Origin of the sequence: Falsiroseomonas algicola (genome assembly GCF_011040385.1) — a bacterium.
Lineage (GTDB): Bacteria > Pseudomonadota > Alphaproteobacteria > Acetobacterales > Acetobacteraceae > Falsiroseomonas > Falsiroseomonas algicola.
Window position 1 is genome coordinate 393,820 of record NZ_JAAIKB010000005.1, and the last position, 57,671, is coordinate 451,490.

The 57,671-nt window shown below is 72.3% G+C and carries 44 protein-coding genes and 1 pseudogene (2 of these 45 only partly in view); 14 read left to right on the top strand and 31 right to left on the bottom strand.

Annotated features, from left to right (window positions below):
* Together G3576_RS15355 and G3576_RS15360 are read right to left on the bottom strand one after the other, a co-directional pair.
* On the bottom strand, positions 1-263 hold the beginning of the coding sequence (locus G3576_RS15355) for a mannose-1-phosphate guanylyltransferase/mannose-6-phosphate isomerase (protein ID WP_164695286.1). It extends 1,207 nt beyond the left edge of the window; only the first 263 of its 1,470 coding nucleotides appear in the window; its start codon is at positions 261-263; the stop codon falls past the left edge of the window.
* Positions 264-402: 139 nt separating this feature from the next.
* Positions 403-567 (bottom strand): hypothetical protein, encoded by a 165-nt coding sequence (locus G3576_RS15360; RefSeq protein ID WP_164695287.1) that lies wholly within the window; start codon positions 565-567, stop codon positions 403-405.
* A 172-nt stretch (positions 568-739) separates the two neighbouring features.
* Here G3576_RS15360 and G3576_RS15365 point away from each other — a divergent pair, with 172 nt between their 5' ends.
* A complete protein-coding gene (locus G3576_RS15365; protein ID WP_164695288.1) occupies positions 740-2,101 on the top strand; it encodes a glycosyltransferase family 4 protein in 1,362 nt (453 codons plus the stop codon).
* Between the two features lie 2 nt (positions 2,102-2,103).
* Here G3576_RS15365 and G3576_RS15370 read toward each other — a convergent pair whose 3' ends face one another.
* Genes G3576_RS15370 through G3576_RS15385 form a run of 4 tightly spaced genes read right to left on the bottom strand, consistent with a single transcriptional unit; the run spans position 2,104 to position 4,633 of the window.
* Positions 2,104-2,466, bottom strand: coding sequence for a GFA family protein (locus tag G3576_RS15370; protein WP_164695289.1), 363 nt, complete (start codon positions 2,464-2,466; stop codon positions 2,104-2,106).
* Between the two features lie 13 nt (positions 2,467-2,479).
* Positions 2,480-3,274, bottom strand: coding sequence for an alpha/beta fold hydrolase (locus tag G3576_RS15375; protein ID WP_164695290.1), 795 nt, complete (start codon positions 3,272-3,274; stop codon positions 2,480-2,482).
* Between the two features lie 4 nt (positions 3,275-3,278).
* Positions 3,279-4,040, bottom strand: a complete 762-nt coding sequence (locus tag G3576_RS15380) for a type 1 glutamine amidotransferase domain-containing protein (RefSeq protein ID WP_164695291.1) — start codon at positions 4,038-4,040, stop codon at positions 3,279-3,281.
* Positions 4,037-4,633: an NAD(P)-binding domain-containing protein gene (locus tag G3576_RS15385; protein ID WP_164695292.1), complete on the bottom strand. Its 597-nt coding sequence runs from the start codon at positions 4,631-4,633 to the stop codon at positions 4,037-4,039. The genes G3576_RS15380 and G3576_RS15385 overlap by 4 nt, the downstream gene beginning before the upstream one ends.
* A gap of 74 nt (positions 4,634-4,707) precedes the next feature.
* On the opposite strand from G3576_RS15385, the gene G3576_RS15390 reads away from it, so the two are divergent.
* Positions 4,708-5,634, top strand: a complete 927-nt coding sequence (locus G3576_RS15390) for a LysR family transcriptional regulator (protein ID WP_164695293.1) — start codon at positions 4,708-4,710, stop codon at positions 5,632-5,634.
* 3 nt (positions 5,635-5,637) lie between these two features.
* On the opposite strand, the gene rsmD is transcribed toward G3576_RS15390, so the two are convergent.
* The 3 genes and pseudogenes from rsmD to G3576_RS15405 all read right to left on the bottom strand — a co-directional run bounded on the left by rsmD (position 5,638) and on the right by G3576_RS15405 (position 7,809).
* On the bottom strand, positions 5,638-6,195 hold the full coding sequence (rsmD, locus tag G3576_RS15395; RefSeq protein ID WP_235951952.1) for a 16S rRNA (guanine(966)-N(2))-methyltransferase RsmD: 558 nt from the start codon (positions 6,193-6,195) through the stop codon (positions 5,638-5,640).
* A 130-nt stretch (positions 6,196-6,325) separates the two neighbouring features.
* Positions 6,326-7,087, bottom strand: a pseudogene (locus G3576_RS15400) (pseudouridine synthase); the annotation flags it as partial.
* Positions 7,088-7,095: 8 nt separating this feature from the next.
* A complete protein-coding gene (locus tag G3576_RS15405) occupies positions 7,096-7,809 on the bottom strand; it encodes a gamma-glutamyl-gamma-aminobutyrate hydrolase family protein (protein ID WP_164695296.1) in 714 nt (237 codons plus the stop codon).
* Between the two features lie 68 nt (positions 7,810-7,877).
* Between G3576_RS15405 and G3576_RS15410 the strand changes: the two genes are divergently transcribed.
* Positions 7,878-8,312 (top strand): nucleoside deaminase, encoded by a 435-nt coding sequence (locus G3576_RS15410; protein ID WP_164695297.1) that lies wholly within the window; start codon positions 7,878-7,880, stop codon positions 8,310-8,312.
* Here G3576_RS15410 and G3576_RS15415 read toward each other — a convergent pair.
* The 8 genes from G3576_RS15415 to G3576_RS15450 all read right to left on the bottom strand — a co-directional run bounded on the left by G3576_RS15415 (position 8,307) and on the right by G3576_RS15450 (position 16,110).
* Positions 8,307-9,308, bottom strand: a complete 1,002-nt coding sequence (locus tag G3576_RS15415; RefSeq protein WP_164695298.1) for a CorA family divalent cation transporter — start codon at positions 9,306-9,308, stop codon at positions 8,307-8,309. The two genes, G3576_RS15410 and G3576_RS15415, sit on opposite strands and share 6 nt — an antisense overlap.
* A gap of 56 nt (positions 9,309-9,364) precedes the next feature.
* Positions 9,365-10,153, bottom strand: coding sequence for a hypothetical protein (locus tag G3576_RS15420; RefSeq protein WP_164695299.1), 789 nt, complete (start codon positions 10,151-10,153; stop codon positions 9,365-9,367).
* A 137-nt stretch (positions 10,154-10,290) separates the two neighbouring features.
* Positions 10,291-11,259, bottom strand: coding sequence for a tripartite tricarboxylate transporter substrate binding protein (locus G3576_RS15425; protein ID WP_164695300.1), 969 nt, complete (start codon positions 11,257-11,259; stop codon positions 10,291-10,293).
* 144 nt (positions 11,260-11,403) lie between these two features.
* Positions 11,404-13,206, bottom strand: coding sequence for a polysaccharide biosynthesis/export family protein (locus tag G3576_RS15430; RefSeq protein ID WP_235951954.1), 1,803 nt, complete (start codon positions 13,204-13,206; stop codon positions 11,404-11,406).
* Position 13,207: 1 nt separating this feature from the next.
* The gene (locus tag G3576_RS15435; protein WP_328729184.1) at positions 13,208-14,338 is read right to left on the bottom strand and encodes a capsule biosynthesis protein; all 1,131 of its coding nucleotides are present in this window, start codon (positions 14,336-14,338) and stop codon (positions 13,208-13,210) included.
* Positions 14,339-14,384: 46 nt separating this feature from the next.
* Entirely contained in the window at positions 14,385-15,035 is a 651-nt protein-coding gene (locus tag G3576_RS15440) for an ABC transporter ATP-binding protein (protein ID WP_164695302.1), read from the bottom strand.
* Positions 15,036-15,046: 11 nt separating this feature from the next.
* Positions 15,047-15,874, bottom strand: coding sequence for an ABC transporter permease (locus G3576_RS15445; protein ID WP_164695303.1), 828 nt, complete (start codon positions 15,872-15,874; stop codon positions 15,047-15,049).
* Entirely contained in the window at positions 15,871-16,110 is a 240-nt protein-coding gene (locus tag G3576_RS15450) for a DVU3141 family protein (RefSeq protein WP_235951956.1), read from the bottom strand. The genes G3576_RS15445 and G3576_RS15450 overlap by 4 nt, the downstream gene beginning before the upstream one ends.
* A gap of 364 nt (positions 16,111-16,474) precedes the next feature.
* On the opposite strand from G3576_RS15450, the gene G3576_RS32590 reads away from it, so the two are divergent.
* Both G3576_RS32590 and G3576_RS15460 read left to right on the top strand, forming a co-directional pair.
* A complete protein-coding gene (locus G3576_RS32590; RefSeq protein WP_164695305.1) occupies positions 16,475-18,334 on the top strand; it encodes a capsular polysaccharide export protein, LipB/KpsS family in 1,860 nt (619 codons plus the stop codon).
* A gap of 14 nt (positions 18,335-18,348) precedes the next feature.
* Positions 18,349-19,122, top strand: coding sequence for an SDR family NAD(P)-dependent oxidoreductase (locus G3576_RS15460; protein WP_328729186.1), 774 nt, complete (start codon positions 18,349-18,351; stop codon positions 19,120-19,122).
* Here the strand turns inward: G3576_RS15460 and G3576_RS15465 are convergent.
* From G3576_RS15465 to G3576_RS15495, 7 genes are all read right to left on the bottom strand, one after another.
* On the bottom strand, positions 19,094-20,425 hold the full coding sequence (locus G3576_RS15465) for a capsule biosynthesis protein (RefSeq protein ID WP_207622828.1): 1,332 nt from the start codon (positions 20,423-20,425) through the stop codon (positions 19,094-19,096). The genes G3576_RS15460 and G3576_RS15465 overlap by 29 nt on opposite strands.
* A gap of 144 nt (positions 20,426-20,569) precedes the next feature.
* Complete coding sequence (locus tag G3576_RS15470; RefSeq protein ID WP_164695307.1) at positions 20,570-21,691, bottom strand: hypothetical protein; 1,122 nt, start codon at positions 21,689-21,691, stop codon at positions 20,570-20,572.
* Positions 21,688-23,010, bottom strand: a complete 1,323-nt coding sequence (locus tag G3576_RS15475; RefSeq protein WP_164695308.1) for an aminotransferase class I/II-fold pyridoxal phosphate-dependent enzyme — start codon at positions 23,008-23,010, stop codon at positions 21,688-21,690. Before G3576_RS15475 ends, G3576_RS15470 begins: the two co-directional genes overlap by 4 nt.
* 68 nt (positions 23,011-23,078) lie before the next feature.
* On the bottom strand, positions 23,079-30,377 hold the full coding sequence (locus tag G3576_RS15480) for a type I polyketide synthase (protein WP_164695309.1): 7,299 nt from the start codon (positions 30,375-30,377) through the stop codon (positions 23,079-23,081).
* A 174-nt stretch (positions 30,378-30,551) separates the two neighbouring features.
* Positions 30,552-31,826: a glycosyltransferase family 4 protein gene (locus G3576_RS15485; protein ID WP_164695310.1), complete on the bottom strand. Its 1,275-nt coding sequence runs from the start codon at positions 31,824-31,826 to the stop codon at positions 30,552-30,554.
* A 294-nt stretch (positions 31,827-32,120) separates the two neighbouring features.
* The gene (locus G3576_RS15490) at positions 32,121-33,140 is read right to left on the bottom strand and encodes a C-terminal binding protein (protein ID WP_328729187.1); all 1,020 of its coding nucleotides are present in this window, start codon (positions 33,138-33,140) and stop codon (positions 32,121-32,123) included.
* Between the two features lie 183 nt (positions 33,141-33,323).
* Entirely contained in the window at positions 33,324-36,431 is a 3,108-nt protein-coding gene (locus G3576_RS15495) for an Rne/Rng family ribonuclease (protein ID WP_164695311.1), read from the bottom strand.
* 871 nt (positions 36,432-37,302) lie between these two features.
* On the opposite strand from G3576_RS15495, the gene G3576_RS15500 reads away from it, so the two are divergent.
* The 6 genes from G3576_RS15500 (at position 37,303) to G3576_RS15525 (ending at position 45,199) form a co-directional block, all read left to right on the top strand.
* Entirely contained in the window at positions 37,303-38,490 is a 1,188-nt protein-coding gene (locus tag G3576_RS15500) for an N-acetylmuramoyl-L-alanine amidase family protein (RefSeq protein ID WP_164695312.1), read from the top strand.
* Between the two features lie 390 nt (positions 38,491-38,880).
* Positions 38,881-41,469, top strand: a complete 2,589-nt coding sequence (locus G3576_RS15505) for a penicillin-binding protein 1A (protein ID WP_235951958.1) — start codon at positions 38,881-38,883, stop codon at positions 41,467-41,469.
* Positions 41,470-41,476: 7 nt separating this feature from the next.
* The gene (gene prfB, locus G3576_RS15510; protein ID WP_164695313.1) at positions 41,477-42,607 is read left to right on the top strand and encodes a peptide chain release factor 2; all 1,131 of its coding nucleotides are present in this window, start codon (positions 41,477-41,479) and stop codon (positions 42,605-42,607) included.
* Between the two features lie 57 nt (positions 42,608-42,664).
* Complete coding sequence (locus G3576_RS15515) at positions 42,665-43,849, top strand: AAA family ATPase (protein WP_164695314.1); 1,185 nt, start codon at positions 42,665-42,667, stop codon at positions 43,847-43,849.
* Complete coding sequence (locus tag G3576_RS15520; RefSeq protein ID WP_235951960.1) at positions 43,836-44,486, top strand: class II aldolase/adducin family protein; 651 nt, start codon at positions 43,836-43,838, stop codon at positions 44,484-44,486. The genes G3576_RS15515 and G3576_RS15520 overlap by 14 nt, the downstream gene beginning before the upstream one ends.
* Entirely contained in the window at positions 44,483-45,199 is a 717-nt protein-coding gene (locus G3576_RS15525; protein WP_328729190.1) for a metallophosphoesterase, read from the top strand. Before G3576_RS15520 ends, G3576_RS15525 begins: the two co-directional genes overlap by 4 nt.
* Here the strand turns inward: G3576_RS15525 and G3576_RS15530 are convergent.
* From G3576_RS15530 to G3576_RS15560, 7 genes are all read right to left on the bottom strand, one after another.
* Positions 45,189-46,388 carry an MFS transporter gene (locus G3576_RS15530; RefSeq protein ID WP_164695316.1) on the bottom strand — a complete coding sequence of 400 codons (1,200 nt, stop codon included), beginning with the start codon at positions 46,386-46,388 and terminating at the stop codon, positions 45,189-45,191. The two genes, G3576_RS15525 and G3576_RS15530, sit on opposite strands and share 11 nt — an antisense overlap.
* A 289-nt stretch (positions 46,389-46,677) precedes the next feature.
* Positions 46,678-47,850 (bottom strand): hypothetical protein, encoded by a 1,173-nt coding sequence (locus G3576_RS15535; RefSeq protein ID WP_164695317.1) that lies wholly within the window; start codon positions 47,848-47,850, stop codon positions 46,678-46,680.
* Positions 47,851-47,853: 3 nt separating this feature from the next.
* The gene (locus tag G3576_RS15540) at positions 47,854-49,488 is read right to left on the bottom strand and encodes an acyl-CoA synthetase (protein ID WP_164695318.1); all 1,635 of its coding nucleotides are present in this window, start codon (positions 49,486-49,488) and stop codon (positions 47,854-47,856) included.
* 14 nt (positions 49,489-49,502) lie between these two features.
* A complete protein-coding gene (locus G3576_RS15545) occupies positions 49,503-50,309 on the bottom strand; it encodes an enoyl-CoA hydratase (protein WP_164695319.1) in 807 nt (268 codons plus the stop codon).
* A 2-nt stretch (positions 50,310-50,311) separates the two neighbouring features.
* The gene (locus tag G3576_RS15550) at positions 50,312-52,216 is read right to left on the bottom strand and encodes a propionyl-CoA synthetase (RefSeq protein WP_164695320.1); all 1,905 of its coding nucleotides are present in this window, start codon (positions 52,214-52,216) and stop codon (positions 50,312-50,314) included.
* A gap of 180 nt (positions 52,217-52,396) precedes the next feature.
* The gene (locus tag G3576_RS15555) at positions 52,397-54,109 is read right to left on the bottom strand and encodes an MFS transporter (protein ID WP_207622829.1); all 1,713 of its coding nucleotides are present in this window, start codon (positions 54,107-54,109) and stop codon (positions 52,397-52,399) included.
* A gap of 234 nt (positions 54,110-54,343) precedes the next feature.
* Positions 54,344-54,955: a hypothetical protein gene (locus G3576_RS15560; protein ID WP_164695321.1), complete on the bottom strand. Its 612-nt coding sequence runs from the start codon at positions 54,953-54,955 to the stop codon at positions 54,344-54,346.
* A gap of 149 nt (positions 54,956-55,104) precedes the next feature.
* On the opposite strand from G3576_RS15560, the gene G3576_RS15565 reads away from it, so the two are divergent.
* From G3576_RS15565 to G3576_RS15575, 3 genes are all read left to right on the top strand, one after another.
* Positions 55,105-55,410 carry a DUF4212 domain-containing protein gene (locus G3576_RS15565; RefSeq protein WP_164695322.1) on the top strand — a complete coding sequence of 102 codons (306 nt, stop codon included), beginning with the start codon at positions 55,105-55,107 and terminating at the stop codon, positions 55,408-55,410.
* Positions 55,411-55,414: 4 nt separating this feature from the next.
* Positions 55,415-57,457: a sodium:solute symporter family protein gene (locus G3576_RS15570; protein ID WP_164695323.1), complete on the top strand. Its 2,043-nt coding sequence runs from the start codon at positions 55,415-55,417 to the stop codon at positions 57,455-57,457.
* Between the two features lie 90 nt (positions 57,458-57,547).
* Positions 57,548-57,671, top strand: the 5' portion of a protein-coding gene (locus G3576_RS15575) for a hypothetical protein (RefSeq protein WP_164695324.1). 194 nt of this gene lie beyond the right edge of the window; 124 of the gene's 318 nt are visible here — the first part of the coding sequence; it begins with the start codon at positions 57,548-57,550; its stop codon lies off the right edge, out of view.

Sequence of the window (57,671 nt, forward strand, 5' to 3'; positions counted from 1 at the left end):
AGCTGTTCGGCGACCAGGAAGCGATGCGCTTCCCCGCACACCACGACCGGGGCGGCGAAGCCGGGGGCACGGGCGCGGGCCGCGGTTTCCTGCAGCATCGTGCCCTGGGAGACCAGCGGCCAGAACTGCTTGGGGTAGGCTTCGCGGGACAGCGGCCAGAGGCGGCTGCCGGTGCCGCCGGACAGGATCACGGGGACGATCTGGTCGACGGTCCAGCTAGGCGAACCCTGGGAGGAGCCAGTCGGCACGGCATCGGTCGGCATGGATCAGGGAACCTCGGGTGCTTCGGCGATCGCCGCGGGGCAGCAGCGGCGGCTGACGCCGGTATGTCGCAGGCCTTTGGAAAAAGAAAGGCAATGGCGCGCCGGCGGCGAGTTTCCGTGCGTCGCGCGCAAGGGCCGCCTACCGCGCCAGCAACACAAGCCCGATGACGACGGGCGCGGCCAGGATGACGATGGCGATGGCACGCAGCAGCAGCGCCGCGGCGTGGGCAAGGAAGACGCCGGCGCCGGAAGCACTGCGTGGCGGGGCGGCTGCCGCCTGGTCGATCCGCTCCGTCGGTTGCATGCTGGCCCTGCCGTTGCGCGCAGGAGGATCAAGCATCAACCGGAGGGCTCCGTCCAGCGGAAGCTTTGTCCGTTTCGGTTGCGCGCGGGTCCGTGATCGCCGCGGGCGCGGGTTGACGGCGGCGGCGGCGGGCGGGCTTAACCCGGCGAACCCCGATCACAGAGGTCCTTCGATGCTGAAGCCGCGGATCGCCATCGATGGCTACAATCTGGCGCTGGACCAGGGCACGGGGGTCGCGACCTATTCCCGCAACCTGTCGCAGCGGCTGCGGGCGCTGGGCGCGGAGGTGGGCGTGCTCTATGGCCAGAAGAACTCGCGGGGTCGGGACGACCTGCTGCGGGAGGTCGGCCTCTATGACGCGACGCCGAAGCCGCTGCCGCCGCGCCGCCAGGCGATCGAGGATCTGCGCGCACGACTGAAGACGATGTTCGGTGCCAGGGCCTTGCCCGTTCCGAGGACCGATCGCGTGGTGCGAAGGGGCCTCGAGGCGCGGGTGCCGGAGGCCGACCGGCTGTGGAACGCGCCCTCCCTGTTCCGCACCGCGGTGCAGCGCGCCAAGCCCAGCCGGCCGTTCCTGCCGGTGCAGCTGCCGGACCGGCAGGACGTGATGCACTGGACCTACCCGCTGCCGCTGAAGGTGGCCGGCGCGCGGAACATCTACACCATCCACGACCTGGTGCCGCTGCGCCTGCCCTACACCACGCTCGACGCCAAGAACCGCTACCTCGGCACCTGCCGGCGCATCGCGGCGGAGGCGGACCACATCGTCACGGTGTCGGAGGCGTCGAAGCGCGACATCGTCAATCTGCTCGGCGTGGCGGAGGAGCGCATCTCCGTCACCTACCAATGCGTGGAGGTGCCGCCCGCGCTCGCGGAGAAGCCGGAGGCGCTGGTCCGGGCGGAGCTGCAGGGCGCCTTCGGCCTGCAATGGGGCGGCTACTGGCTGTTCTTCGGCGCGATCGAGCCGAAGAAGAATGTCGGCCGGATCATCGAGGCCTACCTCGCCTCCGGCAGCCCCTGGCCGCTGGTGATCTGCGGCAAGCATGGCTGGCAGGTGCGGCAGGAACTGGCCCTGCTGTATGAGGACGACCACCGGCAATATCCCGAGGATCCGCGCTTCGAGGGGCCGCAGGGCATGACCCGCAAGCTGCGGGACCGCGTGATCCTGCTGGACTACGCGCCCTTCCGGCTGCTGGTCAGCCTGATCCGCGGCGCGCGGTCGGTGTTCTTCCCCTCCCTCTACGAAGGCTTCGGCCTGCCGGCACTGGAGGCGATGCTGCTGGGCGCGCCGGTGCTGACGAGCAACACGTCATCCCTGCCCGAGGTGGTGGGCGATGCGGCGCTGACGGTGGATCCCTATGACACCCGTGCCATGGCGGAGGCGATCCAGGCGCTGGACGCGAATGACGAGCTGCGCGCGGAGCTTGCCTGGCGCGGGCCGCGCCAGGCCGCCTTCTTCGACGCCGCGCATTACGACGTCCGGCTGCGGGCGATGTATGCGAAGATCGGCATCACGCTGGGGCAGGAGGGGTAGCCTCAGCCAGGGCTCTCGTACCAGTCGCCCTTCGATTCCACCCAGACATTGCGGATGGTCTTCATCCCGGTCGGCGGGTCGATGGTGCCGGCGGAGACGAGCAGCCGGTCGCCCTGGCGCGGCCGCTTGAACAGGCGGCCGCCGCAGCGCGTGCAGAAACCGCGTTCGGCACTCGGGCTCGATTCATACCAGGTCAGCGTCTCCGCGGCGTCCAGCAGCACGGAGTCCTTCGGCGCAGCGAGCATGGCGTTGGCGTTGCCGTGCATCTGCTGGCAGTCCCGGCAGTGGCAGACGATGACGCCGATCGCCTCCCCCGTGATGCGATAGCGCACGCCGCCGCAATGGCATTGTCCGGTGAAGGGCATTCGGGGGGGTTCCTCAGGGCTGGGCGAGGGATGCGATGGCCGCCGCCAGCGCGGATGGCGCGGCGAGCATGGGGGTGTGGGAGGTGGGGAGTTCCGCCACCTGCGTGATCCCCGCGGCCTGCAGCATGGCGCGCTGGAAGCCGGGGGTGAGGGTGCGGTCCTCCGTCGTCACCAGATAGGCCTTGGGCACGGCGCCGAAGCGCGCGGCCGTCAGCGTGACGGGGGTGGCGAGCGGCGGCACCGGCTCCGCCCGGTGGTTCGCCACCAGCCAGGCGGCATCCGCCGCGATGCAATCCGCGCAGAAGGTCTCGACGATGCCCTCCCGCGCGATCGAGGCCGGGGAGGTGCGGGCCGGGTCCTCCTGCCGCCAGAAGCGCCCCACCAGGCTGCCGGGGTCTCGCTGGGACAGGCTGTAGGCGCTGTCGCCGGAGGCGGGGAGATAGGCGGCCAGGAAGACCAGGCGGCGCAGGCGCTCCGGCGCCGCTTCCGCCACCGCTGCGGCGACGATGCCGCCGAAGCTGTGGCCGACCAGCACCACGTCGCGGCGGTCCCCGATCGCGGCCAGCACGGCCTGGACGTAGCGCTCGAGCGAGGCTTCCGCGGCCGGCATCGGGTCCGCGCCATGGGCGGGGAGTTCGGGGGTGAGCACCTCGAAGCCCTCGGTGCGCAGCGCCGCCGCCGTGCGGTCCCAGACCGCGGCGCCCATCCAGGCGCCATGCACCAGCACGATGGCCGGGCGGGGCTGGGCGCGGGCGGGGGTGGCGAGCAGGAGGGGCGCGGCGAGCAGGGCGCGGCGGGCAAGCATCATGCGGTCAGGCTCCCAGGGCGACGATGACGGCGGCGGCGGTGGCGCCGCCGGAGAAGTTCTGCTGGCCGGTGACGAGGTTGCCGTCCCGCACCGCGAAGCTGCGCCAGGCGCCGGCCTGCACGTAGTTGGCGCCCTGGGCACGCAGGCGATCCTCGATCCGCCAGGGCATCACATGCCGGTCGCGCGGCAGCGCGCCCATGGCCCAGGCGGCCTCGTCCGCCGCGTCTTCCTCGACATTGGCGAAGCCGGTGACGGTGCGCCCTTTCGCGATAGGCGAGCCGTCGGAGCGGGTGGCATGGCAGAGGATGGCGGTGCCGTGGCAGAGCGCGGCGGCGACTTTTCCCGAGTCCAGGAAGGCGACGAAGCGCTGCTGCAGCGTCGTCGCGGCCTTATAGGTGAACATCGGCGCCTGGCCGCCGGCGACCAGGATGGCGTCGAAATCGTCCAGCGTGATGGCCTCGACGGGTTTCGTCGCGGCGACGAGGGCGGCGAGGTGCGGCGTCTCGATGAAGCCGCGGCTCACGATGTCGTCGGCGGAATAGCCGGAGGCGTGGCGCGGGTCGCTGAAGGCATCGCCCTCGCAGGCGCCGCCATCCGGGCTGAAGACCTCCATGGCGTAGCCCGCCTCGTGGAAGGCGAGCCAGGGATGCGCGAGTTCGCTCCACCAGAAGCCGACCGGCCAGCCGGTGGTGGTGGAGACGGCGGGGTTGGCGATGACGATGGCGATGCGCTTCGGGCGCAGCGCGTTGGGGTCGCGCAGGCTCATGGCACGGCCCGCCGCAGCGCGAAGGCGAAGTCCCGGCCGAGGCCGCGCCGCATGGAGAGGTCGATCCAGAGCATCGCATGCGCCTCCAGCAGCCTTGCGGCGCGGAGCGGCCCGGCATCCACCGCCTCGAACCCGATATCGGCGGCGAGCCGCAGCGCGATGGCCTTGGCATCGGCGTCGTCGCCGGCGGCGAACATGACGGGGCGCGGCGCGAAGCGGGCGGCATCGGCCATGACGTTGGCGCCGGTGGTGTTGAAGACTTTCGTCAATCGCAGCCTGGGGAAGGCGCGGGTGATACGCTCGGCGCCGCTGTCGTCGAAGCCGAGCGAGAGGCCGAGGCCATCCGGGCCCATGGCCAGCGGGTTGGTGGCGTCCAGCACGGGGATGCCGCCAGGCGCGACGGCGGCGAGGGCTTCCGCCGCGGCATCGAAGGGCACGGCGAGGATATAGGCCGCGGCATCGGCCAGCGGCGCGAGGGGCGCGTCCTCCGTCCCCGGGCTCCGCAGCAGCAGGATGGGCGCGTGGCCCGCGCGCCTCAGCGCGGCAGCGAGTGCCTGACCCACATTGCCGCCGCCGATGATGCCGATGCGCATGGAGCCCCCTTTCCTGTTGCGGGAAGGATGGGTTCCGCTGGCACTTTCCTCCATTGAATGTTCTGAATGGCGACATGAGCGAGATGAAACTCCGTCGCCTCGACCTGACGCTGCTGCTGGTGCTGGACGAGGCGCTGCGCCACCGGAAGCTGGCGGAAGTGGCGAACCGGCTCGGCCTCAGCGCGCCGGCGGTCAGCCATGCGCTGGCGCGGCTGCGGGAGATCTTCGACGACCCGCTCTTCATCCGCCGGCCCGGTGGCGTGGAGCCGACGCCGCGATGCCTGGAATTGGCGCCGCTGGTGGCGAGCGTCCTGGGCCTGGCGCGGCAGGCGGTGGCGCCGCCGCTGCCCTTCGATCCCGCGACCAGTGACCGCGTCTTCCGGATCACGGGCCTCGATTACGAAGCCTCCCGCTTCGGACCGCCGCTGCTGGCGCGCTTCGCGGCGGCCGGCGACGGGCTGCGCCTGTCCTTCCGGCCGCATGCGCGGGATGCCGCCATGGCCGCGCTGGCGGAGGGGGAGGCGGACCTGGCGCTGGGCTTCTTCCCGCGCCGGCCGGCGGGAATCGCGACGCGGCGGCTCTATGAGGAGACCTACCTGGTGGCAGGGTCGCCCGACCATCCGCGGCTGCGCCGGCGGCGGCAGATCGACCTGCCGCTCTATTGCGCGCTGGACCATGTGCTGGTGTCCCTTAGCGGCGGGCTGGAGGGGACGGTGGATGCGGCGCTGGCGCGGCAGGGCCTGAGGCGGCGGGTGGTGGCGGCGATGCCGTCCTTCCTGCCGGCGCTGGCGGCGGTGGCGGCATCCCCCACCATCGTGACGATGCCCCGGCGGGTGGTGGAGAACTACGCGCCCCGCTTCGGCCTGCGTGCCTTCGCGCCGCCGCTGCCGATCCGGCCCTTCGTGCTGTCGGCGGCCTGGCATGAGCGGCAGGCGGGGGATGCGGGGCTGCGCTGGCTGGTGGAGCAGGTGGCGGCGGTGGCGGCCGAGGTGGCGGGGTAGGGTTCAGCCCGCGCGGAGGAAGACCACCCGCGCCGCGCCATGTTCCCGCATCGCGACTTCGGAAAAACCGGGCGCCGCCAGCGCCTCCTCCCGCCCCAGCTCCGCCACCACCAGCGCGGCGGGGGCGATCCAGCCGGCGGCGGAAAGCGCGGCCAGGGCGCGCGGGATCAGGTCCTGCGCGTAGGGCGGGTCCAGGAAGACCAGGCCGCAGGGTGCCGCGGCGGCGGGGGGCTTCAGCACGTCGCCGGCCACGACACGGGCGCGGGGCTCCTCCCGGCAGGCGGCGATATTGGTCCGCAGCGCCGCCAGCGCGGCGCGGTCGCGCTCCATGAAGGTGGCATGGGCGGCGCCGCGGCTCAGCGCCTCCAGCCCCATCGCGCCGGTCCCGGCGAAGGCGTCCAGCACGCGCGCCTCCTCCACCACCGCCCGGCCGGCCCAGGGGGCGTGCCAGAGCATGTCGAAGACCGCCTGGCGGACGCGCTCCGCCGTGGGGCGGGTGGTGTCGCCGGGGGGCGCGGCGAGCCTACGGCCGCGATGGCTTCCGGCGACGATTCGCAGCATGCTTCGGCTTCGGCGGTTCCGCATTGCGGGCGCGGGGGATGTTCTCGGGACGGACGCGCTTGGGCTTTGGCGCGACGGGTTCCGGGGGCGCGGCGGCGGCCGCGGCGGCGGCCTCCTCCTGCTCCCGCCGCCGCTTCTTCTGCGGCGCCTCCCCGATGCCGAGCTGTTCGCGCATCACCTTCGGATGCACTTCCTCGACGCCGCCCTTGGGCAGGGTGCCGAGCTGGAAGGGGCCATAGGCGGTGCGGATCAGCCGCGTCACGTGCAGGCCGAGATGCTGCATCACGCGGCGGATCTCGCGGTTCTTGCCTTCCTTCAGGCTCACCGTCAGCCAGGCGATGGCGCCGCGGCGGCTGTCGAGCCCGGCCTCGATCGGGCCATAGGCGACGCCATCCACGGTGATGCCGCGCGACAGCGCGGCCAGCGACTTTTCATCCACCGCACCATAGACGCGGACGCGGTAGCGGCGAAGCCAGCCATTGCTCGGCAACTCGAGCTTGCGCGCCAGCTCCCCGTCATTGGTCAGCAGCAGCAGCCCCTCGCTGGTCAGGTCGAGGCGGCCGATGGAGACGACGCGGCCGATGGCAGGCGGCAGGCGCTCGAACACCGTCGGGCGGCCCTGCGGGTCCTTGTGGGTGGTGACCACGCCATCGGGCTTGTGGTGGCGGAACAGCCGCGTGCGCTCCGCGGGCTGGACGGGCTTGCCATCCACGCTGATGCGCGCGCCCTCGGTGACGAAGGTGGCGGGGGTTTCCACCACCTTGCCGTTCATCTTCACCTTGCCCTCGGCGATCAGCTTCTCGGCGTCGCGGCGGGAGGCGATGCCGGCGCGGGCCAGGTATTTTGCGAGTCGCTCGCCGCGTTCCCCGGCCGGAGCTTCGGCGTCGTCCATCTCGTCGGTCACCGGCAGGCCTCCACGAAGGCGGCGAGGATCACGGGGTCCCGCGGATCCACGGCGTATTCCGGGTGCCATTGCACGCCGAGGGCGAAGCGGTGGCCGGGATGCTCGATGCCCTCCACCACGCCATCGGGGGCGCGGGCATTCACCACGGCGCCGGTGCCGGGCGTGGCGACGGCCTGGTGATGGGCGGAATTGACGGCCAGGCGGTCGGTGCCGGTGATGCGGGCCAGCAGCGTGCCGGGCGCGACCGCGACCTCATGCCCCGGCTCGGTCCGCGGGTTCGGCTGCTCATGCGCCAGCGCGCCCGGCACCTCATCCGGGATGTGCTGGATCAGTGTGCCGCCGAAGGCGACGGCGAGGAGCTGCTGGCCGCCGCAGATGCCCAGCACGGGCATGTCGCGGGCCAGGGCGGCCCGCGTCGCGGCCAGTTCGAAATCGGTGCGGCCGGGCTTCAGCGTGACCTTCGGGTGCGGCGGGCCGCCGCCCCAGAGTGCCGGGTCCACATCGAAGGCGCCGCCCGTGACCAGCAGCCCGTCGATGGCATCGAGGTAGTCGGCGGCCAGTTCGGGATGGTGCGGCAGCGCGACCGGCAGGCCGCCCGCGGCGATGACGGCGGAGAGGTAGTTCTGGCGCAGCGCATACCAGGGCAGCTTCGACCAGCCGCCGGCGGGTTCCGCATCCAGGGTGACACCGATGACCGGGCGTTTTTTCATCGCCCGTTGCTAGACGGTCGGGGCGCGCCGGAGCAAGCATCGCCGCCATGCGGAACGCGCCGTCACCCATGGAAATCGCGCTGGACGCCGCGCGGGCGGCCGCCGCACGGGGCGAGGTGCCGGTCGGCGCCGTGGTGACGGATGCGAGCGGCCGTGTCCTCGCCGTGGCGGGGAATGAGGTGGAGGCCCGCCGCGACCCCTCCGCCCATGCCGAGATGCTGGCGCTGCGGGAGGCCGCGCGCGTCACCGGCGACAAGCTGCTGCCGGAGGCGACGCTGACGGTCACGCTGGAGCCCTGCGCCATGTGCGCCCAGGCGATCGCCTTCTTCCGCGTGAAGCGGGTGGTCTTCGGCGCCTATGACCCGAAGGGCGGCGCGGTGGAGCATGGCCCGCGGCTGTTCGGCCAGCCCACCTGCCACCATGCGCCGGAGGTGGTGGGCGGGGTCAGGGAAAGCGAGGCGGGGGCGCTGCTGCGGGACTTCTTCGCCGCGCTCCGGTCATAGCAACCGCCCCAGCCGCAGCGCCGCCAGCACGCCCACGACCGACGCGCCGATGCAGCCCATCGCCATGGCGAAGCCCCAGCCGGCCTCGGTGCCGTCCGCCGGCACGCCGGGCACGCCGCCGACATTCATGCCGAAGATGCCGGCGACCAGGCTCGCGGGCAGCATGGCGGCGGAGATGACGGAAAGCACCAGCAGGCGCCTGTTCGTCTCCTCCGTCGCCAGCGCCGCGGCCTGGTCCTGCGCGATGCGGCCGCGATCCTGGAGGACGGCGAGGGCGCGGGAGGCCGCGCGGGCGCGGCGGGCTTCGCGCAGCAGCGGCGTGGCCAGCGCAGGCAGCCAGGCCGGTGTCTCCTCCTCCTCCGCCAGTTCCTCCATCGCCTCCGTCAGCGGATCGATGGTGCGCGCGAGGCGCAGCGCCTCCCGCCGCAGGGCGGCGAGCGCATCGCGCGGGGCCTCGGCGCCCGGGCGCAGCAGCTGGTCCTCGATGCGCGCGACGCGATGCGCCAGCGCCGCGATCAGGCGGCTGAACTCCAGCAACGAGGCGTGCAGCGTGGCAGCCAGGGCTTCCGGCGGGGTGGTGGCCGACAGGGATTGCATCACCGCATGGGCGCCGCGCAGCGGATGGCGGCGCGCCGTCACCAGCAGCCCGGGCAGCAGGGCGAAATGCAGCATGCCGATGGGCGGCAGGTCGGGCCGGTCGGCATCGTAATGCGTGTCGGGAAGGCAGCCGAACAGCGCGCCCTCGGCCATCTCGATGCGCGTCGCCTCCTCGGCATCCACCAGCGCGGCGCGGGCGCTGTCCGGCAGCGCCGCCAGCGCCTGGATGAAGAGCCGCGCGCGGGCATCGACGAGGTCGAGATGCAGCCAGGCGGGTTCCGCCATCCCGGTGGCGATCCATCCTTCCACCGCTGCCGCGGACATCGGCTGGGCGCCGGCGCCGTCGAATCGCCAGCCGGCGATCAGGCCGTGGCAGCGGGGGAGGGGCGGGTGATCCATGGCGGCGCGCTAGCATGGGTGCGCCAGAAGCTGCGACCGCAGCGGGATGACAGGCTTCAGCCTGCGGCGCGATGCACGCCGGTCGCGCGCGGGTCCCATTGCCAGGGCGGGTCGGGGCGGATCGGGACGGCGCCCTGGAAGCGGGGCGGGGGGCGGTGCTTCTCCTCGCCCGCCAGCACGGCGCGGCCGCGATCGGTCAGCGCCCAGGCCTCGCCAGGCGTGAGCAGCCGCAACGGGCCGGCGGAGAGGCGCGCCTGGATGTCGAGCAGCATCAGGTCGGTCTGCGGGAAGGTGGCGTCCGCCGCGTGCTGCGCCTGCACGACGGCCGAGAGGCTCGTGGCGCCCTCCGCCACCGCGCGCAGCACCTGGCGTTCCGTCAGCGCCAGCCGGTCGGCGCGCCAGGGCAGGTCCTGCAGGTGGCGGCGCATGGCATGGGCGAGGTGCGGCAGCGGCGTCGCGCGGCGCCAGAGGCGGTCCAGAGCCTCGGGGTCCGGATCGGCGAAAGCCGCCCAGGCCTCGGCACCGGCTTCCAGCTGCGCGAGCGTCAGCGGCTGCGGGTCCAGCGCGGCGAGTTCCGTGTCGGGCAGCGCCATGAAGGGGCGCTTGCCGTCGGCGGGCATGAGGAAGAGCTTCCCCTCCAGCCCCCGCCGCCCCGCCAGCAGGGACAGGACGCGGATCAGCACCGCCTGGTCCCAGAGGTCATGCTCGAACCACAGCAGCACGCGGTCGAAGCGATCGAGCGCGTTCAGCGCCATGTATTCGCGCCCGAGGCGAAGCCGCGCCTCCTGCAGGTCGGTCTTCGCATGCAGCGCGATGACGCGGGCGCGCAGCCCGAGATAGGCCATCAGCGGTTCGTCGTTGACGGCGCCGACGCAGACGGGATCGCTGATCGGCAGGTATTCCCCCGCCCAGCCGCTGGCGGCCAGGCGGGGGCGGAGGTCATCCCCGCAGCGGATATGCGCGGTCGTCAGAGGCGCCGTGTTCAGAGGCGGAGGCCGAGCTTGCGGATCATCTCGCCTTCCGTCGCATAGCTGCGCCGCGCCTCGGCCGCGTATTCATCGGGGCCGAGATACATCGGCGCCATGTCGAAGCGGTCCAGGATCGCCATGTGCGCGGGGTCCGTCAGCGCTTCCTTGAAGGCGTCGTGCAGCACGCGGACCACCTCCGCATTCATGCCCTTGGGGCCGGCCAGGCCGTAGGGGCTGGCGCTGACGATGTCGATGCCACTCTCCCGCAGCGTCGGCACGTTGGGGAAGCGCTTGGCGCGCTCGGCACTCCAGGTCACCAGCAGCTTGAGCCGCCCGGCCTGCACCATCTCCGACCAGCCGGAACTGTCGGCGAGCGCCGTGGTCTGGCCGCCGAGCAGCGAGGTCACGTTCTCGCTGAAGCCGCGGAAGGGGACGTGCACCCATTCGATGCCGCGCGCGCCGGCGATCTGTTCCATGGTGATGTGCAGCGAGGTGCCGACGCCGGGCGTGCCGTAGGTGACGCGGCCGGGATTCGCCTTGGCGTGGTCCAGGAATTCCTGGAAGGTGTTCCAGGGCGCATCCGCCTTCACCACCACGCCGAAGAGATAGCCGGTGAGGTGGATGATGTAGGAGAAATCCTCGAGCGGATTGAACAGCGCGCGCTGCGCCATCTGCGGATGGCGGAAGACGCTGATCGGCATCTGGGTGATGGTGTAGCCGTCGGGCCGTTCGTTCAGCATCTGCTGGGCGCCGAGGATGCCGCCCGCGCCGCCCTTGTTCTCGATGATGACGGGCTGGCCGAGGCGTCGCGCCGCCTGTTCGGCCAGCACGCGCATCTGGATGTCCGTGGTGCCGCCGGCCGCCCAGGGCACCACCAGGCGGATGGGCTTGTCGGGGAAGCGGCCCTGCGCGCGGAGCGCCGGCGCGGCGAGCAGCGAGGCGCCGAGGCCGAGGGCCGTGCGACGGCCGAGATGGTGGATCATGGTTGCGGAGCCTCCCTGGATGGTGCCGGCCTCTCGGGGCCGGTCGTCTGCCATCCTGCCTATCGCGGGCGGGGGCCGCCCGCAACAGGAAGGGCGCTGACCTTTCGGCCAGCGCCCGTTTCCAGCCCCGTCGGGATGGCGTCGTCAGTTCGCGAAGACGCGGGCCGACAGCGCCGACTGGAAGATGAGGTTCAGCAGGTCGCGCGTCAGCTGGAAGTTCTTCGGGTCCAGGCGCGGCAGCGCGATCAACTCGTCGCCGGGTTGCGGCGGCTCCGTCGGCTCCAGGATCAGCTCGCCGCTGGCGCGGCGGATCATCAGCTGGTTGTCGCCGCCACGTTCCGCGAGACCGCCGGCCTGGCGGATATAATCCTGCAGCGTCATGTTGGGACGCCAGATGATGGCCTGGGGGGCCGTCACCTCGCCGGAGACGAGCACGGTCTGCACGCGTTCGGGGATGACGATGACGTCGCCATCCTCCAGCCGCACATCGGCGCAGCGGCCACCGCGGTCCATCACAACCAGGCGACCTTCCGGCTGCGTGCGGCGGGCGCGGCTGATGTAGCTGGAGACGAGCTGCGCTTCGGAGGCTCGCACCTCCGCCACGCCGGTGGTCGGCGAGATCGTGAGGAAGAGCTGCCGTTCCAGCCGGTCCATCGCCTCGTTGATCACGCGCGCCTGCTGGGCGGCGACCGAGGGACGGAGCAGGAAGATGCCACGGGTATTCGCGAGGATCGGGTCCACCGCGACGTAGTCGAGCAGGGTGCAGAGCGTGGTGTCACGGTCCGCGATCAGCACGGAGGGGCCGATGCGGCTGCCCTCGACGGAGACGCGCACCGTGGCTGGCGGCGAGTCGGTGATGAAGGTCACGACGTCCTGGTCCATCAGCTGGACGCCGGCGAGTTCGCGGATGGTGGTGTAGCGGGAGAAGGGCTGGCTGTTGCGCGTGCCGCGGATGACCGCGTTGGTGGCGGAGGGCAGCGGCGCGGCGAGGCGGATCAACTCCGACCCCGGCATGGTGCGGCCCGTCACCTCGAAGAGGAAGTTGTTGCGGACCGCGCCATCGGCGCCGACCATGGCGCCCTGGGCCGGGACCAGGATGGTGTCGCCCTGCTGCAGCGTGATGCGCGGCAATTCGCCGGAGAGCAGGAAGCGGTAGAGGTCGATCCGCGCGACCGGCCGGCCGCCGCGGTTGACGACGATGTCGCGGTAGGAGCCGCGGCCGGGGTCCACGCCGCCGGCGCGCGCGAGGTAGTCGAGCACGGATTCGGAGGCGGAGCCGAGGTGGCGGCCAGGCGTGCGCACCTGGCCGGTGACGAAGACGCCGACCTGGCCCGCGGAGAGCAGGACGGCATAGACCTGGACCTGCTGGGAGTAGACGCGCCGGACTTCCGATTCCACGAGGCGCTGGATGTCGCCGGCCCGCGTGCCGGCCACGCGCACCGGGCCGACCTGCGGGATGAAGATGTTGCCGTCCACATCGACCGTCGTGACGACGGAGGCCTCCACGAAGCCCCACACGGTGATGGAGACGCGGTCGCCCGGCAGGATGGTGTAGTTGGGATTGGGCGTGTCGGAGGCGGCGGGGCTGCCGCGAGTGAAGAGGGAGGCGCCGAAGACGACGGTGGCGGGCCCCGCGCGGCGACCCGGCTCGCCGATCGGGCCGACCGCGATCGGCCCGCCCTCCGCGGCGGTGGCGGAACCGGCGCGGGAGGTGGAGATCATGTCCCCCGCATTCAGGGCGGGGATCCCGCCGGAGGGGCCGGACGGGGCCGCCGTGGTGGGGGCGGGCGCCGCCGGTGCCGTGCTGGTGGTGGTGCGCGACGGCAGCGAGGGGGCGGAAACCTGGGCCCGCGCCACGGCTGGCAGCAGCATCAGGCCGGCGAGGAGCAGGCAGGCCGCACCGGGCGCGCGGCGCGCCGGGCGGCTGGGGTAGGCGGTATCCGTCATGTCAGCTCGCATGTTCCCGCGCGCCGGCCACCATCAGCCAGCCGATCCCGAACAGGACGGTCAGGCCGGCGAAGACGGTCAGCGTGTTGAAGAAGGCCCTGGGATGGTTGGCGCGTTCCGGCAGGTTGGGCTGCACGACGCGCATCAGGAAGACCGCCTGGCGCTGCGCCTCGGCCCGCGCAGCTTCGAGGGAGGAGATGGCGGAGGTGAGCTGCTTCTCCGCGAATTCGCGTTCGAGCTGGAGGCGCTCGTAGCCGGAGAGCTGCTGCGTCAGCCCTTCCTCCCCGCGCGTGCTGCGCGCGCGTTCGGCGGCGACCTGCGCGACGAGGGCGGCGATGCGGTTGTTGAGGACCTGGATCTGCGGGTTGTCCGGGCGCATGAAGGCGCGCTTCTCCTGCAGCTCCGCCCGGGTCTGGGCCAGCAGCGCCTCGAGGCGCGTCACGTTCTCCACCGCCGCGCCGGCGCTGCGCGTGGGATCGAGCGCCTGTTCGCGCTCGCGGAAGGTGGTCAGCGCCTCCCGCGCCGCCGACACGCGCCGCTCGGCGATCTCCACTTCCTCCCGCGCGACGCGGATGGAATCGGCCGCGGTGCGGGCGGAGAAGCGGTTCACGAGATCCTCGGCCAGGGCGATCAGGCCTTCCGCGATGTCCTTGGAGTCGCCCGGCCGATACGCCAGCACGCGAAGCGTGCTGATATTGGTCTCGATATCGTAGCTGATCGTGACCCGGCGACGGTAGTAGCGCAGCAGCTGCTCGGCCAGCGGTTCCTCCTGGCGCAGGCGGCTGACCAGGTCGGCCTCCGGCCGGCGCCAGATGGTGGACAGGTCGAGCGTCCGTTGCAGGCCGTTGATCGCGTCGACGCTGTCGATGAAGGCGGCGACGGCCCGCGCTTCGTCCATGCCGCCGCGCCCGCCCCCGCCGCCGGTCACGGCCGCGAGCACGCTGGCGGGGCTGGCCGCGCCCCCGCCGCCGCGGCTGCGCACCAGGAGCTTGGCTTCCGATTCGAAGAGGTCCGCGGCGTAGGTCACGTAGTAGGTGCCGACCAGCAGGCTCGGCAGCAGGACGAGCAGGGCGTACCACCCCATCGGGCCGCGGGGCAGCAGGCTTCGTCGGCGCCGCTTCTGGGGCGGCACGCGTGGCGGGATGCGCGAATCCTCGACCCCCGTGGCGGGAAGGGTCTCAGAGGGCCTTATAGGTGGCGACAGCTTCATCGATGTCCTCGAAGAAGGTCAGGCTGCCATGGCTCAGCACCGCTGCGGTCCGGCAGTAGATCTTCAGATGTTCAGGCACGTGGCTGACCAGGACCAGTGTACGGCCCCTTGTCTTGGCTGACAGCATTTCCTGCGCCCGCGCGACGAAACGTGCATCGCCCGCGGCGGTGATCTCGTCGATCAGGTAGCAGTCGAAGTTCACGGCGAAGGAAAGGCCGAGCAGCAGGCGTCCCATCATGCCGGCGGAGTAGGTGCGGACCGGCATGTGCATGTAGCTGCCGAGTTCCGCGAAGCTTTCCACCTGCTGCAGGACCTCGTCCAGGTCGTGATCGTAGATGCGGGCGATGAATCGGGCGTTGTCGGCGCCGGTCAGGGCGGCCTGCAGGCCGATCCCGTGCGCGAGCGGCCAGGAGACGGACATGCGGCGCTCGATGCGCCCGGAGGAGGGATGTTCGACCCCGGCCAGCATGCGCACAAGGGTGGATTTGCCGGTCCCGTTGCGGCCGAGGATGCCGACGGCGTCGCCGGGCCGGATCACGGCGTTGACGTTGCGCAGCACCGTCTTGCGGCCACCACCGCGGACTTCGTAGTGCTTCGAGACGTTGTCGAGGATGATCACGGGCCGGCCCGTCAGAATTCGAGCTTGGGGCGGACCGCGCGCAGCGCGGCGAGGCCCAGCATGTTGACCACGAGAACGCAGGAGACGGTGTAGAACAGGTAGTAGTGGCTGACGATCAGGTCGCCGAACATGCCTTCCCGCACCATCTCATGCATGTTGGCCTGGGGGTTCCAGAGCAGAATCTCCCGCCAGCTCGGTGGCAGTCGGGCGGCGGGCGTGAAGGCGCCGGAAATCGGCAGCATCAGGTAGGTCATGGGATGGACGATGCGGTCCACGACTTCCCATCGGGCGGCGCCGGCGGCGGCCAGCATGGCGAGGCCGTTGGCGAAGAGAAAGATCAGCACGAGCCCGAGCACGATGAGCGGAATGTTCGCCGGGACCATGTCCACCAGCCAGGCGGCGCTGCCGATGACGAGGACGAGTGCGGCCGTGACCGCACAGGCCTCGAGCAGGTTTCGCGCCACCACCACGTCGGTCAGCCTGACCTGCCGGTGGTACATGAGCGTCATGTTGGCGTGGAAGGCGGAGCACGCTCGGTTCACGATGGCGCGGAACGCGAAATAGGGCGCGTAGCCGATGACATACAACATGAAGACCGGGATCGGACCGCCCGCATCGTGCCTGAAGAGCCAGTGCAGCAGCGCCACCATTGTGGCGAGCATCAGGGGTTCGAGCACCAGCCACACGAAGCCGAGCTGGTTGCGGCCGAAGCGGGTCGTGAGTTCGCGGAGCGCCAGCGCGTGGATGACGCGGCCCTGGATCCGGAATCCCTTGCGGATGCGGGCAAGCCCCTGGGGGCGGCTCGGCAGGGCCTGCCCCCCATCCGCTGTGACGCTCACGGTCGCGGGATCCCGCCGCCGCGCAGCAGCGTCCGCGTCTCCGCCCAGCCACCATCCGGGGTCGCGCAGATCACCCGCGGACGCTCCGCCATGCCGGTGCCCACGGCCACCTCACGGCATTCGCGGCCGCTGGCGGCGTTGTAGGCGCGCACGAGGCGGACGGAGGCCGGTTGACCGCTGGCCAGCACGATGCGGTCCTGCGCACCGGGCTGCGACCGGGCGACGAAGGCCAGCAACGGGTCCGACGGAGGAACGGCCGCGGCGGGGGCAGCGCCTGGCGAGCCCCGGTTGAATGACAGGCCGCCGGCGCAGCCGGACAGCATCAGTCCGGCCCCGAGCAGGACCCCCGGCAGCATTCGGCCGCGGAGCCGCCACGACGTGGAACGGGGTGTCCAGGCGGCGTCAATCACGGCATTTGATCGCGATGGCTTGTTCCATGCCGCGGAGTTTAGCGGAACCAACAGCCCGACGCAAAACGCAAACCGCTTTCGGAACATGCTGCGAGTGGGCTAGTCCCTTCATTGCGCTGCGTTTCCGGTCGGTGGCCGTGCATCCGGCGCCGGGGCCGACTTGCGGGCCGCCCGGTGCTAGTCTCGGCGCGTGCCGCCTCCCGAAGCCCCAGCCACGACCGCCCCACCGCTCCGCCTTCCCGCCCCGGTGCTCGCGGCGCTGCCCCACCTGCCATCCTTCTGGCCGGAACGCCGGGTGCTGGCGGCGGGCGATGCCCCCCCCGATGCGGCGCCGGAGGGTCTCGGCGCTCCGCTGGCCTGGACGCCAGGGCCCTTCCGCCCCTCCCGGCTCGCGGGGCGGGAGGTCCCGGTCCTGCTGGTGGTCGGCCCGGGGCCGGATCCGCTGGGGGCCGCGCTCAGGCATCCTCCGGCGCGGCCAGACCTGGCGCTGGCGCGACGAGTGATGGCGGCGATGGCAGCCGGGCGCATCGGAGCGCCGGCGGGGCTGCCGGAGACCGGCGCCGTCCGGCCGGGCGCTGCGCTGCTCATCGATCCCTGCGACCCTGCGGAGGCGCCGGCAGCCCAGGCCCGCCTCGCGGCGCTGCGGGCTGCGGCGCGGGAGGTCGTCGTGGCGCCGGACCCCTTCGCAGACGGCCCGCCCGTGCTGCCGCCGGCCGACCTGCCGCGCCTGTCGCCCTGGGCCTTGCTGGCGGGTGCGGCCTCCATCCATGGCGCCTCCCGCCCGCTGGCCCTGCTCGCGCTGGCGGCGGGGGTGCCGGTGGCGGATGGGCCGCTGGCCGGCGCCGATCCCGCCGAGACCTGGGCCGCCATCGTGGCCGCCACCCGCGCCGCTGATCCCTTCACGCGCCGGCCCTGCTCGATCGAGCAGGGCCTGGCGATCCTGGCGCTGTGGCGGGAGCGGGAGGCGGAGGCGCGCGGCATCGCCGCCTGCCTCGGCGTGCATCCCTACAAGCGGGACCGGGTGCGGGCGCTGCTGGCGTCATCCGGACCGGCGCCGGGCTTCCATGGCCGCGCGATGCCCGCCATCGCGGCGGCGAAGGCGCGGGGCGGCGCGGTGCTGGCCTGGGCAGCCTCCGCGCCCGCTGACCTGCGCGCGCGCTGCGCGGCGGCGGGGGTGGAGCTGCGCTGGCTGGAGGATGGCTTCATCCGCTCCGCCGGGCTCGGCGCCGCCTTCCGGCCGGGCGCCTCCTTCACCCTCGATTCCGGCGGCGCCTATTTCGACCCGGCCGCGCCGAGCGACCTCACGCGGCTGATCGAGGCGGGAGGCTTCGCGCCGGATGTCCTGGCTCGCGCGGCGGCGCTGCGCGCGGCGGTCGTGGCGCGGGGCATCACCAAGTACAACCTTGGCGGCGCGGCGCCTTCCATCGCGGCGCCGCCGGGCCGGCAGGTAGTGCTGGTGCCGGGGCAGGTGGAGGACGATGCCTCCGTGCGGCTCGGCGGCGGCGCCATCCGGCGCAACATCGACCTGCTGCGCGCGGTGCGGGCGGCGGCGCCCGATGCGTTCATCGTCTACAAGCCGCATCCGGACATCGAGGCCGGGTTCCGCCGCGGCCGCATCCCGAAGGCCGAGTTGGCGGGGCTGGCCGACCAGGTGGCGGAGCGCGCGCCCATGGCGGCGCTGCTCGACCGCGTCGATGCGGTGCATACCCTGACCTCGCTGACGGGGTTCGAGGCGCTGCTGCGCGGCCTGCCCGTCACCTGCTGGGGGATGCCCTTCTATGCGGGCTGGGGGCTGACCGAGGATCGGGGGGCCCTGCCGCCGGGCGCCCCGCCGCGGAGGCGGCGCGCGACGCTCGATGAGCTGGTCGCCGCTTCGCTGGTCCTCTACCCCCGCTGCATCGATCCGCTGACCCTGCTGCCCTGCCCGCCGGAAGTGCTGCTGGACCGGATGGGGCAGCCCGGCCTGTTCCCGCCCGGCCGGTTTTCCGCCATCCGGGCGGCGGAAGGCTGGATCCGGCGCGGCGTCGCGCGCCTGAGGGGGTGGCGATGAAGGAAGCGCGGTCGGTGGTCATCAGCGGGGCGTCGCGGGGCCTTGGCGCCGCACTGGCGCGCCGCTTCGCGGCGCCGGGGATGCGGCTGCTGCTGCTGGCCCGCAGCCGAGCGGCGCTGGAAGGCGTGGCGGCGGAATGCCGCGCGGCGGGGGCGGCGGTGGAGATCGCCGTCGCGGACGTGACCGATGCCGCTTGCGTGGCCGAGGCGGTGCTGGGCTTCGAGGCAGCGGGCGCGGTGGATCTGGTGATCGCCAATGCCGGCACCTCCGCCGGGCGGGCGCCGGATGGGACGCCGGAGGATGGGGCGGCGGCGGCGCGGCAGGTGATGGTCAACCTGGTCGGTGCCATCAACCTGGTCTCTCCCCTGCTGCCGGCGATGCGGGCGCGGCGGGCGGGGCAGGTGGCGCTGGTGGCCAGCATCGCGGGCTTCCGCGGCCTGCCGGATTTCCCGGCCTATTGCGCCAGCAAGGCCGGGCTGATCGCCTGGGGCGAGGGGCTGCGCGCCGCGGAAGGGCCGCGCGGCCTCCGCGTGACGGTGATCACGCCCGGCTTCTTCCGGAGCGCCATGGGAGACCGCTTCCACGGCGCGCGCCCCTTGCTGCTGGGGACGGAGGAGGCGGCCGCCAAGGTGCATCGCGCGCTGCTGCTCGGCGTGCCGCGTCTCGGCTTCCCCTGGCCGATGGCGCTCGGCCTGCGGCTGCTCGGCCTGCTGCCGCCCTTCCTCGGCGACCGGGCGGTGCGGCTGATGCGCTTCCGCGTCACGCCGGAAGCGGATAGCCTGGGATGATCGGCGCGCGCGCGGGCAGGCCGGCGCCGACGCGGTCGGCGTGCAGCGCCTCCACCGCCGCGGCGACGGCGATGGCGCGGCCCGCGGGCGCGTAGAAGACGCCGCGGAGCTGCGTCGTCGCCTGCAGCGCCGCCAGGAAATCGGCGCGGAAATCGGGCTCGGGTGGCGCGGCTTCGGTCCAGAAGCTGTCGAGCGACCCCTGGTGGGTCAGCCCCGGTACATCCCAGACCGCGGTGCCCAGCGCCTTCACCGGCTTGCCGAAGACCAGCGCCTTCAGCCCGACCGTGCTGTTGATGGTGACCAGGCCCTGCATGCCGTTGACCATGTCATCCAGGCTGCCGCCATGCGCCAGGTGCACGCGCCCGGAAAGCCCCGCCGCCGCCGCCAGCCGGCCGATCCGCGCGGTCCAGTCCTTCACGCAGGGATCGAGGGGATGGGCCTTCAGCAGCAGATGTGCCTCCGGCGCCGCATGGGCGGCGAAGGAGGCCAGCGTCTCCGCGATGGGGGTGTCGAGATCCGGGTAGCGGGAATAGGCGCGGACGGAGAAATCGGTCTCCATCTGCATGGCGAAGAGCCAGTAGGGGCGGTTGCCGATCGCGGCCAGCGCGCGTTCCCCCTCCGCCCGCTCCGCGCCCCGGCGCAGCAGCCGGCGGGCGATGCCCCAATAGGTGATGGCGGGGTGGTGCAGCTGGTGTGACCGGTAGTGGCGGAAGGGCCAGGGGGCGATGGCGGCGAGGTGGTAGATCACGTCCCAGCTCGCCTGCCGGCCGAAATCGTCGCGCAGCCTTTCCGTCAGGTCGGCCGGCGGCAGCGACCGCGCCAGCGCCCGGATCTCGGCAGGGTCGCGGGGGAAGCGGCTGTCGCCGCCCATGCCGTCCCGCTCCAGCGTGATCCAGTCCGGGCGGAAATAGCCGAAATCCGTCACCACCACGGCGATGCCGCGTGACGCGGCGGCGGTGATGGCGGCGCGGTGATAGGCGCGCTGCTCGCCCAGCAGCAGGATGTCGGTGATGCCGTGGCGGTCCAGGAAGCCCTCGATGAAGCCGGGCCAGTCCTCCGGCCGACCCTGGTAGTCGATGGCCTTGGGCTGGCCCTCCACCCGGCCCCAGAAGAGGCGATCCCCGAGGCAGAGGTTGATCCGGTGCACGCCATGGCCCCGCGCGGCGAGGCCGCGCGCCACTTCCAGGAAGAAGGGGCTGATCGGTCCCTGGAGGAACAGGAAGCGTCGGGAACCCTGGCGGGGGGCGTCCTGGGTCGCGTCGCGGGCAGGCGAGGGTGATGGCGACGCGTTAATCGATGACATGGGGCCGACATAGCCATCATCGGTGCCGCGCCTGTCAATGCCGGGACCGTGACGGGCGGTTTCACGCGGTTTCCTTGGCTTCGCCGCATGAGCGGCGGCGCCCGTTCGGGCGCTCGGACCGGTCAGGCCACCGGTCCGCCAATATCAATCGCCGGCCGGCATCCACCACAGCCGCCAGCGCCCCGTGACAGGGGCCGGCAGCCGCGCCATGGCGTTCAGCATCGCCGTGTTGTCCGCCAGGATCCAGGAGATCTCGATGCGCCGCCAGCCGCGCCGCTCGGCCAGACCGAATCCGGCATCGAGCAGCGCGCCCATGGCCAGCGCCGAGGCGGTGTGGCGGCGGAAGGCGCGGGTGATGCCGAGCATGGGGATGCGCGCCTGGTCCGCGCCGGCCGGAATCCGTCCAAGCAGCGCCGCCAGCAGCCGAGGCCAGCCCCACGGCAGCAGCCTTCCATCGGCGGGCAGCGCGGCCTCGATGTTCGGCACCAGCGACAGCAGGCCTACCGGCTGCCCGTCCCAGGCGGCGAAGAAGACCTCCCCCCGCCAGAGCAGCGGGCGGAGCACGGTCGCGAGCGTCGTGACCTCCGCGGGCTGGAGCGGCACGGCGCCCCAGTTCTCCGACCAGGCATCGTCGAAGAGCGCGGCGACGAGCCGCACCTCCGCCGCGTAGTCGCCGCGCCGCAGCGTTCGGATCGACAGCCGGGCCATGTCGTCGCCACGGGCGGCGGCGAGGCGGGCGAAGCGGGCGCGATGGACCTCCCGCCCCAGATCGACGGTGCAGGCCAGCACGTCCTTGGCCGGTTGCAGCCCCGCACCGTCGAGCGCCGGCGGCAGCCAGGGGGGGGAGGCCGGCATGCGCAGCATCGGCGCGCGATCGAAGAAGCCGGCCTGGGCGCCGACCTCGTGGTTGATGGTGAAGGAGAGCGGGCCGAGCAGCCGGTCCCGCCCGCGGGCCCGTGCGAAGCCGCGCGCGGCGTCCAGCAGGGCGCGGAGCGTCGCGGGATCCTCCTCCGTCGCCATGAAGCCGAAGGTGGCGGGGGCGTCGGCGTCATCCGGCACGCAGGCGGCGATGCGCCCGACCGCGCTTCCATCGCGCCAGGCGAGGAAGCGCGCGACGGCGTGCGATTCGAGAAAGCCGTTGGTGGTGCGGTGGAACTGCCGCCGCTCCTCCCACCGCAGCCGGGGCGCCCAGCCGGGCAGGCGGGCGGGCAGGGCGTGGAAGGCTTCCTCCTCGGCCGCGCTCCGGACTTCCCGGACCTCCGTCACCCCGCGAGGTCGGCGGGGGAGACGCCGTCATTGGCCGCGACCAGCGCGGCGACGGCATCGCGGATGTCCCGCTCCTCATGCTCGGCGGAGAGGAAGAAACGCAGCCGCGCCGCCTTCTCCGGCACGGCGGGGAAGATGATGGGCAGCGCGTTCACGCCGCGCTCGAGCAGCGCGGCGGAGACGCGGATGGCGCGCACCGAGCTGCCGAGCACGATCGGCACGATGCCGAGGCCGGCGGAGGCGCCGGTATCGAAGCCATGGGCGCGGCAGAGGTCGCGGAACAGCGTCGCATTGGCCTGCAGCTTCGCCACCCGCCAGGGCTCCGCCTGCATCACCCCGAGCGCCGCGAGGGCGGAGGCGGCCAGCGGCGGCGCCAGGCCCACGGAATAGACGAAGCCCGGCACGGTGTGGCGCATCCAGTCGATCAGGTCGCGCCTGCCCGTGATGTAGCCGCCGCAGGCGCAGAGCGTCTTGGAGAGCGTGCCCATCCAGATGTCGACCTCCGAGGGGTCGATGCCCGCGGCCTCGAACACCCCGCGCCCGGTGGCGCCGACGACGCCCAGGCCATGCGCGTCGTCCACCATCAGCCAGGCGTCATGCTTGCGCGCCATGGCGACGAAGGCGGCGAGGTCCGGGACATCGCCATCCATGGAATAGTGGCCCTCCACCACCAGCAGCGCGCGGGCGGCGCCGCGGCGGGCGGCGGCCAGTTCGCGTTCCGCCGCGCGGGCGTCGTTATGGGCGAAGCCGATGCGCCGCGCGCCCGACAGCTTGGCACCCTCCACCGCCGAATTGTGGATGGCGGCGTCATGCACGATCAGGTCGCGCGGGCCCATCAGGTGGCCGATGACGGTGACGTTGGTGGCATGGCCGCTGACCAGGGCGAGGGCCGCTTCCGCGCCGTAGTGCCGCGCCAGCGCCGCTTCCAGCGCCGCATGCACGGGCCTTTCCCCGGAGACGAGGCGGGAGGCGGAGGCGGAGATGCCGTAGCGCGCCATGGCCTCCGTCGCCGCCTGGTGCAGCCGCGGATCGCCGTTCAGGCCGAGATAGTCGTACGAGCCGAAATTGATGGTGTCCCGGTTGCCGACCAGGCTGTGCGCGCCGGCGCGACCTTCATGCGTGCGGAAGAAGGGGCTTTCCATGCCGAGGGCCGCGAGGCCTTCCTGGAACAGGCCCCAATCCTTGAGGTTCTGGATGCTGCCGAAGCCGCGCGTATCCGCGGCGGATTGCGCTTCCTGCCCTTCCCGCCGCCGGGCCAGGCGCTGCACCAGCGCCAGGCGGGCGGCGGTGGAGAGGCCGAAGCCCTGTCCGCGTGCCATGACTGAAAACCCCCGCGGTGAGTGGACGGAACGGCCGGCTGGCTTTCGCCAGGAACCGGGTCCGGTGGTCATTCCGCGGCGCGGATGTCCCCGGATCCGGGTTCGTAGGCTTCCACCAGCGTGGCTATGCTGGCCTCGCGATCCGGCGGCGCAAGGGCGGAGGCCGCGATCTGCCGTGCCAGGGCGGCCACCGTCAACTCCTCGCTGAGCGCGGAGAGCGCCACCTGGACGCCGAGGCGCTGTTCCAGCCCGCCGCGCAACTCCATGGCGCCCAGGCTGTCGAGGCCGAGCGCCGTCACCCCCGCATCGGCGGCCACCGCTTCCGGCGGCAGGCGCAGGATGCGGGCGATCTCCTCCGTCACCAGGCGGAGGATGACGGCCTCGGCCTCCGCCACGGGGACGGTGGCGAGCCAGGCGCGAAGATCCTCCCGCGGGGCGGCATCGGCTGTGGCCTCGCCGGCGAGGGCGGCCAGCATCGGCTCCTGCATGATGGGCAAGGCGAGGCGTGCTTCCGCGGCGCCGAGGCGCACGACCAGTGGCGCGGCGTCCCCGGCTTCCAGCAGCGGTGGCAGCGCCTCCAGCGCCTCCTGCGCCGTCATGGCGGCGATGCCGAGGCGGCGGTTCAGCTTGGCGGCCTTGTCGCCATCCGCCGCCAGCATGCCGACATCGGCGATCGGCCCCCAGGCGACGGCGAGCGCCGGGCGGCCGGCGGCGCGGCGGCGGCGGGCGAGGGCTTCCAGCGCGGCGTTCGCGGCGACGTAATTGGCCTGGCCGGGATTGCCGAAGGCGGTGGTGGCGCTGCTGAACAGCAGGAAGAGCGTCAGCGGGTCCGTTTGCGTCAGCCGGTCCAGGTTCTCCGCCGCCTGCAGCTTGGGCGCCAGCACGCGGGCGAAGCGTGCCGAATCCATGGCGGGGGCGGCGCCGTCATCCAGCACGGCGGCGGCATGCACGATGCCGCCGATCGGCCGCGCGGCCCGGATTTTCGCCAACGTCACGGCCAGGGCCTCGGCGTCCGTCGCGTCGCAGGCATGGATCGCGGCGCGGGCGCCGAGCGCGGCGAGGTCGCGCAGCGCCGTGGCCTGGTCGCCCGTGACGTCGGCGGCGATGGCGCCGTGGCGGCTGACCAGCGCGAGGTGGCGGGCGCCGCGCGCCGCCAGCCACTTGGCCGTGGCGAGGCCGAAGCCCCGCGTGCCGCCCACGACGACGATGGTGGAGTCGCGCGGCGGCGCCCAGGGGGCGGCGGCTTCCGGCAGCGGCGCCGGGGGGCGGATGACCAGCTTGCCGATGTGGGAGGAGGCCTGGAGGGTGCGGAAGGCGGCCTCCACCTCCTCCGGCCCGAAGGCGGCATGGGGCAGGGGGAGGAAGGTGCCATCCTGCAACCCGTCCCGCACCTGGCCGAGCAGGCGCGACGCGACACCCGGGCGGGCGCGCGGCAATTCGTCCACATCCACCGCGAAATAGCTGGCATTGCGGCGCAGCGGGCGGATCGGCGCGCGGCGGTTCTCGACATAGTCGCGCTTGCCGAGCTCGACGAAGCGGCCGAAGGGTTTCACCAGGCCGAGGCTCCGTTCCATCGCCTCCCCGGCCAGGGAGTTGAGGACGACGTCCACGCCGTCGGGCCATTCGGCGCGGAGCGCATCGGCGAAGCCGGGATCGCGGCTGTCCAGCACCAGCTCCGCCCCGGCGGCGCGCAGGAAGGCGCGCTTGGCGGGGCTGCCCGCCGTCATCGCCACGCGGGCGCCGATATGCTGCGCGACCTGCAGCGCGGCGAGGCCGACGCCGCCGGCACCGCCATGGATCAGCACCGTCTCGCCGGCCTGGAGGTTGGCGCAGGATTCGAGTGCGTGCAGCGCGGTCAGGAAGGCGACGGGGATGGTGGCGGCGGCCTCGGCCTCCAGCCCATCGGGCAGGGGGGCGATCGCCTCCACCCGCGTGACGACGCGCGCTGCCAGCGCCGCGGGCGCGAAGCCGAAGACGCGGGTGCCGGGGCGGATGGCGACGCCGGGGCCGGTGGCGGTGACGGTGCCCGCGCATTCCATGCCGAGCGTCGGGCCGGCGAAGCCGGCTTCCAGCACCTCCTCCGGCAGCAGGCCCTGCGCCCACATCAGGTCGCGGAAATTGAGGCCCGCCGCCTCCACTGCGATCGCGACCTCCCCGGGGCCGGGGGCGCGCTGGGGTGCGGCTTCCCAGCGCAGCGTGCCGAGGCGGCCGGGCTGCGCGATGCCGAGCGTCAGCGGGCCGGCCGGCGGGGAGGCCGGCACGGGCAGAAGGCGCGGCACCAGGCGCTGGTCGGCGCCGAGCGTGACCTCCGCCTCCGGCGTCGCGGCATCGAGCTCGGCGGCCAGGCGCCGGGCGGCGGCGGCGGGGGCCAGGCCGGGGGCGAGGTCGATGCGACGCGGACGGAGAGAGGGCATCTCATTGGCCAGGACGCGCATCAGCCCTACCAGCGCGGCCGCTTCCGGCGCGTGGCGGCCTTCCGCCGGTTGCTGGCCGCCACTCGTCACCAGCACGAAGCCGGCGGCCTGGCCCTGCGCGGCCTCCGCGAGGCGAGTGATGGCGGCGAGGGTGGGGGCGAGCGCTGCCGCTTCCGGCGCGGCGCACAGGATGATCCGGGCGCCGCGCAGCGCGGCAGGGTCGATCGCGCCGTCCAGCCTCTGGCGCGCGACGCTGCCGCCGCGCCGCAGCAGCCGGGCCGCGAGGGCATCGGCGAGCGGGAGGGAGGCGTCATCGGCCAGCAGCAGGGTGCGCGGCGGCGCGGGCGGCGCGGCCGCGGGGGGCGGCGGGGCCTCGGCGGCCAGCATCACGGCGGGCCAGGGGGCGCAGGCCAGGGCTTCGGCGGCGACGGCGCGGAAGCCCGCATCGGCCAGCCGCCCGGTCCACATGGCGGCATCCGGCAGCGATCCCCCCGCCGATCCCGCGGGTTCGGGGCCGAGGCCGGTCCACCAGGCCGGGTCCTGGCCGCAGACGAAGGTCCAGACGCGGGCGGGCAGCGGCTCCGCCAGCAGCAGCGCGCCGCCTTCCGCCAAAGCGAGGCGCAGCGCGGCGGCCAGCGCCACGCCGGCGCGGGACCGCGCCGCAGGGGCGAGGCCGATGACGAGGTCCGCCACCAGCGGCGGCGGCGTATCCGACAGCGGGTCCCAGACCGCGCCGTGCAGGGCGCTGCCGGCGGGCAGGCCGGGCGGCAGCGGCGGCAGGGAGACATGGCCATCGCCCGCCGCGACATAGACCAGGGCGCGGCCGAGCGGCGCCAGGCGGGCCAGAACGCGCCGCGCCAGCACGCCGCCGGCGGTGCCGATTTCCAGGATGCGAAGCGGGCGCGTCTCCGGCCAGGCGGCCGCCAGCGCGCCGACCGCCGCGGCCAGCGCCTCCGCCAGCTGCGCCATGGCGAGGCCCTGGGCGGGTGGCGGGCCCGCATCCCGCCGCTGGCCGCGCAGCGCCTCCGGCAGCCGTTCGGCGGCCTCCGCGATCCAGGCGAGGTCGAGGGCGAGGCCGGGCTGCTCGGCCAGGACGGAGCGCCAGATTTCCTCGGCCGGCGGCAGCGCCGCATCGGGCAGCAGGCGGATGCCGCCCGGCATGCCGCGCGCCAGCGGCTCCGCGGCGCCATCCTCGATCAGCGCGCGGCGGAGGAAGGCCTGGTAGGGGGAGGCTTCCGGCGCCGCATCGGCCTGGGCCGGGTCGGCGGCATGCAGCGCCTGGGCCGCGGCGGCGACATGCGCTTCCAGCAGCAGGGCGGCTTCCGTCAGGTCCATGCCGGCGGCGGCGGTGCGGGCTGCTTCCAGCGCGGGCGCCAGGGCGGGGGCGGGGGGCGGGCCTTCCGCGGCGGGGGCGAGCGCGATGCGCCAGGCGGCGTCCGTGGCGGGGGCGGCGGCGTGCTGGGTGAAGAGCTGGAAGACCGCCCCCTCCACCCGCGCCACCGCCTGCCCGGCGGCGTCGCGCAGCACGGCGCGGGCGGTGATGGAGCGTGCGCCGCGGCGGGTCAGCGTGACCTCCGCCAGCACCGGCGGGATGGCGCCCGGGCGCGTCACCAGCCGGGCGAAGCGGACGGGGGCGAGGCCGATGCCGGGCGGCAACCCCGCCTCCCCCAGCAGGCCGAACAGCCCCTGCAGCGCGCCGTCGAGGCGGGAGGGATGCAGCAGGAAGCCGGCATCGGGCGGCGCGGCCTGCGGCAGCGCCAGGCGCACCAGGGCGCGGCCGGCGGCGGGGCTCGCTTCCACCCGCTCCACCGCCGAGAAGGCGGGGCCGTAGGTCAGGCCGAGGGTCGCCGCGAGGTGGCGGATCGCGCTGCCCTCGATCGGCGCGGCGCCGGGCAGGGGGGCGCGGGGCGGCAGGGCGAGGGCGGTGGCGGCGACGGCATGGGCCTCGCCTTCCGCATGCAGGGCCCAGGGGTCTTCCGTCAGGCGCCGACGGCTTTCGAGGCGGAAGGCGCCGGCGGCATCCAGCGTGCAGCGCACCTCCCGCGTCCGGCCGGGCTCCAGCGCCAGGGGGCGGAGGATGCGGAATTCCGCGACTTCCAGCGCCACCGCCTCGGGATGGCGGGTGCGCAGCGCGGCGAGCGCCATGTCGAGCATGGCGGAGGCCGGCAGCACCGCGTCGGGGCCGAGGCGATGGTCGGCCAGCCAGGGTTCGAGGTCGGTGTCCAGCGCCCGCGTCCAGATCCCCGGCTCCGGCCCGCGGCGGAAGCCCAGCAGCGGGTGGTCATGATCGGGGTCCGAGAGGCGGGAGGCCTCCGTGGTCCCGGGATGCCAGGCCGGCTTGCGGTCAAAGGGCGTCAGCGGCAGGCGGCGTTCGGCCGGGCCCTGGAAGGCGGGGCCCTCCCGCGGGTCGGCGCCGGCGACGGCGAGCCGGTCCGCGATGGCGGGGAAGGGGTCGATGCCCTCCGCATCGCGCCGGCTGAGCGTGGCCAGCGGCGCGGCCTCCACGCCGGCGGCGCGGCAGCCTTCCCGCATGTAGGATTGCAGGACGGGGTGGGGGCCGATTTCCAGGAACAGCCGCGCGCCCTCGGCGAGCGCGGTGCGGATGGCGCCCTCGAACTGCACGGGCTGGCGGAGGTTGCGCCACCAGTAGAGGGCGCCCGCGGCGGCGCCCTCCAGCACGGCGCCCGTGACGGTGGAGACCAGGGGCAGGTGGCCGGCGCCGGGGGCGAGGCCGGCCAGATCCTCCAGCAGCCCGTCCCGGACCGGATCCATGGCGGCGCTGTGGAAGGCGAAGTCGAGGTCGAGCGGGATGAAGGAGTGGCGCCGCGCCTCCGCCACCGGCCGCAGCGCGGCCAGCGCCTCCGCCGGGCCAGCCAGCGTCACGGCGGCGGGCGCGTTCAGCGCCGCGACCTCCAGCCCCGCGCCGGCGGGGCCGAGCCCCGCGATCATCGCCTGTGCCTCGGCGGCGGAGGCGCCGAGTGCCGCCATGCGGCCCACGCCCTGCATCCGCTGCTGGTGCCGGCTGCGCGCCACCACCAGGCGGGCGGCGGCCGGGAGGTCCAGGATTCCCGCGGCATGGGCGGCCGCGACCTCGCCGACCGAATGGCCGAGCACGAGGTCGGGGCGGATGCCCTGCGCCGCCAGTGCGCGCAGGCTCGCGACCTGGATGGCGAAGAGCAGGGGCTGTGCGATGTCGGTGGCGGCCAGCTGTTCCGCCGTGACGCCGGCCCGCAGCATGGAAAGCGGCGACCAGCCGAGCAGGGGTTCCAGCGCCGCATCGACGGGGGCGAAGGCGCGCTGGAAATCGGCGGAATGGGCCAGCGCGGCGCGGGCCATGCCGGCATGCTGGGCGCCGTTGCCGCTGAAGACGAAGCAGAGCCGGCCGGGGGCGGCCGGGGCGATGCCGCTGGTCGCGCCTTGGGGCGAGGGGTCCTGCCGCTGCCGCCAGGCGGCGATGGCATCGGCCAGCGCATCCCCATCCCTGCCGCGCAGGGTCAGGCGGTGGGGCAGCAGGTCCCGGTGACGGGCGGCGCCACGCGCCAGGGCGGCGGTGGTGGGTGCGTCCTGACCGCGCAGCCGCTGTTCCCAGCGCGCGGCCAGCGCCGTGAGCGCGGCGGCGGAGCGGGCGGAGAGCAGGAGCGGCGGACTGGCGCCGGCCGTGGCGGCCTGCGCCAGCGCCTGCTGCGCCGGGGCCTGCCTGACCAGCACCGTCGCGTTGGTGCCGCCGAAGCCGAAGGAATTCACCCCCGCGACGGTGCCGGCGGCCTCGTTGAGCGGTTCGAGCCCCTTCACGACGCGCACATTCAGCGTGGCGAAGTCGATGGACGGGTTGGGGTTCGCCTGGTGCAGCGTCGGCGGGATGGCGCCGCGTTCCAGCACCAGCAGGGCCTTGAGCAGCCCGGCGAGGCCGGAGGCGGGTTCCAGATGCCCGATATTCGTCTTGATGGAGCCGATCGGCAGGGCGGCCGCGCGGCCGGTGGCGGCCTGGCCGATGGCCCAGGCCTCGCTCGGGTCGCCGACCTGGGTGCCGGTGCCATGCGCCTCGAAATAGGCCAGGTCATCCGGGGTGACCCCGGCATCCTCCATCACCTGGCGGATCAGGCTCGCCTGCGCCTCCCGGTTCGGCAGGGACAGGCCGATGGTGCGGCCGGCGCTGTTCACCCCGGTGCCGAGGATGACGCCGCGGATCGGGTCCCCGGCCGCCAGCGCGGCCTCCAGCGGCTTCAGCAGCAGCGCGACGCCACCCTCCGCCCGGACATAGCCATCGGCGGCCGCATCGAAGGCGCGGCAGCGGCCGGAGGGGGAGAGCATGCCGGCGCGGGAGAAGCCGACGAAGGGATAGGGGGAGAGCAGCATCTGCACGCCCCCGACCACCGCGGCATCGAGACGCCCCGCGGCCAGCGCCGTGCAGGCGGCGTGCAGCGCGACGAGGGAGGAGGAGCAGGCGGTGTCGATCGTCTCCGCCGGGCCGCGCAGGTCGAACACGTTGGTCAGGCGGTTCGCCAGGATCGACAGCGCGTTGCCCGTCATGAAGTAGCGGTCGCTGCCGGCATGGTCGGGCAGGCGGACATCGGCGTAGTCCGTCGTCGATCCGCCGATGAAGACGCCGATGTCGCGCCCGGCGATGGCGGAGGGGCGCCAGCCCGCATCCTCCAGCGCTTCCGCCGTGACTTCCAGCAGCACGCGCTGCTGCGGGTCCATCTCCGCCGCTTCGCGGGGGGAGATGCCGAAGGCGCCGGCATCGAAGGCGCGCGCATCGCCGATGGTGCCGGCGGCGAAGGTGTAGGACCGCCCGGCCTCGTTGCGACGGGGGTGGTAGAAGGCGGGCAGGGCGAAGCGGTCGGCCGGCAGGGTGGTGACCGCATCGCCGCCGGATTCCAGCAGCGGCCAGAGCGCGTCGAGCGTCGGCGCGCCCGGCAGGCGGCAGCCGGCCCCTACGATGGCGATCGGCATGGCAGGCCCGGTTGCACCGCCGGCGTGGCGGTCGCGCTGGTCCCTGCCTGGCCGTGTCGCCCGTCCTGGACGATCGGCACCCGTCATGCTGCCACCCTCACCCGGGCCAGTGTGCCTGGCCTCGCGGGCGGTGGTGGCGGGGCGGGACGGCGCCGCCGGACGAGGTCGCGGCCATCACGGATGCCCTTCATCGCGCCGTCCGACGCCCGGATCCGGCCTGGCCATGGCGGGCAGGGCGGGCAGCGGGGCGGAGGGGCCGATCGGGCGCTGCGCGAGGCGGACCATCAGGCGGTCCACCTCGATGAAGTGACGCTCCCAGCTCGGCGGCTTCCAGGCGGCGAGGCGGCCGAGCTGCGCGCGGCGCCCAGTGCTGTCGGCCCGGGCATAGTCGAGCACGGCGCCGCGCCAGGCGCTGCCATCCAGCGGATCCAGGTAGTCCGGCACCGCGCCGCCCACTTCCCGCAGCGCGGCGAGGTCGGAGGCGATGGCCGGGACGCCGAGGGCGAGGGCTTCCGCCAGCGGCAGGCCGAAGCCCTCCGCGAAGGAGGGGAAGAGCAGGGCGCGCGCGCCGCGCAGCAGGGAGGCGACTTCCCGGTCCGGCAGCGGCCCGGCTTCCCGCACCAGGCCATCCAGGGCGCTGCAGCGCTCCAGCATGTCCAGCACGTTCTCGTTCTCCCACCCGCGGCGGCCGACGACGACCAGGCGGGGCGCGGCGGCCCCATGGGTGCCGGCCAGCTGGCGCCACAGATTCAGCAGCAGCAGGTGGTTCTTGCGCGGCTCGATGGTGCCGAGCACGACGAAGTAGGGGCGCAGCGCCACCGGCGGCGCCTCCACCATCGGCGGCGTGACGCCGAGCGGCGCCACCGCGACCTGGGGCGGGGAGGGGCGGGCGCTCAGCCAGGGCGTCAACTCCGCGGCCGTGGCCGCCGAATTCACGATGATGGCGTCCGCCAGGGCGGCGGTGGTGACGATGCGGCGGCGATGCTTCTCGGCATGTCCGGCGCGGGCGAATTCGGGATGGTGCAGGGGGATCAGGTCATGGATCAGCGGCACGAACTGGCAGCCCTGCCGCCGCAGCGCGGCGATCCGGGCCGGGCGTTCCAGGGCGCGGTGCGACACCAGCAGGAAGGATTTGGGGCCGGGCTTGCGCAGCGCTTCCACCAGCGCGCCGCGGCCGAAGGGCAGCGCCAGCCGCGCACGCCGGGCGGCGCCCGTCGCGATGCGCGTGCCGCTCTCCCACGCCTCCTCCAGCGCCGTCACCAGTTCACGGACGAGCGAGGCGGGCAGGGCGGAGAAGCCGAGGAGCGGAACTTCCGCGACGAATGTGCATTCCGTTGGCGACAGATTGGCCCAGTGACGGGCGTAGGCCAGCTCGACCCGGTCGATCCCGGAGGGTGCCGTGCGATGCGCGACGCTCAGCAACCGGGAGATGTCGAGGAACACATGCATCCTAGCGCGCTCCTCGCCAGGAATGCGCCCACCACCCGAAGATATTCGCCTGATGGCGGGCCAAACGTCTGATCTCCTTGGCAAGGATGTCAATCATCTAGCGAATGACGCTTTCCCGCGGCACACATTTGTGTGTGAATGTGTGCGGTGCGTCAATCTCTTTTTTTCAACGAAAGTGAAACTTTCGCGCGACACGTGTGCTGGTCGCGCAGGGGTTGCCGGACCGTCGGCCCGGCTGCACCTGCTGGCTCGCTTTATCGCGGTTGTCGATGACAAACCTGCAAACGGCGGCGCTCAATCCTGGTCGGGGCGGATCACGTTCGTGTCAAGGCCGAGGACCAGCACGTCGCGCATCGTCTCCGCGCTTTTGCGCCGGATGTCGTCCCACGCATGCGGCGTGTGGAAGGCGCTGTGAGGCGTGATGACGACGCGGCCCTTCAGCCAATCCTCCTTCGCCCGGTAGGCGGCGAGCAGGCCCGGCACCGGGTCCACCGGCGGCTCCACCGGGATCACGTCGAGCCCCGCGCCGGCGACGTGATCGGATCGCAGCGCCGCCTCCAGCGCGTTGATGTCGAGGCTGGTGCCGCGGGCGGTGTTCACCACCACGGCGCCCTGCGGCAGCCAGGCCAGTTCCTTCGCGCCGATCATGCCGCGCGTGGTGCGGGTATCCGGCACATGGATGGAGAGGATGTCGGCGCCGCGCATCAACTCCTCCAGCGTCCGCGCCCGTTCGATGCCGAGCGCGCGGTCCACGCCGTTCGGGAGGTAGGGGTCGAAGAAGCGGACCTTGAAGCCGAAGGCCTTGGCGCGCAGCGCGACCGCGGTGCCGATGCGGCCGAGGCCCACGATGCCGAAGCGCTGTTCCTGCGCGCGCTTGATCAGCGGGCTGTCCACGTAGCGCCAGGCGGCGGGCGGCGATTCGCGCTGCAGGTCATGGTGCAGGATCACGCCGCGCGTCAGCGACAGCACCAGCGACATGGCGTGGTCCGCCACTTCCATCGTGCCGTAGTCCGGCACGTTGCAGACGGTGATGCCGCGCGCCGCGCAGGCCGCGCGGTCCAGCCGGTCATAGCCCACCCCCATGCGCACCACGACCTTGAGCTTCGGGAAGCGCGCGATGTGCTGCGGGCGCAGCCAGTGGCGGAAGATCAGCAGGCCATCGACGCGGGCGCAGAGTTCGTCCGGCAGCATGTCGAGCGATTCGGTGTGGGGCGCGCCGCCATGCAGCACGTCCACGGCCGGGCCGAGGATCTCCTGCTCCAGGATGGTGTCGGGATACATGCCCTCAGGCTCGAGGACGGTCAGCTGCGCCACGCGATGCACTCCCCCTGCGCCGGTTCCGACCGGCTGGAGGCGGCACCATCACCGGTTGTCCGCCCCATCGCAACGGGGGGTGGGGGAGGGCAGCCATGCAGGTGGCGGGACGGCCTGAACGACGAAGCCGCCGGGATGGCCATCCCGGCGGCTTCGATCAGTCGGCGTCCCGGGTGGGACGGGTCAGCGGCGCCACCAGCCGCGCTTGCGCGGCAGGTCGGCTTCCGTGCCCTCGCCCAGCACGATGGGCGCGATCGGCGGCGCGGCCACCACCTCCGGCACCGCCGGCTTGGCAGGCTCCGCGGCTGCTTCAGGGGCGGCGGGTTCCGGGGCCGGCGGGGGTGCAGGCTCCGCGGCGGCTTCCGGCGCGGCCGGGGTGAAGCTGGCTTCGGCCGTGGCGCTGAAGCTGGCCTCGACCGTGGCGGCAGGCTCGGCGGCAGGGGCTTCCGCGGCCGGTGCGGGCGCAGCCGGGGCTTCCGTCGCCTGCGCCACCGGTGCTTCGGCGGCCGGTGCTTCGGCGGCCGGCGCTTCCGCCACGGCGGGCGCGGCCTCGGCGGCGGCTTCCACCGGTGCGGCGGCGGCCAGGCGGCGGGTGGTCACGGCGCGGGCCGCAGCTTCCTCCGCGGCTTCCATGGCGGAGAAGATGTCGTCCATGTGGCCGGCGAAGGGATCTGCCGGCGTCGGCGCGCGGCGTGGCGGCGGCGCGGCGGCGACCGGGGCTTCCTCGCCCTGCGCCTCCTCGCCCTCGCGCCGGCGGCGGCCACCGCGGCGGCCGCGGCGGCGGCGCGCCGCGCCTTCCTCCTCCGTGGCTTCGACGGGCGCGACCTCGCCCTCGGCCTCCGGGGCCTCGACCCCTGGCGCCTCGACCTCGGCGGGGGGCTCGGCCGGCGCGGCGGCGTTCACCTCGGGCTCGTCGCCCTCCTCGCCCTCATCCTCGGCGCCGCTACCCTCCAGCCCGGTGTCGCCACCGGCCTCGGGGCGCCCTTCCATGCCCTCGCGCCGGCCACCACGGCGGCGGCGGCGGCGGCGACGGCGCTGGCCCTCGGCGGTCGCATCGCCCTCGGCCTCCGGCGCACCCTCACGCGGCGCGCGAGGCTCGGCGGGCTCCCCACGGGGCTCGCGCGGCTCCCGCGCCTGGCGGGGTTCGCGCTGGTCGCGCTGCTCGCGCTGGCGGGGCGGCGGGGTCTCCTCGACCTCCTCCTCCAGCACATCGACATCGGGCTCCACCGGCTCCGGCGCGTAGTCCATGCGCAGCGCGCTCGGGCGTTCGGCGATCGCGTCGGGGTTCTGGGGGCGGGTCCGCTCGATCCGCAGCGCGGGCGGGATCAGCGTGTCGTCCGGCTGCACCAGCACGGACATCGCGTATTTCTGCTCGATCTGGCTCAGCCGCTCGCGCTTGCGGTTGAGCAGCCAGAGCATGACCGGCGTCGCGACATGCACGATGATCTCGGCGGCGCGGCGCTTGGCGCCCTCCTCCTCGATCGCGCGCAGGACCTGGAGGCCGCTGCTCTCCACGCCGCGGACCAGGCCGCGGCCCTGGCAATGCGGGCAGGCGACATAGGCGTGTTCGACGACGCTGGGGCGCAGCCGCTGGCGCGACATCTCCAGCAGGCCGAAATGGCTGATCCGGCCGACCTGGATGCGCGCGCGGTCCTGCTTCAGCGCTTCCTTCAGGCGGCGTTCCACCATCCCGTCATGCTTGTTCGACTCCATGTCGATGAAGTCGATGACGATGAGGCCCGCCAGGTCCCGCAGCCTGAGCTGGCGCGCGACCTCGTCGGCCGCCTCCAGGTTGGTGCGGAGCGCCGTGTCCTCGATGTGCCGGTCGCGCGTGGCGCGGCCGGAGTTCACGTCGATGGCGACCAGCGCCTCGGTCTGGTTGATGACGATGTAGCCGCCGGACTTCAGCTGGACCGTCGGGCTGTGCATCGCATCGAGCTGTGCATCGACGCCGTGGCGGGCAAACAGCGGCACGCCGTCCCGCACCGGGCGGACCTTGCTGGCATGGGCCGGCATCAGCATGCGCATGAATTCGCGCGCATCGTTGTAGGCGTCCTCGCCATCCACCAGCACTTCCTCGACGTCCTTGCCGTAGACGTCGCGGATGGAGCGCTTGATGAGGTCCGCCTCCTCATAGATCAGGGCGGGGGCGGAGCTCGCGAAGGTGCGTTCCCGGATGCCGTCCCAGAGCCGGAGCAGGTATTCGCAATCCCGCTTGATCTCGGGCTTCGGGCGGGCGGCGCCGGCGGTGCGGACGATGAGGGACATGCCCTGGGGCAGGCCCTGCTCGTCGATGATCTCCCGCAGCCGCTTGCGGTCCGCCGCCGAGGTGATCTTGCGGGAGACGCCGCCGCCGCGGGGCGAGTTCGGCATCAGGACCGAGAAGCGGCCGGCGAGCGAGATGTAGGTGGTGAGCGCGGCGCCCTTCGAGCCCCGCTCCTCCTTCACCACCTGCACCAGCATGATCTGCCGGCGCTTGATGACTTCCTGGATCTTGTAGTGGCGCAGGAAGCGGGGCGGGATGCGGCGTTCGCGCGCGTCATCCTCCGTCGTGCCGCCGACCGTCTCGGGCGGCGGGGCATCGGCGTTGCCGACGCTCTCGTATTCGTCCTCGCGCCGGTCGTCCTCGCGCCGGTCGTCGTCGCCGCGGTCCTCCTCGGCTGCCGCATCGGCGGCGGCTTCGGCGGCTTCGGCTTCCGCGGTGGCGGCATAGGCCTCGTCGGCCGCGGCCTCGGCGGCTTCCGCAGCCTCGGCGGCGGCCGGCTGCTCGGCCTGCTGGGCCGGGGCGTCGGCGGTGGTGACGTCCGGGGCGCCATCGGCGGGCGCGGCCTCGGCCTGCACCTGCTCGATCCCGATCGCCATGGTGGCTTCCGAGGGGGCTTCCGGCTCGGCGGCCTCGGCCTCAAGCTCCGCCGCCGCGGCGGCCTCGAGCGCGCCGTTCAGCGCCGCATCGATGTCGCGGGCCGCCTCCTCGGCATCCTCGCGTTCCTGCTCCTCCCGCGCCTCGGCCTGCTGCATCTCGATGAGGCGCTGCCGGTCGGCGACGGGGAGCTGGTAGTAGTCGGGGTGGATCTCGCCGAAGGCGAGGAAGCCGTGCCGGTTGCCGCCATATTCGACGAAGGCGGCCTGGAGGCTGGGTTCGACCCGCACGACGCGGGCGAGGTAGATGTTGCCCTTGAGGGGCATCCTGTTGGCCGACTCGATGTCGAAGGCTTCGAGCCGGTTGCCGTCCAGCACCACCACCCGGGTCTCTTCCGGGTGTGATGCATCGATCAGCATGCGCTTGGTCATGGGTGGGGGGACTCCGCACCGCGCTGGCCTGGGGTTCCGCCCAGGGGCCGGCAGCGGCGGCAGGTGGTGGCGGGGCCCGGGAAGCGACGGAAGCGCGGCAGGAAGTGTTCCATGCGGCGGCGATCCGGTCCTCTTCTCGGCGGGTCGGCCCGGGGGCACGACCCTGTTGGGTTCATTGGGAGCGATGCGCCCGGGGGGTGACCCCTGGCAGACCGTTCCCGGCGGGCGCGCCTCGCGCTGCCCCGGAAACCCTTCAATCGGCAGCCCCCTTGAGCTGGTCTCCCGGATGCGGTCCAGGGGACAGCGATCCAGGCGGGGGCGCCGGTTGCAGGCGCAAACGGGCGGGCGGCGTGGGCATGGAACGCATCCCCGCCGAACCAAGCCATCCCGGTACACCAGGGGCCCGCCGACAGGTAAGGATGCGCCGCATGCGCCGCGCCGGCGGGATCGGGGGCCGCGGCACCTGGCAGAACGTGGCGAGGGGCGGCGCCCCTTCACCATGCCAGGACTAAGGCCACCACTGGCGCATCGCCGGCCGCGGTCTGGCGGCGGGATGCGGGCCGGGCGGCCGCGCGAACACAAGGACCCTGCCGGCGGCTGACGCCACCGGGGCGACTCACCATAGGCGGTGCAACCGGGGGCCACAAGGCGCCGCCGCCACAACCGCCGCTTCGGCGGGGCAGCCCACGCCTCGCCGATTCGTGCACCCCGCGCAAACCAGCGGGCAACGGCGGCCCGGCGGCGATCCTGGGCCTCGCCGTTCAACCACCTTCTCAGGAGATGCTGGCAACCACCGGGCCCGGCGTGGCATCATGGGTGTGTTCCGGTGCCGGGGGGCGGCGCCGGCGCAAGCGGGGGACTGCCCGACATCATGCTGGGTCGCCGTGCCTTGGCGAGCCTCGCGCTCGCCTTTGCCGCCCTGCCGCCACCATGGCCGGCCGAGGCCGCCGTGACCGACGCCACCCTGGAGGCATCGGGCAATGGCGCGCGCCTGGTGCTGACCCTGACCGGCGGCACGCGATGGCGCCTGGCCGCGGCGACGCGCCCGAATCGCCTGGTGCTGACCACGCCCGGCTCCCCCTGGCGCGGGCCGGCGAGCCTCGGCGCCGCAGGGCCTGTCCGGCGCGCGATGGCGGATCGCAGCCAGCTGCGGCTCGACCTGCTGCGCCCCGTGGCCCTGAAGCGGGTGGAGGAAAGCCGCGGGCGCCTCATCATCGAACTGGAGCCCACCAGCGCGACCAGCTTCGCCCGGCTGGCCGCCGCCGGGCGGCCGCTGGCGGAAAGCGGCACCGCGACGGCGTCCAACCTCGGGCGGTCGCAACCCGGCACGACACAGGCGCCGCGCAGCCCGGCTCGGGCCGGGCCGCTGCCCCTCGTGGTGCTCGATCCCGGCCATGGCGGGCGCGACCCCGGCACCATCGGCACCCGCGGCACCCAGGAAAAGCGCATCGTCCTGGCGGCGGCGGAGGAACTGAAGAAGGTCCTGGAAGCGGGCGGGCGCTGCCGGGTCGCCATGACCCGCAGCAACGACCGCTTCGTGCCGCTGGGCGACCGCGTCGAATTCGCGCGCCGGCGGCAGGCGACGCTCTTCGTCTCCCTGCACGCGGACAGCGCGCCGGGCGCCCGCGGCGCCTCCGTCTATACGCTCGGCGACAGCTCCGACGCGCTGGCCGGCGCGCTGGCGCGGCGGGAGAACCTGGCGGACCGCGCGGGCGGGCTTCGCCTTCCCTCCGTGTCGCCGGAGGTGCAAGCCATCCTGCTCTCCCTCATGCGGGCCGAAACCCGCGCGGGCAGCGCCCGCATGGCGAGCCTGGTGGTGGAGGAACTGGGCGGGGACGTGCCCCTGCTGCCCAACACCCACCGCCAGGCCGGCTTCGTCGTGCTGAAGGCGCCCGAGATCCCCTCCGTGCTGGTCGAGATGGGCTTCCTCAGCCACCCCGGCGACGAAGCCGCGCTCCGCCGCCCCGACCACCGCGCCAAGGTCGCCCGCGCGCTGGGCCGCGCCATCCATGGCTGGCTGGCACGGGCGGGCACGGCGGAGGCGCTGGCGGCGGGGTAGGGGGGGGCTGTGCGAGTGGCCCCGGAGAGGGGCTGCGCGCCCCTCTCCGGACCTCTCCCCGCCAGGGGCCTCGGGCCCCTGGACCGCGAGGTTTTCATCGGAAGGCGAGAGAGGGGCCCGGAGCGCGCGCATGTTCGGCGCGACCGCGCGGCCCCTCTCCCGCCTTCCGATCAACTCATGGGTTCAAAGGGCCCGCTGGCCCTTTGCGGGGTTGGGGTATCGGGGAAGGGGCGGAGCCTCTTCCCCGGGCAACCGGCACGCCCCTCCTACACCCGCCGCCAACCTCTCCGCCCGTATCCTGCGCTGCACAACTGGCCGTGACGGCGGTGCATGCCCATCTGGTGCGTTGCGCATGTGCCCCTTTGGCTGGGGTGGTGTATGGAGCGCCGCATGGATACCCCTGATCTTCGCGCCGAAGGCCCCATGGTGGGCGGGCGGCCTGCTGCTGCTCCGGAACCCGAGGCGCCGCCGCCGGCCAGGCCGCCGAAGCGGAAGCGTCGCTGGCTGGTCGGCACCATGGGCTTCCTGGTGAAGACGGCGATCGTGCTGGTGGTGGCGGTCGGCCTGGCCGGGGCCGGGGCGGCCTGGTCGCTCTATCGCAATGCCGTGGCGGAGTTGCCGGATTATCGCTGGCTGGCGGATTACCAGCCGCCGCAGATGTCGCGCATCTATGCCGCCGACAGTCGCCTGATGGCGGAGCTGGCGCAGGAGCGGCGGGTCTTCATCCCGATCGAGGCGATTCCCCAGCGCCTGCAGCAGGCCTTCGTTTCGGCCGAGGACCAGCGCTTCTGGACGCATCATGGCGTCGACCCCATCGGCATCGCCCGCACCGTCATGACCAATGTGGAGGCGATCGGCAGCGGCCGGCGCCTGGCGGGCGCTTCCACCATCACGCAGCAGGTCGCCAAGAACATGCTGGTGGGGGCGGAGCGGTCGCTGACGCGCAAGGTGCGGGAGGCGATCCTGGCGCTGCGCATCGAGCAGGCGATGCCGAAGTCCCGCATCCTCGAGATCTACCTGAACGAGATCTTCCTGGGCCAGCAGGCCTATGGCGTGGCGGCGGCGGCGCAGAACTACTTCAACAAATCGCTGGATGAGCTGTCGCTGGCGGAGGTCGCCTTCCTGGCCGCGCTGCCGAAGGCGCCGAACAACTACAACCCGATCCGCTTCCCCGAGGCCGCCAAGGCGCGCCGCGACTGGGTGCTGGAGCGGATGGCCGAGGATGGCGCCATCACGCGGGAGGATGCGGCGCGCGCGCGGGCGGAGCCGCTGGTGCCGCGGCCGCAGCGCCGGCCTGACATGGTCGCCGTCGGCCAGCACTTCACGGAGGAGGTGCGGCGGGAGCTGATCACCCGCTTCGGCCAGGACCAGACGACGATGGGCGGGCTGGTGGTGCGCACCTCGCTCGACCCGGCCCTGCAGGCGGAGGCCGAGAAGGCGCTGCGCAACGGGCTGCTGGACTATGACCGGCGCCGCGGCGGCTGGCGTGGCCCGGTGGCGCAGATTTCCGCCAGCGCGACGGAATGGCTGCCGGCGCTGCAGGCCGTGGCGCGGCCGCCCGGCATCCAGCCGGGCTGGCGCCTGGCGGTGGCGCTGGAGGTGCGGGACCGCGAGGCGCGGCTGGCATGGCTGGAGCGCCCCGATGCGCGCACGGCGCCGCAGCCCCGGACCGGCACCATGTACCTGGAGGATATCGCGACCTGGGCCCGCCCGGTGCGCGATGGCCGGATGGGGCCGGTGCTGCGCCGGATGCAGGAAGCGCTGACGCCTGGCGACGTGGTGATGGTGGAGACGCTGCCGGCCGTGGCCGCGCAGGGCCGCACGCCGGCGCGACCGGAACGCCTGATGCTGCGCCAGCTGCCGGAAGTTGAGGGCGCGGTGGTGGCGCTCGACCCCAATACCGGCCGCGTGTTGGCGATGGTGGGCGGCTTCTCCTTCGAGCGGTCCTGGTTCAACCGGGCGTCCCAGGCGATGCGCCAGCCGGGCTCCTCCTTCAAGCCCTATGTCTTCCTGGCGGGGCTGGAGGCGGGCATCCCGCCGAACCAGCTGCTGCTGGATGCGCCGGTGGAGATCATGACGCCGCAGGGACTGTGGCGGCCGGGCAATTACGGCGGCGGCGCCGCCCAGGGCTGGGTGACGATGCGCAGCGCGCTGGAGCGCAGCCTCAACCTGGTGACCATCCGCCTCGCCCAGCAGGTGGGCATGCCGGCGGTGGCGGATGTGGCGAACCGCTTCGGCGTCATCCCCAACATGCCGCGCGTGCTGGCCATGTCGCTCGGCGCCGGGGAGACGACGGTGCTCCGCCAGGCCGCGGGCTATGCCAGCTTCGTCAATGGCGGCCGCCAGGTGATCCCGACGCTGATCGACAGCGTGCAGGACCGCCATGGAAGGCTCGTCTGGCGCACCGATGCGCGGGAATGCGTGGGCTGCAACAGCGACCCCGGCGCGCAGCCGCCGCGGCTGAACGACACGCGCCGGCAGATCGTGGACCCGGTGACGGCCTTCCAGATGACCAGCCTGCTGCAGGGCGTCGTGCAGCGGGGCACCGGGACCCGGGCGGGGGAGGGGCTGAACCGCCCCGTCGCCGGCAAGACCGGCACGACGGATGACTACAAGGATGCCTGGTTCGTCGGCTTCACGCCGGATCTCGTCGTCGCGGTCTGGGTCGGCTTCGATGAGCCGCGGACGCTGCGGCTGCAGAGCGAGAGCGGCGCGGATGTCACGGGCGGACGGCTGGCGACGCCGATCTTCCGGGACGTGGTGGCGGCGGCGAGCCAGGGCACGCCTGCCATTCCCTTCCGCGCGCCGCCGGGGGTGGCGCTGGTGCGCCTGCAGCTGGACAACGGCCAGACGATCCTGGAGGCCTTCCGCCCGGGCACGGAGAACAGCGCGCGGCCGCCTTCCGACCCCCTGGCGGGGGCTGGCGGGCCGGGGACGGCGGCGGCTGGCCTCGACAGCAATCTGGGCGGGCTCTACTGAACCGCCCATGCGCGCAGACGCCGAGAAGCTGAAGACCGAGATCGCGGAGAGCCTGGCGCTGCTCCGCGCCCATCTGGACTGGGACGCCGCGACGCGGCGGCTCGAGGAGCTGAACGCCCGCTCCGAGGATCCGGACCTCTGGAACAAGGCCGAGGAGGCCCAGGCGGTGATGCGGGAACGCAACCGCCTCGCCGCCCAGATCGAGGGCGTGCTGAAGCTGGAGCGCGACGTCGCCGACGCGGTCGAGCTGATCGAGATGGCGGAGGCCGAGGGCGACGCCGCCATGGCCGATGCCGCGGTCGCCGACATGCGGGGCTACGCCGAGGAGGCGAAGCACCGTGAGATCGAGAGCCTGCTGTCCGGCGAGGCCGATCCCAACGACGCCTATCTGGAAGTGAATGCCGGCGCCGGCGGCACGGAGGCGCAGGACTGGGCCGAGATGCTGCTGCGCATGTACACGCGCTGGGCGGAGCGTCGCGGCTACAAGGTCACGATGACGGAGCAGTCGGAAGGCGAGCAGGCCGGCATCAAGTCCGCCACCATCCAGGTCACCGGCTCCAACGCCTTCGGCTGGCTGAAGACGGAGACAGGCGTGCACCGGCTGGTGCGCATCAGCCCCTTCGACGCCGCGGCGCGCCGGCAGACCAGCTTCGCGAGCATCTACGTCTACCCCGTGATCGACGACAAGATCGAGATCGAGATCAACCCGGCGGACATCAAGACCGACACCTTCCGCGCCTCCGGTGCCGGCGGGCAGCATGTGAACAAGACGGAATCGGGCGTCCGCTTCACGCATATCCCGACCGGCATCGTCGCGGCCTCCACCCAGGACCGCAGCCAGCACCGCAACCGCGTCATCGCCATGGATATGCTGAAGGCGCGGCTCTACGAGCTGGAGCTGCGCAAGCGGGAAGCCATCACGGCGGGGATCGAGGCCGGCAAGACCGATATCGGCTGGGGCCACCAGATCCGGAGCTACGTGCTGCAGCCCTACCAGATGGTGAAGGATTTGCGGACGGGCGTGGAGAAGGGCAACCCGGACGCGGTGCTGGACGGGGAGATCGACGAGTTCATGGCGGCCGCGCTGGCGCAGCGCGTCGGCGCCACGCGATCGGACGCCAGCGCCAAGGCGGACTAAACTGGGATAAACTGGGATAAACTTGACCTAAATCCATAACTTTCCTCTAATCGAGGGATGGATCCGCGGCGTAATCCCTATGTCCCGACTGCTGGTGCGCAGCCGCCCGAGCTTGCCGGACGATCGTCTTTCCTGATCCAGGCGGAGATCGCTTTGGATCGGGCCCTGGCAGGCCGCTATGCGAAATCGTTCATCGCGGTCGGCCTGCGTGGCGTCGGCAAGACAGTGCTGCTCAATCGAGTGGCCGAACTTGCCGAGCGGCGGTCATTTCGCTTCGCAATGATCGAGGCGCATGAAGATAAGCGCCTCGCAGCACTGTTGGCGCCTCAACTGCGGCGCATGACACTGGAGCTGAGCCGGCTTGGGCCGCTGACGGGTCCGATGAAGCGCCTCGGCGGGGTGCTGAAGAGCTTCGTCTCCTCCGTCAAGGTTACGGTCGGCGACATTGAACTCGGCATCGAGGTGCCACCAGAGACAGGGAGCGCCGATAGCGGCGACCTGGAGGCGGATCTGCCGGAGTTGTTCCTGGCGCTCGGAAAGGCAGCGCAGGACCGAGGCAGCGGGATCGCCGTCATCATCGACGAACTGCAATACATGGAGGAGCGTGAGCTGAGCGCCCTGATCATGGCGTTGCATCGCACGTCCCAGTCCAGCCTTCCTGTTGTGCTAGTGGCGGCTGGTCTGCCGCAGCTGGTCGGAAAGATCGGCAAGTCGAAGAGCTACGCGGAACGCCTGTTTGATTTTCCGCCGATTGGGCCCCTCGATCCGCCCGACGCTGAACGGGCACTGGCCGAACCCGCGCGAGAGCAAGGGGTCGACTACACCGAGGAGGCGCTGGCTCGCATCCTGGCGCTGACAAAGGGTTATCCCTACTTCCTGCAGGAATGGGGGTCCCAGGCGTGGAATGCTGCGCAGGCTTCGCCCATTACGGCCACCGTTGTCGACCGAGCGACAGAGCAAGCGATCGAGAGCCTGGATAGGAGCTTCTTTCGAGTCCGCCTGGATCGCCTGACGCCGGTGCAGAAGCGCTACATGCGAGCCATGGCTGAACTGGGGCCTGGGCCGCACCGGTCAGGCGATATCGCCTCCATGCTGGGCCGCAAAGTCACAGCCGTGGGGCCGCTCCGAGGCGAATTGATTGCGAAGGGCATGATCTACAGCCCGAGCCATGGCGACACAGCCTTCACCGTCCCCCTGTTCGACGAGTTCATGCGCCGTGCCATGCCCTTTGAGCCGGGCTGACGCCGCCGCGCTGGTCGAAGCGGCGCGGGTGCTGGATGCGGCGGGGTTCATGCCGCAGAAATCGGGGAACCTGTCGCTGCGCGATGGGGACGGGTTCCTGATCACCCCCTCCGGCCTGCCCTATGCCGCGATGACCGCGGATGACCTGGTGCGCTGCGGGCGGGATGGCGCGGTGCGGGGCAGCGGGCGGCCCTCCTCCGAATGGCGGCTGCATGCGGCGATCTACCGGGCGCGGCCCGATGCGATGGCGGTGGTGCATACGCACAGCCCGATGGCGACCGCGCTGTCCTGCGCGCGTCATCCGATCCCGCCGATCCACTACATGGTGACTCTGGCCGGCGAGAGCGGGCGGCGCGGCATTCCCTGCGCCGCGCATGCCACCTTCGGGACGGAGGCGCTGGCGCAATCGGCCGTGGTGGCGCTCGGGGCGGGGCTGCGGGCGACGCTGCTGGCCAATCACGGTGTGGTCGCGCTGGGGGCGACGCTGGCCGGGGCGGTGGCGCTGGTGCGGGAGGTGGAGAACCTGGCCGCCCAATATCTCGCGCTGCGGGCGGCTCGCATCGACCCGGTGCTGCTCTCCGAGGCCGAGCTGGCGGAGGCTGCGGCGATGCTGGGCGATTACGGGCGGCCGGTGTGACGCTGGCCTGGCAGCCGGCGCCCGCCCGGCTGGAGGAGGGCGTTCGGCTCTACGCCATCGGCGACGTGCACGGGATGGCCGGCAGGCTGGCGGCGCTGCATGGGCAGGTGGCCGAGGACCTGGCATCGCGTCCGGTGGCGCGGGCGGTGGTGGTGCATCTCGGCGACTATGTGGACAAGGCGGGCGACCCGGCGGCGGCGCTGGAACTGGTCACGCGATTCCGGCCGCCAGGCGCCGAAGTGGTCAATCTGCTGGGCAACCACGAGGCGATGATGCGGGACGCGCTGGCGGGTGACCGCGCGGCGGTGGATGACTGGCTCTGGTGCGGCGGGCGGGCGACCCTGGCGAGCTACGGCCTGGCGCCGGAGGCCGGGCCCGCAGCCTGGGCAGTCGCGATCCCCGAAGCCCACCAGGCCCTGCTGCGGGATGGCCTGGCGCTGAGCCACCGGGAGGGGCCGTACTTCCTTGTCCACGCCGGCATCCGGCCTGGCGTGGCGCTGGAGGCGCAGTCGGCGGATGACCTGCTGACCATCCGCGGCCCCTTCCTGCACCACGAGGGGATGCACCCCGCCGTGATCGTCCATGGCCACACCGCGCGGCTGGCGCCCGAGATCCGTGCCAACCGCATCAACCTCGACACCGCCGCCCATGCCGGTGGCGTGTTGACCTGCGGCGTCCTCGAAAAGGACCGGATCGGGTTCCTCACAGCGTAGCGGGCTGGCCTGCCGCGCTGCGGAGCACGGTCCCGCCCGCCACCCACAGTGCCAGCGCCGCCAGCGCGATGCCGGCCAGGACCAGGAAGGCGGCGCCATAGCCCGCCTGCTGCGCGACCACGCCGCCGATGGTGGAGCTGAGGGAGGCGCCGATGCCCTGCATGGTCATCACCGCCGCCAGCCCCGCCGTGGCGTGCCCGCTGCCATCCAGGATGCGCGCGACGATCCCCGGCACCGCGACGCCGAGCAGCCCGGCGCCGACGCCATCCAGCACCTGCACCGGGATCAGGGCGAGGGGATGATCGATGCTGCCCGCGATCAGCCCGCGGATCGGCAGCGCGGCCAGCGCCAGGATGAAGACAAGGCCATAGCCCCGGCGCACCGCGAGCCAGGCCGCCAGCAGCGCCATCGGGATCATCGTGGCCTGCGCCAGGATCACGGTGGCGGCCGTGTAGGCCGCGGGATCCAGGCCGGTGCCGCGCGCCACCATCGCCTGGCCCAGCAGCGGCAGCATCGCCGCATTGGCCATGTGGAACAGCGCCACCGTCCCCGCCACCAGCAGCAGCGGGCGCGACCCCAGCAGGGCGGGCAGGATGGGCTGGGCCTTCACGCCCGCGGTCGCGCCCCGCGCCGCCTCATGGTCGATGTCGCGCGGCTTGATGAGGGCCACGGCGATGACGGCGGCGATCGCCATGCCCGCCATCAGCACGAAGACCGCGACCAGCCCGAACTGCCAGCCAAGCAGCCCGGCCAGCGCCGCGGCAGTCGCATTGCCCGCGTGGTTGAAGGCCTCGTTCCGGCCGAGCTGCCGTGCATAGCCATGCTGCCGCACCAGGCCGAGGGTGAGGGCCGCGATGCAGGGCGCGACGGCGGCGGCGGCGACGCCCGCGATCATCTGCGCCGCGACGGTGATGGCGAAGACCGGCGCCAGGTAGTTCACCGCGCAGGCCAGCACGATCAGCACGCAGGCGATGGCCAGCAGCGCGCGCTTGTGGCGGGTGGAGTCGACCAGCAGGCCGATCGGCGTCGCTGCCGCCATGCCGGCCGCGCCGCCGAGGCTCATGGCGATGCCGATGGAAGCCGGCGACCAGCCCTGCTGCTGGAGGAAGACGCCGAGGAAGGGGCCGAGCCCGTCCCGCACATCCGCGATGAAGAAATTCAGCGCATTCAGCGCGGGCAGGGAGGACATGGGCCGGTCGTATCCGCAATGGTCCGGCCTGATCGCGCGGGGTCTGCGTGGGTTCCCGAAACAGCGAAGGCCCCGGGGATCGCTCCCCGAGGCCTTCCATTGCTGCCGGCGAACCGGCTGCTGTCGTCTGGTGACTCGCCTACGCGATGGCGCCGGCGATGATCCAGGCTGCAGTCTCGGTGGACGCCTTGGGGCAATGAGACACTGGATCACCTCCTTTCGGTTGTTGCGGGACAGCCAGGAGGATGGGGTGCCGGGGCGGCGGCTGCAAGGAACGTTTTGCGGCCGCTCAGGGCGACAGGCCGATGGCGCGGAGCCGCAGCCCCAGGGTCTGCCGCGACTTCGCGACTCCGGCGATATGGGCGGGGGCGAGGTCCTGGAACCGGAAGGCGACACGACAGGTGCCCGGCGCGGCCATGGCGGGGAGGCGCGCTTCCGCCACCTGGCGAAGGGGGGTGGCTGCCGCCTCGGTCCAATCGATCAGCGGCGCCTCCTCGATGCCCTCCTGCCACAGGCTCCACCGCATCGGGTTCACGACCGGGCGCTTGGGGCGAACGGGCCTTGGCAGTTCGAGGTCCAGAAGCACCCGGCGTTCCGGACCGGCTTCCATCGGTAGATCGAGCCAGGCTTCCTCCCCTTCGGTCCAGGCGCCATCTTCGTCCGGGACGCCGAAGCCGCTGTCGAGCAGGGCGAGGCCCGGACCCCAGGCTTCGAGTGGCAGCATGCTGCCCGGCCTGATCGGGGGCGGGCCCGGGATCGGATAGTCGAAGGCGCGCTGGAAGTTGCGCGTCCGCCGGGCGACGTCCCCCTGCTGGCCGGGCGTGAGGATCGACGCGAACTTGCCGGGCTGCCCATCCCCGACATGGCCGGGGTGCCAATGCGTCACGCCGTCATGCGAATGGGTGGTCGGGTTGGGGCCGAAGCGGCCTTGCGCCAGCATGTCGTCGATCCGCGCGCGGACCGCGTCCGGCGTCAGGGCATCGAAGACGGACCGGAGCAACGCGGGCGAGGGAGCGAGGCCCAGGAAGGCCGCGATCCGGCCGAGCGTTGCCTGATCGCGGAAGAAGCCGTCCTCGTAGCGGAGCAGGAGGCAGGGGAAGCCCTGCAGCAGGCGCGGCAGCGTCTCCGCCGATTTCTGCACGCGCCGGGAGGCCAGCCCGTAGTCCAGCTGGAAACGCCCGAGCAGGGAGGCGACCGCGTCGCGCGGTTCACGGATGGACAGGATGACGCGTCCACTGGTGCGGGCCAGGAGCCAGCGCATGCCAATGCTGGGTGCGTGGCTCTTCAGGATCATCGGCAGGTCAGGGGCGACATCCTCCGGCAACTGGTCCGGGCTGTCGGCGAATTGGCGGTGGATCGGCCCCCATTCCGCCTCCGCCAGCGCATGCACCGCGTTGTAGAGCCAGGTGGAGGCACTGCCGTACTGGCCGGCGCAGAGGATGAGGCGGGCCGTTCGCTCCACCCCTCAGCCGCCCTTGGCCTGGGCGCGCAGCACATGCTTCTGGATCTTGCCCGTGCTGGTCTTGGGCAGTTCGGCGAAGACCACGTGGCGCGGCACCTTGTAGCCCGCCAGGATGGTCTTGCAGTGCGCGATCAGGTCTTCCGCAGTGGCGGTGGAGCCGGGCTTGAGTTCGATGAAGGCGCAGGGCGTCTCGCCCCATTTCTCGTCCGGCCGCGCGACCACGGCGGCGACGGCCACGGCGGGGTGCTTGTAGAGCGCGTCCTCGACCTCGATGGAGGAGATGTTCTCGCCGCCCGAGATGATGATGTCCTTCGAGCGGTCCTTCAGCTGGATGTAGCCATCGGGGTAGGTGACGGCGAGGTCGCCGGTGTGGAACCAGCCGCCGGCGAAGGCTTTCGCCGTGGCTTCGGCGTCCTTGAGATAGCCCTTCATCACGACATTGCCCTGCATCATCACCTCGCCCATGGAGGTGCCATCGGCGGGCACGCGTGCCATCGTCTCCGGGTCCATGACGCAGAGGCCTTCGAGGGCGATGTAGCGCACGCCCTGGCGGGACATCAGCGCGGCCTGCTCGGCGGCGGGCTGGACGTCCCAGTCGCTGTTCCACTCATTGACCACGGAGGGGCCGTAGCATTCGGTCAGGCCATAGACGTGGCAGACGGCGAAGCCCGCTTCCTTCATCGCGGCCAGCACGGCGGCGGGCGGCGGCGCGCCGGCGACGACGAACTGCACCTGGTGGGGCAGGGGCTTCTTCTCCGCCTCGGGCGTGCCCAGCAGCGTCGCCATGACGATGGGCGCGCCGCACATATGCGTCACGCCCTCCTTCGACATCAGATCCCACATCGCATTGCCGCGCACGGCGCGCAGGCAGACATGCGTGCCGGCCTGCGCCGTGACGGTCCAGGGGAAGCACCAGCCGTTGCAATGGAACATCGGCAGCGTCCAGAGATAGACGGGATGCTTGCCCATGCCGGCGGAGAGCACGTTGCCGACGGCCAGCAGCTGCGCGCCGCGATGGTGATAGACGACGCCCTTCGGCCGGCCCGTGGTGCCAGAGGTGTAGTTGAGGCTGATGGCATCCCATTCATCGCCCGGCATCGGCCAGGCGAAGCCCTCATCGCCGCCGGCGATGAAATCCTCATAGCCGGTGGCGCCATCGAGGCGGTTGGCGCGGGCGGCGTTGGAGGCCTCCGGGTCATCGACCTCGATCACCAGCGGCTTGGCCTGGCATTGCGTCAGCGCCAGGCGCAGCAGGGGGACGAATTCGCGGTCCACCACGACGACCTTCGCCTCCCCATGGTCGAGGCAATAGGCGATGGTTCCGGCATCGAGCCGCGTGTTCAGCGTGTTCAGCACGCCGCCCGTCATCGGCACGCCGTAATGGCATTCCAGCATCTCGGGGATGTTGGGCAGCAGCGCGGCCACGGTGTCACCGCGCCCGATGCCGTGCTGGCGCAGTGCGTCGGCCAGCTTCACGCAGCGCGCGCGAAGCTCCGCATAGCTGCGCCGAACCGCGCCGTGGACGACCGCGGTGTGGCGCGGGAAGACGGCGGCGGCGCGCTCCAGAAACAGCAGCGGCGTCAGCGGCTGATGGTTGGCGGGGACGCGGGGCAGGGCATCGAAATCGGCAGCGGCCATGGGGTCTGTCGGTCCTAGCGATCGCGCCAGACGGGCTGGCGCTTGGAGAGGAAGGCGCCGATGCCTTCGGCGGCATCCTCGGCCATCAGGTTTTCGGTCATCACCGCGGCAGCATGGGCATAGGCGTCCTCCAGCGGAAGCCCACGCTGATGGTGGAAGGCGGCCTTGCCGATGCGCACCGTATGCGCGCTGCGCGACGCGATGCGGGCGGCGAGCGCTTCCGTGGCGGCGGTGAGGTCGGTGGTCGGGACGACGCGGTTCACCAGGCCGATGCGCCGCGCCTCCTCCGCCCCGATCATCTCGCCGGTCAGCAGCATCTCCATCGCGGGCTTGACGGCCACGGCGCGGGAGAGGGCGACGGCGGGGGTGGAGCAGAACAGGCCGATATCGACACCAGGGGTGCAGAAGCGGGCGGCGTCGGAGGCCACGGCCAGGTCGCAGGTCGCGACCAGCTGGCAGCCCGCCGCCGTCGCCACGCCCTGGACCTCCGCGATCACGGGCTGGGGCAGTGCGACGATGGCCTGCATCAGCGTCGCGCAGCGCGTCATGGCGGTGTCGAAGAAACCGCGGCCGCCATCGGGATCGGCGCGATGGGCGGTGATCTCCCGCAGGTCATGGCCGGCGCAGAAGACGGGGCCGGCGGCGGCCAGCACGACGACGCGCACGGAAGCGTCCTCCGCGATGGCGCGCAGCGCATCCAGCACCGCGCCCATCATCGCGAAGGACAGGCTGTTGCGGGATTCCGGCTTGTTCAGCGTGAGGCGCGTGATGCCCGCCGCGCTGTCCTGCCGCAGCAGCGGGGGCGTGGTGCCGTCCGGCATGGCTATTTCTCCGCCTGCTTCAGCACATCGGCGATCTCGTCCAGGATCAGCGGATCGTCGATGGTGGGGGGCACGGTATAGGTTTCGGCATCCGCGATCTTGCGGATGGTGGCGCGCAGGATCTTGCCGGAACGGGTCTTGGGCAGGCGCTGCACCACGCGCGCCTCCCGGAAGGCGGCGACGGGGCCGATGCGGTCGCGCACCATGGCGACGAGTTCCTTCGCGATCTCGGGCTCCTGCTTCGTCGTCCCGGCCTTCAGCACGACCAGGCCGAGCGGCGCCTGGCCCTTCAGCGAATCCTTCACCCCGACCACGGCGCATTCCGCGACATCGGGGTGGGCGGCCAGCACCTCCTCCATCGCGCCGGTGGACAGGCGGTGGCCCGCGACATTGATGATGTCGTCCGTGCGGGACATGACCCAGACATAGCCATCCTCATCCACCATCCCGGCATCGGAGGTGTTGTAGTAGCCCGGAAAGGCCTCGAGATAGGCTTCACGGAAGCGCGCATCGGCGTGCCACAGCGTCGGCAGGTTGGAGGGCGGCAGCGGCAACTTCACCGCCAGCGTGCCGATCTGCCCGCGCGGCACCTCCTGCCCCGCCTCGTCCAGCGCGCGCAGGTCATAGCCGGGGGCCGGCTTGCCGCCGGAGCCCGGCCGGTTCGGGAAGAGGCCGAAGCCGCGGAAATTGCCGCTGATGCTCCAACCCGTCTCGGTCTGCCACCAATGGTCGATGACGGGTTTGCCGAGCAGGGCCGCGGACCATTCGGCGGTCGGCGGATCGCAGCGCTCACCGGCCAGGAACAGGGCTTCCAGCGCGGAGAGGTCGTAGCGCGCCAGCAGCGCGCCTTCCGGATCCTCCTTGCGGATGGCGCGGATGGCGGTGGGGGCGGTGAAGAGCACCTTCACCCGGTGCTCGGCCGCGACGCGCCAGAAGGCGCCGGCATCGGGCGTCCCGACGGGCTTGCCCTCGTACATCACGGTCGTGCAGCCCGCGAGGAGGGGCGCATAGACGATGTAGGAATGGCCGACGACCCAGCCGACATCGCTGGCCGTCCACATGACGTCCCCGGCCTTCAGCCCGTAGAGCATGGACATCGAGTTCATGAGGGCCACCGCGTGGCCGCCATTGTCGCGCACGATGCCCTTGGGCTTCCCCGTCGTGCCGGAGGTGTAGAGGATGTAGAGCGGATCCGTCGCCGCGACATCCGTGCAGGGCGCGGGGGAGGCCGCGGCCTCCGCTTCCAGGAGATCGACGTCGCGCCCCGGCGTCAGCTCGCAGGGGTGTTCGGGGCGCTGCAGGATCAGGCAGTGATCCGGCTTGTGCGGCGACAGCGCGATGGCGGCGTCGAGCAGCGGCTTGTATTTCACCAGCCGCCCCGGCTCCAGCCCGCAGGAGGCGGAGATGATCGCCTTGGGCTGCGCATCGGCGATGCGGGCCGAGAGTTCCGCGGCCGCGAAGCCACCGAAGACGACGGAATGAATGGCGCCGATCCGCGCGCAGGCCAGCATCGCGATGGCGGCTTCGGGGACCATCGGCATGTAGATGATGACGCGGTCGCCGGCCGCGACGCCGCGCGCCGCCAGCGCGCCGGCGGTTTTCGCGACACGGTCGAGCAACTCGGCATAGGTGAAGCGGGCGGCTCGCCCGGTGATGGGGCTGTCCCAGATCAGCGCGGGCTGCGCGCCGCGGCCGGCCGCCACGTGCCGGTCCAGCGCATTGTGGCAGGTGTTCAGCCGGGCATCGGGAAACCAGCGGCCATAGACGCCGGCCGCGGCGTCGAAGATCCGCGTCGGCGGCACGGCCCAGTCGATCGCCCGTGCGGCGTCGCGCCAGAAGCCTTCGGGGTCGGCGCGCCAGGCGCCGTAGGCCTCGTCGTAGCGGCTGGTCGCGGTGCTGCCGTCCATGGCTGCCGTCCCCTCATCCTGGCCGGGTGAGTCCCGATCCTGATTGACGCGCAGAGTGCCGCCAGGGCACCCCGCCGCGCAACCATGCCCGGGGCGGTCGCGGGGGCCATTGACGCAGCGCAAGAAAAAGGCGCCGGGGGTTGCCCCCCGACGCCGTTGCGGCCCGATCCTTCGTCCGGATCAGCGGCCCGTGCGGTAATCCGCGCCGCTGGCGGAGCCATCGGCATTGGTCGCGAAGATGTCGCGGTCCTTCGTCTCCGGCACGAAGAAGAGGCCGATGACGACGGTCGCGAGCGCGATGACGATGGGGTACCAGAGGCCGAAATAGACGTCGCCGGTCTGCGCGATCATCGCGAAGCTCGTCGCCGGCAGCAGCCCGCCGAACCAGCCATTGCCGATGTGGTAGGGCAGCGACATGGAGGTGTAGCGGATGCGCGTCGGGAACAGCTCCACCAGCGCGGCCGCGATCGGGCCGTAGACCATCGTCACGTAGATCACGAGCAGCGTCAGGATGCCGATCAGCACGGCGGGCTGTTCGCGGAAGATGTCGAAGGGGTTCGACATCTTGACGACGGAGGGGTTGGAGGCCGCCGGATAGCCCGCCGCCGTCAGCGCCGCGCCGAGGTCACGCGCGAAGCTGGCCGAATCGGCCGGGATCGGCGTGCCGCCCTGGATGCGCACCGCGGCCACGGCGCCCGCCGGCGCCTGTTCGACCGTGTAGTTGACGGAAGCGCGGGCGAGCGCCGCCTTGGCCACGTCGCAGGGCTGGGTGAAGCGCGCCGTGCCGGTCGGGTTGAACTGGAAGGAGCAGCTGGCCGGATCCGCCACCACCTGGACGGAGATGGTGGAATGCGCCCGCGCCAGGTCGGGGTTGGCCTCCGCGCTCATCAGCTTGAACAGCGGGAAGTAGGTCAGCGCCGCGATCAGGCAGCCGCCCAGGATGATCGGCTTGCGGCCGACCTTGTCGGACAGCCAGCCGAAGAAGACGAAGCCGCCGGAGCCCAGCAGCAGCGACCAGGCGATGAGCATGTTGGTGGTGAAGGCATCGACCTTGAGCACCTGGCCCATGAAGAACAGCGCGTAGAACTGGCCGGTGTACCAGACCACCGCCTGGCCCATGACAAGGCCGAGCAGGGCGAAGAGCGCGATCTTGGCGTTCTTCCACTGGCCGAAGGCCTCGCTGATCGGCGCCTTCGAACCCGTGCCTTCCTCCTTCATCTTCTTGAAGGCGGGGCTTTCCTCCATCTGCAGCCGGATCCAGACGGAAATGCCGAGCAGCGCGATGGAGAGCAGGAAGGGCACGCGCCAGCCCCAGGCCCGGAAGGCGGCATCGCCGACCGCGAGCTGGGTGAAGAGGATGACGAGCAGCGAGAGGAAGAGGCCCGCCGTCGCCGTGATCTGGATGAAGCTGGTGTAGAAGCCGCGGCGGCCATTGGGCGCGTGTTCGGCGACATAGGTCGCGGCACCGCCATACTCGCCGCCCAGCGCCAGGCCCTGCAGCAGGCGCAGGATGATCAGGATGATGGGCGCCAGGATGCCGATGGTGTCCGACGTCGGCAGGATGCCGACGATGAAGGTGGAGGAGCCCATGATCAGGATGGTGACGAGGAAGGTGTATTTCCGGCCGACCAGGTCACCGAGCCGCCCGAAGACCAGCGCGCCGAAGGGGCGCACCAGGAAGCCCGCGGCGAAGGCCAGCAGGGCGAAGATGTTGCGGGTGGTTTCCGGGAACTGGCTGAAGAAGTTCGCGCCGATGACGGCGGCGAGCGAGCCGTAGAGGTAGAAGTCGTACCATTCGAAGACGGTGCCGAGGGAGGAGGCCAGGATGACCTTCCGTTCCTCCTGCGACATTGGTCGCGCGGCCCCGCCGGCCGCGGCGTGCGATGCAGACATCCCCCATCCCTTCCTGCGCGGGCAGGCCCGCCCGCAAGTCATTGTTGCGGTGCCACGCGCCATGCGCGCGACGCGCGTAGGGTTTGATCCCTGCGCATGGCGACCTTCTTAAGGAATGGAAAGGACCGATCAACGCGCCGCGCGGTTAATTCGTGTCCAGAACTCGGCTTCATGCCAAATTGGGCGTAACATATTTAAAGTTGGTAACTTGATGCTTCGCAATGACTTTGCGCCTCAGGCGTGGGTGCGCAATTCGCGGCTCAACCCTGGCGCGTCGAAGGCGCGCTCCATCTCCTGCTGGGTGGAGACGATGTGGAAGCGCAGCGCGCCCCGGATGGCCGGCGTCTCGCCGACGCGCTGGTCGGGGTGGACGGGCAGGGTGGCGAGCAGCGGGGACTCGGCTTCCAGGGCCAGGCGGTCGGCGCTGGCGGGCGGCGATTCCTGCAGCAGGGCGAGGCGCCTCCCCAGGCCATCCCGCGCGGCATCGAGGGTCGGCCGTTCCTCCGCCGGCGCTTCGGCGGCATCCAGGATTCGGCCGCCCATCGCGGCCAGGGCGCGGGCCAGGGCGGCCTCGGCGCCCGGCGCATGGGGCCGCAGCCAGGCCTCGGCCAGTGCCGTCACATCCCCGGCTGCGGCCGCGAAGGTCTGCCAGCGGCAATGGTTGAGCGCCGCGCGGAAATCGGGGTCGGCGAAGGTCTGCCGTTCATTCCGGCCCGCCTTAACGCGGCAGTAGTCGATCACCGTCTTCTGCGCGACGAAGGCTGCCTGGCGGTCCAGGAACCGCTCCAGCTCGCCCGGCTCGCGCGACGGTAACGGGCGCAGACGGTCCCGCAGCCAAGACAGCATCGCTCCCTCCTCCCCATGGCATCGCAACGATGTTGCATGACATGGCGGACACGTGATAGCGACAGTTATAAACAATAATTCACCACCCGACAGGGTGCCGGGCAGTTCACGCCGCCGGAAAGGCCGGCGGTGCATGGGGAGAAAGCGGGATGCCGTTGGTCGAGGACGTCAAGGATCCGCAGGGGGCCAGGGTGGCCGCCACGGATCAGGTGAATGGGGCAGCCTACTGGAAGAAGACATCGGGGCTGATGTGGACGGTGCTGGCCATCTGGTTCGTGGCCGGCTTCGGCATCCATTTCTTCGCCCCGGCGCTGAACCCGATCCATGTGCTGGGCTTCCCGCTGGGCTTCTACTTCGCCGCCCAGGGCAGCCTGATCATCTTCGTCGTCGGCCTCTTCTGGTTCGCCAAGCGCCAGAACGAGATCGACGAGGAATTCGGCGTGCAGGAGGACTGACCGCATGTCCGCCAGCACCGGAGGGAAGGATCCCTTCATCGCCAGCCTCGGCAAGATCTATGCCGGCTACACCGGCGGCTTTGCCGTCTTCGTCGTCCTGCTCGCGATCCTCGAGCAGATGGGCGTGCCGGACCGGGTCATCGGCTATCTCTTCGTCGTCCTGACCATCGGCGTCTATGCCTATATCGGCATCATCAGCCGCACCGCTGCCGTGGCCGAATACTACGTCGCCGGTCGGCGCGTCCCCGCCCTCTACAACGGCATGGCCACGGGGTCGGACTGGATGTCGGCGGCCAGCTTCATCGGCATGGCCGGCAGCCTCTACGCGCTCGGCTATGGCGGCCTGGCCTTCATCCTGGGCTGGACCGGCGGCTACATGCTGGTGGCCATCCTGCTGGCGCCCTACCTGCGCAAGTTCGGCCAGTACACGGTGCCGGACTTCCTCGGTGCCCGCTTCGGCGGCAACGTCGCGCGGTCCATCGGCGTCATCGTCCTGCTGACGGCGAGCTTCGTCTACGTCGTGGCGCAGATCGTGGGCGTCGGTATCATCACCCAGCGCTTCCTCGACGTCTCCTTCACCGTCGCGGTGTTCCTGGGCCTGGCCGGCATCCTGGTCTGCTCCATGATGGGCGGCATGCGCGCCGTCACCTGGACGCAGGTGGCGCAGTACATCATCCTGATCATCGCCTACCTGATCCCGGCCGTGCTGATGTCCGCCAAGGTCACGGGCGTGCCCCTGCCGCAGCTGATGTACGGCTTCGCGCTGGAGCGGATCGAGGGGCTGGAGCAGGGCTTCCGCGCCGCGGGCATGACGCCGCCGCCCGGCGTCACGGGCTGGCACACCGCGCCCTTCATCGGGGCGAATGGCGCCTTCTCCTGGTCCGCGGCCTTCAACTTCTTCGCCCTCGTCTTCTGCCTGATGGTCGGCACCGCCGCGCTGCCGCACATCCTGATGCGCTACTTCACGACGCCGTCGGTGCGCGAGGCGCGGCAATCCGTCGCCTGGTCGCTGTTCTTCATCTTCCTGCTCTACTTCACGGCGCCGGCCTATGCGGCCTTCGGGAAGCTCGAGATCTACCAGACCGTGATCGGCCAGCCGATCGCGGCCCTGCCGGAGTGGATCAGGAACTGGCAGATCGTGTCGCCCTACGGCACGCCCTGGATCAACATCGTCGATGTGAACCGCGACGGTATCGTGCAATGGGGCGAGTTTCGCATCCACCCCGACGTCGTCGTGCTGGCAACGCCGGAGATCGCGGGCCTGCCCTATGTGATCGCGGGCCTCGTGGCCGCGGGCGGCCTGGCCGCCGCGCTCTCCACCGCCGACGGCCTGCTGCTGGCCCTGGCCAATGCGCTCAGCCATGACGTCTACTACAAGATGATCGACCGCAACGCCCCGACGGCGAAGCGCCTCATCATCTCCCGCGTCCTGCTGATCGTGGTGGCGATCCTGGCGGCCTGGACGGCGGGCAACATGGGTGCCGACATCCTGTTCCTCGTCGCCTGGGCCTTCTCCATCGCCGCCGCGGGGCTCTTCGCCGCGCTGGTGATGGGCGTCTGGTACAAGGGGACGACGAATGCCGCGGCCTGCTGGGGCATGGCCGTGGGCTACGCCTTCACCTTCGGCTACCTGATCTGGACGGAGTTCTACGGCCTGTCCTTCGTCGAGCTCTTCGGAACGAAGGAGGCGATCCTGGCCGCGGCGCGGCAGACCGCGGCGCTGCCCGCGGCCGACCCCGCGCTCAAGGCCTATGCCGCCCAGCTGGTCGCGAATGCGGGCCAGATCACGGATGGCGCACTGTCCTGGTTCGGCCAGCTGATCCTGACGACGGACAGCGTCGTGCTCCGCGGCCGCACCGTCGCGCGGCTCTGGACGCTGAACAACATCTCGGGCGGCATCATCGGCGTGCCGCTCTCCTTCCTCACCATCTGGGCGGTGTCCAAGTTCACCACGGCGCCGAGCCAGGCGATGCAGGACTTCATCGACGACATCCGCATCCCGAAGGGCGGCGTTCGCCTGGTGGACCGGCGCGAGGCCGTCGAGTAGCAACGACCACCCCGGATGGGGTCGGAAACCGGGGCGGCCGCGGCGACGCGGCCGCCCTTCCTGCTTGCAGACCATGGATCGCCGCCGCCGATGCAGCCCTTCATCGCCGATCACCTTGGCTTCTGGATCCCGATGTACCTCCTGGCCTTGAGCGCCTGGGCCTGCATCGGGCGCTTCCTGATGCAGGTCATGGTGCCGCATGACAGCCCCAACT

Coding starts and splice junctions, on each gene's coding strand:
- G3576_RS15380 (WP_164695291.1), bottom strand. CDS start 4,040: ATGAGCCTGCGCGACCCCAACGCGCTGCGCCCGAAGCGCATCGCCATC.
- G3576_RS15385 (WP_164695292.1), bottom strand. CDS start 4,633: ATGCGCATCGGCATCATCGGCGGCGGCAATGTGGGTCAGGCACTCGCT.
- G3576_RS15495 (WP_164695311.1), bottom strand. CDS start 36,431: ATGACCAAGCGCATGCTGATCGATGCATCACACCCGGAAGAGACCCGG.
- G3576_RS15485 (WP_164695310.1), bottom strand. CDS start 31,826: ATGCATGTGTTCCTCGACATCTCCCGGTTGCTGAGCGTCGCGCATCGC.
- G3576_RS15550 (WP_164695320.1), bottom strand. CDS start 52,216: ATGGACGGCAGCACCGCGACCAGCCGCTACGACGAGGCCTACGGCGCC.
- G3576_RS15465 (WP_207622828.1), bottom strand. CDS start 20,425: ATGTCATCGATTAACGCGTCGCCATCACCCTCGCCTGCCCGCGACGCG.
- G3576_RS15430 (WP_235951954.1), bottom strand. CDS start 13,206: ATGACGGATACCGCCTACCCCAGCCGCCCGGCGCGCCGCGCGCCCGGT.
- G3576_RS15405 (WP_164695296.1), bottom strand. CDS start 7,809: ATGAAAAAACGCCCGGTCATCGGTGTCACCCTGGATGCGGAACCCGCC.
- G3576_RS15375 (WP_164695290.1), bottom strand. CDS start 3,274: ATGATGCTTGCCCGCCGCGCCCTGCTCGCCGCGCCCCTCCTGCTCGCC.
- G3576_RS15420 (WP_164695299.1), bottom strand. CDS start 10,153: ATGGCCTATCTCGGGCTGCGCGCCCGCGTCATCGCGCTGCATGCGAAG.
- G3576_RS15410 (WP_164695297.1), top strand. CDS start 7,878: ATGGAAATCGCGCTGGACGCCGCGCGGGCGGCCGCCGCACGGGGCGAG.
- G3576_RS15540 (WP_164695318.1), bottom strand. CDS start 49,488: ATGGCCGCTGCCGATTTCGATGCCCTGCCCCGCGTCCCCGCCAACCAT.
- G3576_RS15475 (WP_164695308.1), bottom strand. CDS start 23,010: ATGGCACGCGGACAGGGCTTCGGCCTCTCCACCGCCGCCCGCCTGGCG.
- G3576_RS15415 (WP_164695298.1), bottom strand. CDS start 9,308: ATGGATCACCCGCCCCTCCCCCGCTGCCACGGCCTGATCGCCGGCTGG.
- G3576_RS15425 (WP_164695300.1), bottom strand. CDS start 11,259: ATGATCCACCATCTCGGCCGTCGCACGGCCCTCGGCCTCGGCGCCTCG.
- G3576_RS15545 (WP_164695319.1), bottom strand. CDS start 50,309: ATGCCGGACGGCACCACGCCCCCGCTGCTGCGGCAGGACAGCGCGGCG.
- G3576_RS15555 (WP_207622829.1), bottom strand. CDS start 54,109: ATGTCTGCATCGCACGCCGCGGCCGGCGGGGCCGCGCGACCAATGTCG.
- G3576_RS15360 (WP_164695287.1), bottom strand. CDS start 567: ATGCAACCGACGGAGCGGATCGACCAGGCGGCAGCCGCCCCGCCACGC.
- G3576_RS15505 (WP_235951958.1), top strand. CDS start 38,881: ATGGATACCCCTGATCTTCGCGCCGAAGGCCCCATGGTGGGCGGGCGG.
- G3576_RS15560 (WP_164695321.1), bottom strand. CDS start 54,955: ATGCTGTCTTGGCTGCGGGACCGTCTGCGCCCGTTACCGTCGCGCGAG.
- rsmD (WP_235951952.1), bottom strand. CDS start 6,195: ATGCTGCGAATCGTCGCCGGAAGCCATCGCGGCCGTAGGCTCGCCGCG.
- G3576_RS15570 (WP_164695323.1), top strand. CDS start 55,415: ATGTCCGCCAGCACCGGAGGGAAGGATCCCTTCATCGCCAGCCTCGGC.
- G3576_RS15565 (WP_164695322.1), top strand. CDS start 55,105: ATGCCGTTGGTCGAGGACGTCAAGGATCCGCAGGGGGCCAGGGTGGCC.
- G3576_RS15530 (WP_164695316.1), bottom strand. CDS start 46,388: ATGTCCTCCCTGCCCGCGCTGAATGCGCTGAATTTCTTCATCGCGGAT.
- G3576_RS15480 (WP_164695309.1), bottom strand. CDS start 30,377: ATGCCGATCGCCATCGTAGGGGCCGGCTGCCGCCTGCCGGGCGCGCCG.
- G3576_RS15365 (WP_164695288.1), top strand. CDS start 740: ATGCTGAAGCCGCGGATCGCCATCGATGGCTACAATCTGGCGCTGGAC.
- prfB (WP_164695313.1), top strand. CDS start 41,477: ATGCGCGCAGACGCCGAGAAGCTGAAGACCGAGATCGCGGAGAGCCTG.
- G3576_RS15390 (WP_164695293.1), top strand. CDS start 4,708: ATGAGCGAGATGAAACTCCGTCGCCTCGACCTGACGCTGCTGCTGGTG.
- G3576_RS15515 (WP_164695314.1), top strand. CDS start 42,665: ATGGATCCGCGGCGTAATCCCTATGTCCCGACTGCTGGTGCGCAGCCG.
- G3576_RS15500 (WP_164695312.1), top strand. CDS start 37,303: ATGCTGGGTCGCCGTGCCTTGGCGAGCCTCGCGCTCGCCTTTGCCGCC.
- G3576_RS15370 (WP_164695289.1), bottom strand. CDS start 2,466: ATGCCCTTCACCGGACAATGCCATTGCGGCGGCGTGCGCTATCGCATC.